46 protein-coding genes, 1 tRNA gene and 1 pseudogene (1 of these 48 only partly in view) are annotated in these 57,671 nt (G+C 71.0%); 10 read left to right on the top strand and 38 right to left on the bottom strand.

The features are described from left to right. The 6 genes from alaS to ABZ386_RS22795 all read right to left on the bottom strand — a co-directional run. Positions 1 to 1,646, bottom strand: the 5' portion of a protein-coding gene (gene alaS, locus ABZ386_RS22820; protein WP_358965675.1) for an alanine--tRNA ligase. Its footprint begins 1,027 nt before the window's first position; only the first 1,646 of its 2,673 coding nucleotides appear in the window; it begins with the start codon at positions 1,644 to 1,646; its stop codon lies off the left edge, out of view. After that, positions 1,646 to 1,990: a hypothetical protein gene (locus ABZ386_RS22815; protein ID WP_355714729.1), complete on the bottom strand. Its 345-nt coding sequence runs from the start codon at positions 1,988 to 1,990 to the stop codon at positions 1,646 to 1,648. Before ABZ386_RS22815 ends, alaS begins: the two co-directional genes overlap by 1 nt. 9 nt (positions 1,991 to 1,999) lie before the next feature. Continuing rightward, the gene (locus tag ABZ386_RS22810) at positions 2,000 to 2,464 is read right to left on the bottom strand and encodes a DUF948 domain-containing protein (protein ID WP_078651120.1); all 465 of its coding nucleotides are present in this window, start codon (positions 2,462 to 2,464) and stop codon (positions 2,000 to 2,002) included. A gap of 152 nt (positions 2,465 to 2,616) precedes the next feature. Continuing rightward, entirely contained in the window at positions 2,617 to 3,231 is a 615-nt protein-coding gene (rpsD, locus tag ABZ386_RS22805) for a 30S ribosomal protein S4 (protein WP_351349055.1), read from the bottom strand. 304 nt (positions 3,232 to 3,535) lie between these two features. After that, entirely contained in the window at positions 3,536 to 4,891 is a 1,356-nt protein-coding gene (locus ABZ386_RS22800) for a replication-associated recombination protein A (RefSeq protein WP_114257314.1), read from the bottom strand. A gap of 44 nt (positions 4,892 to 4,935) precedes the next feature. Beyond that, on the bottom strand, positions 4,936 to 5,592 hold the full coding sequence (locus ABZ386_RS22795; protein WP_351349059.1) for a vitamin K epoxide reductase family protein: 657 nt from the start codon (positions 5,590 to 5,592) through the stop codon (positions 4,936 to 4,938). A 142-nt stretch (positions 5,593 to 5,734) separates the two neighbouring features. Between ABZ386_RS22795 and ABZ386_RS22790 the strand changes: the two genes are divergently transcribed. The 4 genes and pseudogenes from ABZ386_RS22790 to ABZ386_RS22775 all read left to right on the top strand — a co-directional run bounded on the left by ABZ386_RS22790 (position 5,735) and on the right by ABZ386_RS22775 (position 9,243). Continuing rightward, positions 5,735 to 6,601: an ABC transporter ATP-binding protein gene (locus ABZ386_RS22790; protein ID WP_355714735.1), complete on the top strand. Its 867-nt coding sequence runs from the start codon at positions 5,735 to 5,737 to the stop codon at positions 6,599 to 6,601. Continuing rightward, the gene (locus tag ABZ386_RS22785) at positions 6,598 to 7,443 is read left to right on the top strand and encodes an ABC transporter permease (protein ID WP_358965673.1); all 846 of its coding nucleotides are present in this window, start codon (positions 6,598 to 6,600) and stop codon (positions 7,441 to 7,443) included. Before ABZ386_RS22790 ends, ABZ386_RS22785 begins: the two co-directional genes overlap by 4 nt. Next, entirely contained in the window at positions 7,440 to 8,627 is a 1,188-nt protein-coding gene (locus ABZ386_RS22780) for a sensor histidine kinase (protein WP_358965672.1), read from the top strand. Before ABZ386_RS22785 ends, ABZ386_RS22780 begins: the two co-directional genes overlap by 4 nt. Further along, positions 8,624 to 9,243, top strand: a pseudogene (locus ABZ386_RS22775) (response regulator transcription factor). Before ABZ386_RS22780 ends, ABZ386_RS22775 begins: the two are co-directional and overlap by 4 nt. A 38-nt stretch (positions 9,244 to 9,281) precedes the next feature. Here the strand turns inward: ABZ386_RS22775 and hisS are convergent. Together hisS and ABZ386_RS22765 are read right to left on the bottom strand one after the other, a co-directional pair. Next, positions 9,282 to 10,544, bottom strand: a complete 1,263-nt coding sequence (gene hisS, locus ABZ386_RS22770) for a histidine--tRNA ligase (RefSeq protein ID WP_351349071.1) — start codon at positions 10,542 to 10,544, stop codon at positions 9,282 to 9,284. A gap of 11 nt (positions 10,545 to 10,555) precedes the next feature. Next, entirely contained in the window at positions 10,556 to 11,263 is a 708-nt protein-coding gene (locus ABZ386_RS22765) for an MBL fold metallo-hydrolase (protein ID WP_351349074.1), read from the bottom strand. 167 nt (positions 11,264 to 11,430) lie between these two features. Between ABZ386_RS22765 and ABZ386_RS22760 the strand changes: the two genes are divergently transcribed. Then, a complete protein-coding gene (locus ABZ386_RS22760; protein ID WP_355714744.1) occupies positions 11,431 to 12,273 on the top strand; it encodes a peptidylprolyl isomerase in 843 nt (280 codons plus the stop codon). A 134-nt stretch (positions 12,274 to 12,407) separates the two neighbouring features. After that, the gene (locus ABZ386_RS22755; protein ID WP_114250942.1) at positions 12,408 to 13,637 is read left to right on the top strand and encodes a DUF349 domain-containing protein; all 1,230 of its coding nucleotides are present in this window, start codon (positions 12,408 to 12,410) and stop codon (positions 13,635 to 13,637) included. A gap of 70 nt (positions 13,638 to 13,707) precedes the next feature. Here ABZ386_RS22755 and relA read toward each other — a convergent pair whose 3' ends face one another. The 19 genes from relA to pgsA all read right to left on the bottom strand — a co-directional run bounded on the left by relA (position 13,708) and on the right by pgsA (position 37,213). After that, complete coding sequence (relA, locus tag ABZ386_RS22750) at positions 13,708 to 16,224, bottom strand: GTP pyrophosphokinase (RefSeq protein ID WP_114250943.1); 2,517 nt, start codon at positions 16,222 to 16,224, stop codon at positions 13,708 to 13,710. Positions 16,225 to 16,417: 193 nt separating this feature from the next. Then, positions 16,418 to 16,957, bottom strand: a complete 540-nt coding sequence (locus tag ABZ386_RS22745) for an adenine phosphoribosyltransferase (protein WP_358965669.1) — start codon at positions 16,955 to 16,957, stop codon at positions 16,418 to 16,420. After that, positions 16,954 to 18,075, bottom strand: coding sequence for a protein translocase subunit SecF (gene secF / locus ABZ386_RS22740; RefSeq protein ID WP_351349086.1), 1,122 nt, complete (start codon positions 18,073 to 18,075; stop codon positions 16,954 to 16,956). The genes ABZ386_RS22745 and secF overlap by 4 nt, the downstream gene beginning before the upstream one ends. Position 18,076: 1 nt before the next feature. Further along, positions 18,077 to 19,843 (bottom strand): protein translocase subunit SecD, encoded by a 1,767-nt coding sequence (secD, locus tag ABZ386_RS22735; protein ID WP_351349088.1) that lies wholly within the window; start codon positions 19,841 to 19,843, stop codon positions 18,077 to 18,079. A gap of 135 nt (positions 19,844 to 19,978) precedes the next feature. Further along, positions 19,979 to 20,476, bottom strand: coding sequence for a preprotein translocase subunit YajC (yajC, locus tag ABZ386_RS22730; RefSeq protein WP_351349035.1), 498 nt, complete (start codon positions 20,474 to 20,476; stop codon positions 19,979 to 19,981). A gap of 185 nt (positions 20,477 to 20,661) precedes the next feature. Continuing rightward, positions 20,662 to 21,756, bottom strand: coding sequence for a Holliday junction branch migration DNA helicase RuvB (gene ruvB, locus ABZ386_RS22725; protein ID WP_114250948.1), 1,095 nt, complete (start codon positions 21,754 to 21,756; stop codon positions 20,662 to 20,664). Between the two features lie 25 nt (positions 21,757 to 21,781). Further along, entirely contained in the window at positions 21,782 to 22,387 is a 606-nt protein-coding gene (gene ruvA / locus ABZ386_RS22720) for a Holliday junction branch migration protein RuvA (protein WP_351349031.1), read from the bottom strand. Then, on the bottom strand, positions 22,384 to 22,923 hold the full coding sequence (gene ruvC / locus ABZ386_RS22715) for a crossover junction endodeoxyribonuclease RuvC (RefSeq protein WP_351349028.1): 540 nt from the start codon (positions 22,921 to 22,923) through the stop codon (positions 22,384 to 22,386). The genes ruvA and ruvC overlap by 4 nt, the downstream gene beginning before the upstream one ends. A gap of 105 nt (positions 22,924 to 23,028) precedes the next feature. Further along, positions 23,029 to 23,781 (bottom strand): YebC/PmpR family DNA-binding transcriptional regulator, encoded by a 753-nt coding sequence (locus ABZ386_RS22710; protein WP_031116589.1) that lies wholly within the window; start codon positions 23,779 to 23,781, stop codon positions 23,029 to 23,031. 48 nt (positions 23,782 to 23,829) lie between these two features. Beyond that, the gene (gene pdxT / locus ABZ386_RS22705) at positions 23,830 to 24,438 is read right to left on the bottom strand and encodes a pyridoxal 5'-phosphate synthase glutaminase subunit PdxT (protein WP_355714760.1); all 609 of its coding nucleotides are present in this window, start codon (positions 24,436 to 24,438) and stop codon (positions 23,830 to 23,832) included. 13 nt (positions 24,439 to 24,451) lie between these two features. Beyond that, a complete protein-coding gene (gene pdxS / locus ABZ386_RS22700; protein ID WP_114250952.1) occupies positions 24,452 to 25,357 on the bottom strand; it encodes a pyridoxal 5'-phosphate synthase lyase subunit PdxS in 906 nt (301 codons plus the stop codon). A 196-nt stretch (positions 25,358 to 25,553) separates the two neighbouring features. Then, positions 25,554 to 26,015: a hypothetical protein gene (locus ABZ386_RS22695; RefSeq protein ID WP_355714763.1), complete on the bottom strand. Its 462-nt coding sequence runs from the start codon at positions 26,013 to 26,015 to the stop codon at positions 25,554 to 25,556. 122 nt (positions 26,016 to 26,137) lie between these two features. Beyond that, the gene (locus ABZ386_RS22690) at positions 26,138 to 30,043 is read right to left on the bottom strand and encodes a hypothetical protein (RefSeq protein WP_358965667.1); all 3,906 of its coding nucleotides are present in this window, start codon (positions 30,041 to 30,043) and stop codon (positions 26,138 to 26,140) included. A 234-nt stretch (positions 30,044 to 30,277) separates the two neighbouring features. Next, positions 30,278 to 31,369 (bottom strand): ALF repeat-containing protein, encoded by a 1,092-nt coding sequence (locus ABZ386_RS22685; RefSeq protein WP_351349014.1) that lies wholly within the window; start codon positions 31,367 to 31,369, stop codon positions 30,278 to 30,280. A 145-nt stretch (positions 31,370 to 31,514) separates the two neighbouring features. After that, positions 31,515 to 33,134, bottom strand: a complete 1,620-nt coding sequence (locus ABZ386_RS22680) for an AbfB domain-containing protein (RefSeq protein WP_351349011.1) — start codon at positions 33,132 to 33,134, stop codon at positions 31,515 to 31,517. Positions 33,135 to 33,720: 586 nt separating this feature from the next. Continuing rightward, positions 33,721 to 34,263, bottom strand: a complete 543-nt coding sequence (locus tag ABZ386_RS22675; RefSeq protein WP_351349008.1) for a hypothetical protein — start codon at positions 34,261 to 34,263, stop codon at positions 33,721 to 33,723. Positions 34,264 to 34,377: 114 nt separating this feature from the next. Further along, a complete protein-coding gene (locus ABZ386_RS22670; RefSeq protein ID WP_351349005.1) occupies positions 34,378 to 35,541 on the bottom strand; it encodes a glycosyltransferase family 4 protein in 1,164 nt (387 codons plus the stop codon). After that, entirely contained in the window at positions 35,538 to 36,446 is a 909-nt protein-coding gene (locus ABZ386_RS22665; protein WP_351349002.1) for a phosphatidylinositol mannoside acyltransferase, read from the bottom strand. Before ABZ386_RS22665 ends, ABZ386_RS22670 begins: the two co-directional genes overlap by 4 nt. Next, a complete protein-coding gene (gene pgsA, locus ABZ386_RS22660; RefSeq protein ID WP_351348999.1) occupies positions 36,443 to 37,213 on the bottom strand; it encodes a phosphatidylinositol phosphate synthase in 771 nt (256 codons plus the stop codon). Before pgsA ends, ABZ386_RS22665 begins: the two co-directional genes overlap by 4 nt. Positions 37,214 to 37,430: 217 nt before the next feature. Between pgsA and ABZ386_RS22655 the strand changes: the two genes are divergently transcribed. Continuing rightward, entirely contained in the window at positions 37,431 to 39,629 is a 2,199-nt protein-coding gene (locus ABZ386_RS22655) for an elongation factor G-like protein EF-G2 (protein ID WP_355723507.1), read from the top strand. 170 nt (positions 39,630 to 39,799) lie between these two features. Next, a complete protein-coding gene (locus tag ABZ386_RS22650; RefSeq protein WP_355726457.1) occupies positions 39,800 to 41,467 on the top strand; it encodes a hypothetical protein in 1,668 nt (555 codons plus the stop codon). Between the two features lie 114 nt (positions 41,468 to 41,581). On the opposite strand, the gene ABZ386_RS22645 is transcribed toward ABZ386_RS22650, so the two are convergent. The 4 genes from ABZ386_RS22645 to ABZ386_RS22630 all read right to left on the bottom strand — a co-directional run bounded on the left by ABZ386_RS22645 (position 41,582) and on the right by ABZ386_RS22630 (position 46,069). Beyond that, positions 41,582 to 42,142, bottom strand: a complete 561-nt coding sequence (locus tag ABZ386_RS22645) for an HIT domain-containing protein (protein ID WP_351348991.1) — start codon at positions 42,140 to 42,142, stop codon at positions 41,582 to 41,584. Between the two features lie 66 nt (positions 42,143 to 42,208). Next, positions 42,209 to 44,185, bottom strand: a complete 1,977-nt coding sequence (thrS, locus tag ABZ386_RS22640; protein ID WP_358965664.1) for a threonine--tRNA ligase — start codon at positions 44,183 to 44,185, stop codon at positions 42,209 to 42,211. A gap of 94 nt (positions 44,186 to 44,279) precedes the next feature. Beyond that, positions 44,280 to 45,506, bottom strand: a complete 1,227-nt coding sequence (locus ABZ386_RS22635; RefSeq protein ID WP_356619424.1) for a hypothetical protein — start codon at positions 45,504 to 45,506, stop codon at positions 44,280 to 44,282. Continuing rightward, on the bottom strand, positions 45,503 to 46,069 hold the full coding sequence (locus ABZ386_RS22630; RefSeq protein ID WP_351348982.1) for a DUF4365 domain-containing protein: 567 nt from the start codon (positions 46,067 to 46,069) through the stop codon (positions 45,503 to 45,505). Before ABZ386_RS22630 ends, ABZ386_RS22635 begins: the two co-directional genes overlap by 4 nt. Positions 46,070 to 46,238: 169 nt before the next feature. Here ABZ386_RS22630 and ABZ386_RS22625 point away from each other — a divergent pair, with 169 nt between their 5' ends. Continuing rightward, positions 46,239 to 46,967: a 3'-5' exonuclease gene (locus ABZ386_RS22625; RefSeq protein WP_114250965.1), complete on the top strand. Its 729-nt coding sequence runs from the start codon at positions 46,239 to 46,241 to the stop codon at positions 46,965 to 46,967. Between the two features lie 66 nt (positions 46,968 to 47,033). On the opposite strand, the gene ABZ386_RS22620 is transcribed toward ABZ386_RS22625, so the two are convergent. Then, positions 47,034 to 47,105: transfer RNA gene (locus ABZ386_RS22620), tRNA-Val, on the bottom strand. Positions 47,106 to 47,144: 39 nt separating this feature from the next. Then, entirely contained in the window at positions 47,145 to 47,591 is a 447-nt protein-coding gene (locus ABZ386_RS22615) for an SRPBCC family protein (protein WP_358965662.1), read from the bottom strand. Between the two features lie 96 nt (positions 47,592 to 47,687). Between ABZ386_RS22615 and ABZ386_RS22610 the strand changes: the two genes are divergently transcribed. Continuing rightward, on the top strand, positions 47,688 to 50,198 hold the full coding sequence (locus ABZ386_RS22610) for a hypothetical protein (protein WP_358965658.1): 2,511 nt from the start codon (positions 47,688 to 47,690) through the stop codon (positions 50,196 to 50,198). A 7-nt stretch (positions 50,199 to 50,205) separates the two neighbouring features. On the opposite strand, the gene ABZ386_RS22605 is transcribed toward ABZ386_RS22610, so the two are convergent. From ABZ386_RS22605 to ABZ386_RS22585, 5 genes are all read right to left on the bottom strand, one after another. After that, a complete protein-coding gene (locus ABZ386_RS22605; RefSeq protein ID WP_356672978.1) occupies positions 50,206 to 52,941 on the bottom strand; it encodes a Tat pathway signal sequence domain protein in 2,736 nt (911 codons plus the stop codon). Positions 52,942 to 53,056: 115 nt separating this feature from the next. After that, positions 53,057 to 53,686, bottom strand: a complete 630-nt coding sequence (locus ABZ386_RS22600; protein WP_358965655.1) for a hypothetical protein — start codon at positions 53,684 to 53,686, stop codon at positions 53,057 to 53,059. A 7-nt stretch (positions 53,687 to 53,693) separates the two neighbouring features. Beyond that, positions 53,694 to 54,572, bottom strand: a complete 879-nt coding sequence (locus ABZ386_RS22595) for a carbohydrate ABC transporter permease (RefSeq protein WP_114250970.1) — start codon at positions 54,570 to 54,572, stop codon at positions 53,694 to 53,696. Next, entirely contained in the window at positions 54,569 to 55,570 is a 1,002-nt protein-coding gene (locus ABZ386_RS22590; protein WP_351348967.1) for a sugar ABC transporter permease, read from the bottom strand. The genes ABZ386_RS22595 and ABZ386_RS22590 overlap by 4 nt, the downstream gene beginning before the upstream one ends. Next, positions 55,570 to 56,859: an extracellular solute-binding protein gene (locus ABZ386_RS22585; protein WP_351348964.1), complete on the bottom strand. Its 1,290-nt coding sequence runs from the start codon at positions 56,857 to 56,859 to the stop codon at positions 55,570 to 55,572. The genes ABZ386_RS22590 and ABZ386_RS22585 overlap by 1 nt, the downstream gene beginning before the upstream one ends. Between the last annotated feature and the right edge of the window lie 812 nt (positions 56,860 to 57,671).

Below are 57,671 nucleotides of genomic sequence, written 5' to 3'. Positions count from 1 at the left end.
CCGACCTGGACGACGCCCTTGTGCACGTAGACGCCCGGGACCGGCTTCTGGCAGTCGCGGATCTCGATGACGGCACCGGAGTCGGCCTTGATCCGGCCGGTGTCGCCGATCTGGCCGCCGCCCTCGGCGTAGAACGGGGTGCGGTCGAGGACGATCTCGACCTCGTCGCCCTCGGTGGCGGCCGGGGAGGAGACGCCGTCGACGAGGATGCCGACGATGGTGGACTCGCCCTCGGTGTCGGTGTAGCCGATGAAGTCGGTGGCACCGGCGCGGTCGGCGATCTCACGGTAGGCGCCCATGTCGGCGTGGCCGGTCTTCTTGGCCTGGGCGTCGGCCTTGGCGCGCTCCCGCTGCTCCTTCATCAGGCGGCGGAAGCCCTCCTCGTCCACGGAGAGGCCCTGCTCGGCGGCCATCTCCAGGGTGAGGTCGATCGGGAAGCCCCAGGTGTCGTGGAGCAGGAAGGCCTTGTCGCCGGGCAGGACGGTGGAGCCGGCGGCCTTGGTGTCGCTGACGGCCGTGTCGAGGATGTTCGTGCCGGCCTTCAGCGTCTTGAGGAAGGCGTTCTCCTCGGCGAGGGCGACCTTCTCGATGCGCTCGCGGTCGGTGATCAGCTCGGGGTACTGCTGGCCCATCATGCCGATGACGACGTCGATCAGGTCCTTGACGACCGGGCCGGTGGCGCCGAGCAGGCGCATGTTGCGGATGGCGCGGCGCATGATGCGGCGCAGCACGTAGCCGCGGCCCTCGTTGCCCGGGGTGACGCCGTCGCCGATGAGCATGGTGGCGGTGCGCATGTGGTCGGTGACCACGCGCAGGGAGACGTCGGAGGCGTGGGCGTCGCCGTAGCGGACGCCGGTCAGCTCGGTGGCCTTGTCGATCACGGCCATCGAGGTGTCGATCTCGTACATGTTCTGCACGCCCTGCAGAATCATGGCGAGACGCTCGAGACCGAGGCCGGTGTCGATGTTCTTGCTGGGCAGGTCGCCGAGGATCTCGAAGTTGTCCTTGCCGGTGCCCTCGCCCCGCTCGTACTGCATGAAGACGAGGTTCCAGATCTCCACGTACCGCTCGTCGTTGACGGCGGGGCCGCCCTCGGCGCCGAACTCGGGGCCGCGGTCGTAGTTGATCTCGGAGCAGGGGCCGCAGGGGCCGGGGACGCCCATGGACCAGTAGTTGTCCTTCATGCCGAGGCGCTGGATGCGCTCCTTCGGCACGCCGACGACCTCGTGCCAGATGCGCTCGGCCTCGTCGTCGTCCTTGTAGACGGTGATCCACAGGCGCTCGGGGTCGAGGCCGTAACCGCCCTTGTCCTGGGGGCTGGTGAGCAGCTCCCAGGCGAGCTTGATGGCGCCTTCCTTGAAGTAGTCGCCGAAGGAGAAGTTGCCGCACATCTGGAAGAACGTGCCGTGCCGGGTGGTCTTGCCGACCTCTTCGATGTCCGGCGTGCGCACGCACTTCTGCACGCTGGTGGCGCGGGCGAAGGGCGGCTTGACCTCACCCAGGAAGTAGGGCTTGAAGGGCACCATGCCGGCGGGGACGAGGAGCAGAGTCGGGTCGTCCGCGATGAGCGACGCCGAAGGGACGACGGTGTGACCGCGCTCCTCGAAGAAGCTCAACCAGCGGCGGCGGATCTCAGCCGACTCCATCAGTGGTCCTCATTCCGGTTGTACGAGTACGTCGTCCTGTCGACGTACTTCGGGTTGCTGCGGTTCTCGATGGCGGCGTACCGCCGGGGTGCGGGAAGTTCCGGGTTGTCGTTGATCCCGAGGGCGTCGCCCAACTCGGCCTCCCGCACGGCCATGTTGTCGCGGACGTCGAGCGCGAATTCCACCGCGCGGTCCTTGAGGCGGTGACCGGCCTCGATCGCCTTGTTCCCAGCGGTTCTGGCGAGGCTCTCGGGGGTCAGCTGCTTCAGCTTGCGGTTGACCTTGGTGGTGGCCCACACACCGGCGGCGACGCCCGTGGTGAACCAGAAGGTGCGGCGGAACATCGCTGGCTCTCAGTCCCTCTTCCCTCGGGAGCTGCGCCGGGAGACCGTGCGGCCCACGATCACGGTACGCCTCGGCGTCTTGGCGGGCACGTCCTCCTTGCGGCCGCCGAGGGCCCGGCGCACGCCGTAGCCGAAGGCCGCGACCTTGACCAGGGGGCCGCCGAAGGTGGAGGCGACGGTGGTCGACAGCGCTGAGGCGTTCGACGTGACCTCCTGGACGTCGGAGGCGATCGCGTCGACCCGGTCGATCTGGGTCTGCGCGGAGCGGACCGCCGAGGATGCGTCGGCCAGCAGCGGGACGGCCTGGTCGGTCACGTCCGCCACGAGCTTGGTGGTCGCCCTGAGCGTCTGGGCCAGCCTCGCCAGCGCGACGGCGAGGAAGGAGACCAGGATCGCCCAGAAGACGGCCACCAGGATTCCGGCCACCTCTCCACCGGACACTGTGCACCCGCTCCCTGAAACGTGCCTGAACATCGAAAAAGTCGTGCGACGAGCCTATCGCGCCGGGGGTGGCGCTCCGTACCGGATTACCCGCCGGTGGCTGGTCAATCGCGAAAGCCCGCCGCCTCGCCCGCCCGTAGGGGGCGGGGAGACGGCGGGCTGGGGTACCGCGTGCCTGCCGAGGATCAGCGGGCGTAGTACTCGACGACGAGCTGCTCGTCGCAGATCACCGGGATCTCCTTGCGGTTCGGCTCGCGGTCCAGGCGGAACGCCAGGGCCTTGAGGTTCACCTGGAGGTAGCGCGGAATCTCACCGTCGGGGGCGAAGCCACCCTCACGGGCGATCGTGAAGAGCGTCTTCTCCTTGGAGCGCTCGCGGACCTGCACGACGTCGTCCGGACGGACACGGAAGGAGGGCTTGTCGACCTTCTTGCCGTTGACCGCGATGTGGCCGTGGACGACCATCTGGCGGGCCTGGTAGATCGTGCGGGCGATGCCCGAACGCAGGACCAGGGCGTCGAGACGGCGCTCCAGCTCGATGATCAGGGCCTCACCGGTCTTGCCCTGGACCTTGGAGGCACGCTCGTAGGCGCGGACGAGCTGGCGCTCGGACACGTCGTACTGCGCGCGCAGGCGCTGCTTCTCGAGCAGACGGACCTTGTAGTCCGAGTTCTGCTTGCGGCCGCGGCCGTGCTCACCCGGCGGGTAGGGGCGGGCCTCGAAGTACTTGACGGCCTTCGGGGTCAGCGCGATGCCGAGGGCACGCGACTTCTTGACCTTGGGGCGGGACTGGTTCGCCACTGTTTCTCGTTTCCTAGTGTCGGCTTGTCAGGGTTGTGGGAGGTCGCATCCGCAGCCGGGGAAACCCGCCTCGGTCCTGGTGGACCTCGGTGGGCAGCCGCTCCCCTGGTCTGGGCACATACGTGCAGCACGCGAGTGGCCCACCGACCGGTCCCGTCCGTACGACGAGGGGTGGTGGGCTGCCCGCGACACCGTTCGACGGTGCGCGACGCTCCTGGAGCCGATCCCGGAGGATCGGGGCTCCGGCCGACTGTCCCGTTCTGACTGCACGGGACGCGGCACTCCGACCGAGTTTACAGGGTCCTCAGGACCGCTTTCGACCGAGGTTCTTCCTGGTCCACTCGACCGCGTCCGCGTAGCGGGCCTCCGCGCCGTGCCGGGTGGGCTCGTAGTACTCGCGGTCCTTGAGGGCGTCCGGGGCGTACTGCTGGGCGGCGATGCCCTCGGGCAGGTCGTGCGGGTAGACGTAGCCCTGGCCGTGGCCGAGTTTGGTCGCGCCCTTGTAGTGGCTGTCGCGCAGGTGGGCGGGGACCGGTCCGGCCAGGCCCTTGCGCACGTCCTCCAGGGCGGCGCCGATCGCGGTCGTCGCGGCGTTGGACTTGGGCGCCAGGGCGAGGGCGATCGTGGCGTGGCTGAGGGTGAGGGCGGCCTCGGGGAAGCCGATCATGGCGACGGCCTGGGCCGCGGCGACCGCCGTCTGCAGGGCGGTCGGGTCCGCCAGGCCGATGTCCTCGCTCGCGGAGATCATCAGGCGCCGGGCGATGAAGCGGGGGTCCTCGCCGGCCTCGATCATGCGGGCCAGGTAGTGCAGGGCGGCGTCGACGTCGGAGCCGCGGATGGACTTGATCAGGGCGCTGGCCACGTCGTAGTGCTGGTCGCCGTCGCGGTCGTACTTGACGGCGGCCCGGTCGACCGTCTCCTCCAGGGTCGTCAGGCCGATCTCCGTCTCGCCCTTGTCGAGGGCGGCTCCGGCGGCCGCCTCCAGGGCGGTGAGGGCGCGGCGGGCGTCGCCGCCGGCGATGCGCAGGAGGTGGCTCTCGGTCTCCTCGGGGAGGGCGACGGCGCTCTTGAGGCCGCGCTCGTCGGTGAGGGCGCGGCGGACCAGGCCCCTGATGTCGTCGTCCGTGAGCGGTTCGAGGGTGAGGAGGAGGGAGCGGGACAGCAGGGGGGAGATCACCGAGAAGTAGGGGTTCTCCGTCGTCGCCGCGATCAGCGTCACCCAGCGGTTCTCGACGGCGGGAAGCAGGGAGTCCTGCTGGGCCTTGCTGAAGCGGTGGATCTCGTCGAGGAAGAGGACGGTCTCCTTGCCGTAGCCACCGGAGGCGCGGCGGGCGCCGTCGATGACCGCGCGGACCTCCTTGACGCCGGCGGTGATCGCGGACAGCTCCACGAAGCGGGCGTCGGTGGCCTTGGAGACGACGTACGCCAGGGTGGTCTTGCCGGTGCCGGGCGGGCCCCAGAGGATCACCGAGGAGGGGCCGGCCGGGCCGGAGGCGCCCTCGCCGACCAGTCTGCGCAGGGGCGAGCCCGGCTTCAGCAGGTGCTGCTGGCCCACGACCTCGTCGAGCGTGCGCGGGCGCATCCGCACGGCCAGGGGGCTGCTGGACGGCTCCTTCTCCTGGCGGTCTTCGGCTGCGGCGGTGAACAGGTCGGGCTCCACGTCCAAAACCCTAAATCACGGCACTGACAGTCCGGGTGCGGCCGTCAGCTGGTCCAGAAGTCCCACCAGCGCGTGAGGATCAGCATGCCGATGATGCCGATGTGCAGCACGGGCATGACCCAGGTGAACTCGCCGAAGAAGCCCTTGAGCCAGCTCGGGGCGGGCAGGAAGCCCTTGCGGATGTTGAACGACGTCACGTACCAGAACATGACGATCGTGGCGACCCAGGCGAGGCAGCACCACAGGCACAGCGCGTTGATCCGGTACAGGGACTGGAACATCAGCCAGGCGCAGAAGGCGACGCCGAACAGGCAGCCGGCGTTGAAGGTGAGCCAGTACCAGCGCGGGAAGCGGGCGCGGGCGAGCAGGCTCATGCCGACGCAGATGACGATGCCGTAGGCGACGAGGCCGAGCATCGGGTTCGGGAAGCCGAAGACGGCGGCCTGCTTGCTCTCCATGACGCTGCCGCAGGAGACCACGGGGTTGAGGCTGCAGCCGGGGGTGAACGTCCTGCCCTCGACCTTGGCCTCGAGGAGCTTGAACTTGTCGAGCGTGATGACCCACGCGGCGAGCAGCCCGGCCGCGCCGGTGATCACCAGCAGCAGGGCGAAGGCCCGGCTGCCGCCCTCCGTGCGGGGCGCGATCTCGGCGCGCTCCGGCTCGGGCTCCGTGGAGACGTCCCTGACTGTCGTCTTGCTCATCACGCCGATTCCGTCACTTGAGACCTGAACATCTTCGGGCAGGGTCATTGTGCCGCACCGGCAGGCGTGTCCACCGTTCAGTGGACATAAGGATGTCCGCCCGGTCGTCCCTGAGGGGCGCGTTCCGGCCGACGCTCGTCGTATGACAGCACAGGGGTACGACCTCGCCGTCGAGGTGCGGGGTCTGCGCAAGCGCTACGGGGACGTGACCGCCGTCGACGGCGTCGATCTCGGCATCCGGCAGGGCGAGGTGTTCGGCCTGCTCGGACCCAACGGCGCGGGCAAGAGCACCACGGTGGAGATCCTCCAGGGCAACCGGGACCGGGACGCGGGCGAGGTGTCCGTGCTCGGGTCGGACCCGGCGACCGGCACGCGCGCGTGGCGCTCACGTGTCGGAATCGTCTGGCAGGACGAATCGGCTCCCGCGGAGTTGACGGTCCGGGAGACCGTGCGGCACTTCGCCCGCTACTACCCGAGGCCGCGCGACCCGGACGAGGTCATCGGCCTGGTGGGTCTGGAAGGGAAGGCGGACAGCCGGATCAAGAAGCTCTCGGGCGGGCAGCGCCGCCGCCTCGACGTGGCGCTCGGCGTGATCGGCAGCCCGGAACTGCTGCTCCTGGACGAGCCGACGACCGGGTTCGACCCGGCGGCCCGGCGGCAGTTCTGGTCGCTGATCCGCGCCCTGGCCGACGACGGCACGACCATCCTGCTGACCACGCACTACCTGGAGGAGGCGGAGGCCCTCGCCCACCGGCTGGCGATCGTGACGCGGGGCCGGATCGTCGCCGAGGGCGAGCCCGGGGCGCTGCGGGAGCGGTACGGCGGCGAGGCCGTCGTCACCTGGACCGAGCCGGACGGCACCCCGCGCGCGGAGCGCACGGAGACCCCGACCAGGACGATCGCCGCGCTCACCCACCGCTTCGACGGCGAGATCCCGGGGCTGACGGTGAGCCGACCCACCCTGGAGGACGTCTACCTCCGGCTGACCGGACAGGAGGCCCCGGCATGACCGCGACCGTCGAAGAGGACCGGACGGCGGTCGGCGCGGACCGGTTGCCCGGGGCGTGGGGGCTGGGGCTGCGGCGGGGCGGCCTGGAGATCAGGCAGTTCTTCCGGCAGCGCGACCAGGTGGTGTTCACGTTCGCCTTCCCGGTGGTCTTCCTGTTCCTGTTCGCGTCGATCTTCCGGGACGACGTGGAGGGCGCGGGCATCACCGCCTCGCAGCTGTACGTCCCGGCGATGATGGCGGCCGGGATCATGTCGACGAGTTTCCAGGCGCTCGGGGTCTCGATCGCGATCGAGCGGGAGGAGAAGGTGCTGCGCCGGCTGCGGGGCACGCCGATGCCGCCGGCGGCGTACTTCCTCGGCAAGATCTGGCTGGTTCTGTTCACCGGTCTGCTGGAGACGGCGGTCCTGCTCCTCGTCGGCACGACCCTGTTCGACGTGGACCTGCCCTCGGACGCGGGGCGCTGGTTCGATCTGGGGTGGATCTTCGTGCTGGGGATCACGGCGTGTGCCCTGCTCGGCATCGCGATCAGTTCGGTGCCGAGGTCGGCGAACAGCGCGTCGTCCGTGGTCGTCCTGCCTTTCCTGGTGCTGCAGTTCATCTCCGGGGTGTACATCGCCATCGGCACGATCCCGGACTGGATGCTGAACGTCGGGGCGCTGTTCCCGCTGAAGTGGATGTGCCAGGGGCTGCGCGGGGTGTTCCTGCCGGAGTCGGCCCAGGTGCTGGAGCAGGCGGGGAGTTGGGAGCTGGGGCGCGTGGCCCTGGTGCTCGCGGCGTGGTGCGTCGGAGGATTGGCGCTGTGCCTGCTGACGTTCCGCTGGAAGGACCGGCGCACCGGATGAACGAGGCCGCGAGCGCCTACCACTGGGAGCGCTCGTTCCGGCTGTGGGACACCTACTTCGCGCTGGTGTGGGCGGCCACGGTGGCCTATGTGCTCGCCGCGGAGTCCCCCGGGGCGCCGGTCCGCGCGGTCGCGGTGGCGCTGCTCGTCCCGCTGGTTCCGCTGTATGTGAGGGCCGGGCGCCGGCTGATCCAGGGTGATCCGCCCGACCAGCGGCAGGCGATCGCCTATCTGGCGGCGGCTCTGGGGCTGTTCCTGCCGCCGGCGGTCCTCGTCGGTGAGACGCGGGTGCTGACCTTCGCGCTGATCCCGCAGTGCTTCATGACGCTGCGGTTGCGGTCGGCGCTGGTGGCTGTGGCTGTGATCAATCTGGTGCCGGTGGCGGGCTGGGCTCTGCTGTGGCGCCCGGATGCCCGGCTCGTGCTCTTCAACGGGCTGTTCTGCCTGGTCACCTTGGTGTTCTCGGTGGCGATCGGGATCTGGACCATCCGGATCATCGAGCAGAGCCAGGGGCGCGCCGAGCTGATCGCGGAGCTGGACGCGAGCCGGCACGAGATCGGCCGGCTGTCCGAGGCGCACGGGGCGCTGGCCGAGCGGGAGCGGCTGGCCCGGGAGATCCACGACACGCTGGCGCAGGGGTTCACGAGCCTGGTGATGCTGATCCAGGCGGTCGAGGCGGAGCTGGAGCACGATCTGCCCGCGGCGCGGCGCCATCTGCGGCTGATGGACGAGACGGCCCGGCAGAACCTCGCCGAGGCCCGGGCCCTGGTCGCCGGGGGCGCGCCCGCCGACCTGGACGGGGCGTCCCTGCCGGACGCGCTGCGGCGGCTCGCCGCGCGCCATGACGCGGCGCTGGCGGTGTCCGGCCCGGTGCGCACGCTGCCCACCGGGCCCGAGGTGGTCGCGCTGCGGGCCTGTCAGGAGGCCCTGGCCAACGCCCGCAGGCACGCGGGGAGTTCGGCGACGGTCGGGGTGTCGCTGACGTACGCCGACGACCTGCTGACGGTGTCCGTACGGGACGACGGCTGCGGCTTCGACCCGGCCGCCGTCCGGGGCGGGTACGGTCTGGCGGGCCTGCGGGCCCGGGCCGTCGAGGTGGGCGGTACGGCCGAGGTGCGCAGCGCCCCGGGCGACGGCACGGCCGTGACCGTCCGGCTGCCGGTCCTGAGGAGGGAGACGCCGTGATCCGCATCGTCCTGGCCGACGACCATCCCGTCGTGCGGGAGGGGCTGCGGGCGATGCTCAGTGCGGAGCCCGATCTGGAGGTCGTCGCCGACGCGTCCAGCGGTCCGCGGGCGGAGGCGCTGGCGGCGGAGTTGCGGCCCGACATCGTGCTGATGGACCTGCGCATGCCGGGCGGTGGGGGCGTGGACTCGATTCAGCGGATGACGGCGGCCGGGCTGCCGTGCCGGGTGGTCGTGCTGACGACGTACGAGACCGACCGGGACATCCTGCGGGCGGTGGAGGCCGGGGCGGCGGGCTACCTGCTGAAGGACCTGCCGCGTGCGGAGCTGGCGGAGGCCGTGCGGGCGGCGGCACGCGGCGAGACCGTGCTGGCTCCCTCCGTGGCGGCCCGGCTGGTGGACCGGCTGCGGACGAAGCCGGAGCGCCCGCGCCTGTCCGAGCGGCCGTACTGCGCCTGGTCGCCGAGGGCTGCACCAACGCGGAGATCGGCCGCCGGCTGTTCATCGGCGAGTCGACCGTGAAGACGTATCTGCTGCGGATCTTCGGGAAGCTGGGGGTGGACGACCGGACGGCGGCCGTCACGAGTGCGATGCGGTACGGGCTGCTGGAGCAGTGAAGGAGGGCGCCGGGAGACTCCGGCGCCCTCTGCGGCACTCAGCCGAGCCGGGCCTCCAGCTCGGCCACGATCTCGTTCACGCCCACCGCCGTCTGCTCGCCGGACTCCATGTCCTTGAGCTGCACGACGCCTTCGGCGAGGTCGCGTTCGCCGGCGACGATCGTGAAGCGGGCGCCGCTGCGGTTGGCGTTCTTCATGGCGCCCTTCAGGCCCTTGCCGCCGTAGGAGAAGTCGGCCGCGATGCCGTTCTTGCGCAGCTCCGTGACCTTGGCGAACAGGACGCGGCGGGCCTCCTCGCCGAGCGGGACGGCGAACACGCTGGTGCTGGCGGGCAGTTCGAGCTCGACGCCCTCCGCCTCCAGCGCGAGGACCGTGCGGTCGACGCCGAGGGCCCAGCCGACGGACGGCAGCGCGGGGCCCCCGATCATCTCGGAGAGGCCGTCGTAGCGGCCGCCGCCGCCGACGGCGGACTGGGAGCCGAGGCCGTCGTGGACGAACTCGAAGGTGGTGCGGGTGTAGTAGTCCAGGCCGCGCACCAGCTTCGGGTCGTCCTCGAAGGCCACGCCCGCCGCCGTGATCAGCTCGCGGACCTCCTCGTGGTACGCCTTGCAGGCGTCGCACAGGTAGTCGCGCAGCAGCGGGGCGTCGGTCAGCTGCTTCTGGACGTCCGGGCGCTTGTCGTCGAGGACGCGCAGCGGGTTGATGTCCGCCCGGCGCAGGGTGTCCTCGTCCAGGTCGAGGCCGCGCAGGAACTCCTGCAGCGCCGTCCGGTACACCGGGCGGCACTCCTTGTCGCCCAGGCTGTTGAGCAGGATCCGGAAGTCGCTCAGGCCCAGCGAGCGGTACGCCTGGTCGGCCAGGATGATCAGCTCGGCGTCCAGCGCCGGGTCCTCCGCGCCGATCGCCTCGGCGCCGACCTGGGAGAAGTGGCGGTAGCGGCCCTTCTGGGGGCGCTCGTAGCGGTAGTACGAGCCGGAGTACCAGAGCTTGACCGGGAGATTGCCGGCCTTGTGCAGGTTGGCCTCCAGCGCGGCGCGCAGCACCGAGGCCGTGCCCTCGGGGCGCAGGGCGAGCCGGTCGCCGCCCTTGGTCTCGAAGGCGTACATCTCCTTGGTCACGATGTCGGTGGACTCACCGACCCCGCGCGCGAAGAGCTCGACGTTCTCGAAGCCCGGCGTCTCGATGTAGCCGTAGCCGGAGTTGCGCAGCGGCGCGGCGATCGCCTCGCGGACCGCGAGGTACTTCGCGGAGTCCGGCGGGATCAGGTCGTACGTGCCCTTGGGGGCCTTGAAGGTGCTCACGGAAGGTCTCGTCACATTCCTCGTCGGGGAGCCGGAGATGCTCCCTGGCCGGCGGCCACCTGCCGCAGATACGGGTTGGTGGCGCGCTCCTGGCCGATGGTCGTCTGGGGGCCGTGGCCGGACAGCACCACGGTCGAGTCGTCGAGCGGCAGGCACACGCGGGCCAGCGAGTCGAGCATCTCGGCCATGTCACCGCCGGGCAGGTCGGTGCGTCCGATGGAGCCGGCGAACAGCAGGTCACCCGAGAACAGGATCGGCGGGATGTCCGCCGCCTCGGGCATGCCGAAGGTCACCGACCCCTTGGTATGGCCCGGCGCGTGCGCGACGGACAGCTCCAGGCCCGCCAGCTCCAGCTTCGTCCCGTCGGCCAGCTCCTTGACGTCATCGGGCTCCCCCACGGTCAGCTCGCCCAGCAGCGGCATCCCGATGGAACGGCCGATCCCCTTCTCGGGGTCGCTCATCATGTACCGGTCGTCGGGGTGGATCCAGGCCGGCACGTCGTGCGCGCCGCAGACCGGGACGACCGAGGCCACGTGGTCGATGTGGCCGTGGGTGAGGACGACGGCGACGGGCTTGAGCCGATGCTTCCTGATCGCTTCCTCGACGCCGTCGGCGGCCTGGTGGCCGGGGTCGATGATCACGCACTCCTCACCGGCGGCGGGGGCGACGAGGTAGCAGTTCGTCCCCCAGGCCCCGGCGGGGAACCCGGCAATGAGCACGATCGTCCTTCGTTGTGTCGATACGGGCGGCTGCGGCTGTCGTCAGAGCCTACCGGCGCTGCCGATTCCTCAGCGAACCCATATACGGTACGGGGCACACGCAGGCGGTCGGCGCACAGGCCCCACGCGTACCGGTCGACGTATCAGACGCATGAGGAGAGAACCCGGTGGTCAGCCAGGAACAGCGGCGGCGACAGCTCGCCCGTGAGAAGTACTTGCGGCAGCAGCAGCGACGCACCGACGCGCGACGCAAGGCCCGGATCCGCAACTCCGTGATCGCCTCGGTTCTCGGCGTGGTCGTGGTGCTCTCCGTGACGGCCTACCTGACCAAGCCGTTCGAGGACGACGGCACGAAGGAGAACGCGAACGCGGAGGTCACCCCGAGCGCCTCGCCCAGCAAGGGCCCGGACCCCTGCGAGAAGCCCGCCCCGGGCAAGGTCAAGTCGGAGACCTGGAAGAAGGAACCGGCGATGACCATCGACAAGTCGGCGAAGTACACGATGAAGCTCGACACGACCTGCGGCGAGATAGACATCGCGCTGAAGGCGTCGGCGGCGCCGCACACCGTCAACTCGTTCGACTTCCTCGCCGGCAAGGGCTACTTCGACCACAGCAAGTGCCACCGGCTCACCAACCAGGTCATCTACGTCCTGCAGTGCGGCGACCCGCAGGGCACCGGCATGGGCGGCCCCGGCTACACCATCCCGGACGAGAACCTCAAGGACAAGAGCCTCAAGGGCGGGGTGTACCCGGCGGGCACGGTCGCGATGGCGAACCAGTACAACGCCCAGACCAAGCAGGGCCGCGACACCGGCGGCAGCCAGTTCTTCCTCGTCTACCAGGACAGCCAGCTGCCGCCCGACTACACACCGTTCGGTACGGTGTCCGAGGCGGGCATGAAGGTCCTGAAGAAGATCGCCGACGCCGGGGCCCAGGCCCCCGACCAGACGGGCACCACCGCACCCAACGCGACGGTCGTGATCAACAAGGCCACGGTCACGAAATCCTGATTCAACTGCGTAATTTCGGTCGCGCGGGATGCGGACAGGCCCCCCGCCGGTCGCCTATGTTGGCCGTGACGAAACTGTGGACGATGCCCGGGGGAGCTTCAGGCCCCCCGCAGGCATCATGTGGAGGAGGCGCTGTGAGCAGCGACCCGTGGGGCCGCGTCGACGAGACGGGGACCGTGTACGTGCGTACGGCCGACGGCGAGCAGGTCGTCGGTTCCTGGCAGGCGGGCTCCCCTGAGGAGGCGCTGGCCTATTTCGAGCGCAAGTACGAGGGCCTGGTTGTCGAGATCGGCCTCCTCGAGAAGCGAGTGAAGACCACCGACCTGTCGGCGAAGGACGCCCAGGCCGCCATCGACCACATCCGGGAGCAGGTCGACGCGCACCACGCGGTGGGAGACCTGGACGCCCTGCGGGTCCGGCTGGACAAGCTCGTGGAACTGGTGGAGACGCGCCGCGAGCAGCGCAAGGCGCAGCGGGCGAAGCAGTCCGACGAGGCGCGCAAGGCCAAGGAGGAGCTGGTCGCCGAGGCCGAGCAGCTGGCGCAGTCCGACCAGTGGCGGGCGGCCGGTGAGCGGCTGCGGGCCCTGGTGGACACCTGGAAGGGCCTGCCGCGGCTGGACCGCAAGTCCGACGACGAGCTGTGGCACCGGTTCTCCCACGCGCGGTCGGCGTTCTCCAAGCGGCGCAAGCAGCACTTCGCGCAGCTCGACGCGCAGCGCGAAGAGGCCCGCAAGACCAAGGAGCGGCTGGTCGCCGAGGCCGAGGCCCTGTCGAACTCGACGGACTGGGGTGCGACGGCCGCGCGGTACCGCGAGCTGATGGCCGAGTGGAAGGCCGCGGGCCGCGCCCAGCGCGAGCACGAGGACGATCTGTGGAACCGCTTCCGCGGCGCCCAGGACGTCTTCTTCGCCGCGCGCAGCTCGGTCTTCGCCGAGCGGGACGCCGAGCAGGCGGAGAACCTCAAGCTCAAGGAGGAGCTGGCCGAGGAGGCCGAGAAGCTCCTGCCGATCACGGACCTGAAGGCGGCCCGGGCCGCGTTCCGCAACGTGAACGAGCGCTGGGAGGCCATCGGCCATGTGCCGCGCGACGCCCGGCCGAAGGTCGAGGGCCGGATGCACGCCGTCGAGCGGGCCATCCAGGAGGCCGAGGAAGCCGAGTGGCGCCGGACGAACCCGGAGGCACGTGCGCGTGCCGAGGGTCTGACCGGGCAGCTCCAGGCCGCGGTGGACAAGCTGCGGGGCCAGATCGAGCAGGCCCGGGCGCAGGGCAACAACGCCAGGGCCGACAAGCTCGAGCGTGAGCTGGAGGGCCGCCAGGCGCTGCTGGACCAGGCGCTGAAGGGCCTGCAGGAGTTCGGAGGCTGAGGTCTCCACCTGAGAGGGGCTCCCGTACCTCGCGGTACGGGAGCCCCTTTCGTGTGGTCGCTACGGGCGGTTACGACCTGCTGCGCGCCGAGGTCACCCGGTACACGTCGTAGACGCCCTCCACGCCCCGGACCGCCTTCAGCACATGGCCGAGATGCTTCGGGTCGCCCATCTCGAACGTGAACCGGGAGGTGGCGACGCGGTCGCGGGAGGTCTGGACGGCCGCGGAGAGGATGTTGACGTGCTGGTCGGACAGCACCCGTGTGACGTCCGACAGGAGCCGGGAGCGGTCCAGGGCCTCGACCTGGATGGCGACCAGGAAGACCGAGGACTGCGTCGGCGCCCACTCGACGTCGAGGATGCGCTCGGGCTCCCGCGACAGCGAGTCGACGTTCACACAGTCGCTGCGGTGAACCGATACGCCACTGCCGCGGGTGACGAACCCGATGATGGGGTCGCCCGGGACGGGCGTGCAGCAGCGGGCCAGCTTGACCCACACGTCCTCGACGCCCTTGACGACGACGCCCGGGTCGGCGCTGGAGCGGCGCTTGCGGCTGCGGCCACGGGCCGGCGGGACCGACTCGTCGATCTCCTCGGTGGCCGCCTCCTCGCCGCCGAGGGCCTGGACCAGTTTCTGCACGATGTTCTGCGCGGAGACGTGGCCCTCGCCGATCGCCGCGTACAGCGCGGAGATGTCGGCGTAGCGCATCTCGTGCGCCAGGGTCACCAGGGAGTCGCCGGTCAGGATGCGCTGGATCGGCAGGTTCTGCTTGCGCATGGCGCGGACGATGGCGTCCTTGCCCTGCTCGATCGCCTCGTCGCGGCGCTCCTTGGAGAACCAGGCACGGATCTTGTTGCGGGCGCGCGGTGACTTGACGAAGCCGAGCCAGTCGCGGGAGGGGCCGGCGCCGGGTGCCTTGGAGGTGAAGACCTCGACCAGGTCGCCGTTGTCGAGGGTGGACTCCAGCGGGACCAGACGGCCGTTGACGCGGGCGCCTATGGTGCGGTGGCCGACCTCGGTGTGCACGGCGTACGCGAAGTCGACGGGGGTGGCGCCCGCGGGGAGCGCTATGACGTCGCCCTTGGGGGTGAAGACGAAGACCTCGTTGCGGGACAGGTCGAAGCGCAGGGACTCCAGGAACTCGCCCGGGTCCTCGGTCTCCTTCTGCCAGTCGAGGAGCTGCCGCAGCCACGCCATGTCGTTGATGGCGTCCTTGTCCTTGCCGGAGGACTTGGGCGCGTCCGTGCGGACCTTGGAGGCGCCGGCGACGGCCTCCTGCTTGTACTTCCAGTGCGCGGCGATGCCGTACTCGGCGCGGCGGTGCATGTCGAACGTGCGGATCTGCAGCTCGACCGGCTTGCCGCCGGGGCCGATGACCGTCGTGTGCAGCGACTGGTACATGTTGAACTTGGGCATCGCGATGTAGTCCTTGAACCGGCCGGGGACCGGGTTCCATCGCGCGTGCACCGTGCCGAGGGCCGCGTAGCAGTCGCGGACGGTGTCCACGAGGACGCGGATGCCGACCAGGTCGTAGATCTCCGCGAAGTCCCGGCCGCGGACGATCATCTTCTGGTAGACGCTGTAGTAGTGCTTGGGGCGGCCGGTGACGGTCGCCTTGATGCGGGCCGCCCGCAGGTCCTGCTGGACCTCGTCGGTGACGATGGCCAGGTACTCGTCACGCTTCGGTGCCCGCTCGGCCACCAGCCGGACGATCTCGTCGTACATCTTGGGGTAGAGGATCGCGAAGGCGAGGTCCTCCAGCTCCCACTTGATGGTGTTCATGCCCAGGCGGTGGGCGAGCGGCGCGTAGATCTCCAGGGTCTCGCGCGCCTTCTTCTCCTGCTTCTCGCGCTTGAGGTAGCGCATGGTGCGCATGTTGTGCAGCCGGTCGGCGAGCTTGATGACCAGGACACGGGGGTCCTTGGCCATGGCGACGACCATCTTGCGCACGGTCTCGGCCTGCGCGGCCTCGCCGAACTTGACCTTGTCGAGCTTGGTGACGCCGTCGACGAGCAGGGCGACGACGTCGCCGAAGTCGCGGCGCAGGTCCTCCAGGCCGTACTCGGTGTCCTCGACCGTGTCGTGCAGCAGGCCCGCCATCAGCGTGGCCGGATCCATGCCCAGCTCGGCGAGGATGGTCGTCACAGCGAGGGGGTGCGTGATGTACGGGTCGCCGCTCTTGCGCTTCTGGCCGCGGTGCCAGCGCTCGGCGACCTGGTAGGCGCGCTCGATCTGGCGGAGCGTCGACGTCTCGATCTTGGGGTCGTTGCCGCGCACTATCCGCAGCAGCGGCTCCAGCACCGGGTTGTAGGGGTTCGCGCGCTGCACGCCGAGGCGGGCCAGACGGGCGCGGACGCGGTTGGAGGAGCCCGTGCGGGCCGGCTGGCCGGCGCTCTGGCGCACCGCGGGCGGGACCGGCTTGGGGCGCGACTGTTCGGCGGGCTTGTCGACCGGCGCCGCCTGGGCGTGTTCGACCGGCCCGCGGGTGTCGTTCTTCGCGTGGGGCGCGTTCGGCGCGGGCTTGGCCGCGGCTGCCGAGGCGGACTCGGGCTTGGCGGCGGTCAGGTGCTGGGCCTCGTCTGGCAAGAGGACTCCTCGTGCGCGATCCGGGTCCCCCGGTCAGGCTCCGGAGACCCCATGGTAGCCATCCTGCGCCTCAGGATCGCCTTCAGGCCAATGTGAGGACCGTCTACCCGAGAAACGCACGAGGCGGGCGCCGGATGTTCCGGGCCCGCCCGTGCGGTGTCGTGCCGGTGTCCACCGGGCTGCTCAGGGATGGCTAGACCGTGAGCAGCGCCTCCAGCGGGGCACCGTTCAGAGCCGGTTCCAGGCGGGCGCGGCCGCTGAGGAAGCCGAGCTCCATGAGGACCGCGAGGCCCGCGACCTCGGCGCCGGCCCGGTGGATGAGCTGGAGCGAGGCCTCGGCGGTGCCGCCGGTGGCGAGGACGTCGTCGATGACCAGGATGCGGTCGTCGGCACTCAGGTCCTCGGCGTGCACCTCGATCTCGGCCGAGCCGTACTCCAGGTCGTAGGCCTGGGCGAGGGTGGCTCCGGGGAGCTTGCCCGCCTTGCGTACGGGGACGAAGCCGAGGCCGGCGCGGACGGCGACCGGGGCGCCGAGGATGAAGCCGCGGGCCTCCAGGCCGACGACCTTGGTGGCACGGGTGCGCTCGGCGATCTCGGCGAGGGCGTCGGTGAGCGCGGTGAACGCCGCCGGGTCGGCCAGCAGCGGGGTGATGTCCTTGAACATCACGCCCGGCTCCGGGTAGTCGGCCACGTCCCGGATGCGGCTGAGCAGCAGCTCCCTGATGTCGGTCATCGGCGCTTCCCCGAGGGGCGGCCGCGGCCGCGGCTGCGGGACGCGGGCTGGTTGCGCGGGCCGACGACCGCGGCGGGCGCGGCGTCCTCGGGCTCGTCGCCGTACGACTCGTCGGCGGTCTCCTCCTGGGCGGTCTCGCCCTTGGCGGCGGACTGGGCCCGCTTGGCCAGGACGCGCTTCTTCAGGGCCTTCATCTGCGGCTCGCGCTCCTTCAGGTCGGCGACGAGCGGCGTGGCGATGAAGATCGAGGAGTAGGCACCGGCGGCGAGGCCGACGAACAGCGACAGCGAGATGTCGTTCAGCATGCCGGCGCCGAGGACACCGCCGCCGATGAACAGCAGGCCCGCCACCGGCAGCAGCGCGACCACCGTGGTGTTGATGGAGCGGACCAGGGTGCTGTTGATCGAGCGGTTGGCGACGTCGCTGTAGGTCCAGCGGGTCTGCTTGGTGAGGTCCTTCGTCTGCTCCTTGAGGCTGTCGAAGACCACGACCGTGTCGTAGAGCGAGTAGCCGAGGATGGTCAGCAGACCGATCACCGTGCCGGGCGTGACCTCGAAGCCGACGAGGGCGTAGATGCCGACCGTGATGGTGATGTCGTGGATCAGGGCGACGAACGCGGCGAGGGCCATGCGCCATTCGAAGGCGATCGCCAGGTAGATCACCACGAGGATGAGGAAGATGCCGAGGCCCTGCCAGGCCTTGTTGGCGATCTGCTCGCCCCAGCTGGGACCGACCAGCTCGGCGTTGATCTGCTCCGCGTCGACCTTCAGGTCGTCCGAGAGCTGGTTCTTGATCTGGTTGGCCTTGTCGGTCTCGATGCCCGCGACCTGGATCCGCAGGCTGCCGTCGCCGAGCTTCTGGACGATCGCGTCGTGGCCGGAGGCCTCTTCCGCGTACTCCTCGGCCTGGGAGACCGAGACGCTGACGTTCTTCGGGGTGGTGAAGACGGCACCGCCCTGGAACTCGATGCCCATGTTCAGGCCGCGCACCGCCAGGCCGACGATGGCCGTGATGGTGATCAGGATCGACAGGCCGTACCAGATCTTGCGGTTCTTGACGAAGTCGTAGCCGATCTCGCCACGGTGCAGTCGGGCGCCGAGGTTGCCGAGTTTCGACATCTCACGCCTCCTTCGTCTCGACGGGGGCGGAGGGACGGCGGGTGCGGCGCAGTGGCGGCTGGGCACCCAGGCTCTTCGGGTCGAGGCCGGACCACTTGTGGCCGCTCGCGAAGAAGTTGCGCCGGGCCAGCAGGGTCAGCAGCGGCTTGGTGAAGAGGAAGACGACGACCACGTCGAGCAGCGTGGTCAGACCGAGCGTGAAGGCGAAGCCGCGCACCTTGCCGACGGTGACGATGAAGAGCACCGCGGCGGCGAGGAACGACACGAAGTCGGAGACCAGGATGGTGCGCCGGGCGCGCGGCCAGGCCCGCTCGACGGCGGGGCGCAGCGTACGGCCCTCGCGGATCTCGTCGCGGACGCGTTCGAAGTAGACGATGAACGAGTCCGCTGTGATGCCGATGGCGACGATGGCACCGCAGACGGCCGGCAGGTTCAGCGCGAAGCCGATGGCCGGGCCGAGCAGCGACATGATCGTGTAGGTGAGGGCGGCGGAGACCAGCAGCGACAGGATCGCGACGAACGACAGACCGCGGTAGTAGACCAGCAGGTAGAGGACGACCAGGGCGAGACCGATCGCGCCGGCGATCAGGCCGGCCCGCAGCTGGTCACCGCCGAGCGCGGCGGTCACGGTCGTCATGCTGTCCACCTTGAAGGTCAGCGGCAGCGCACCGTAGGTCAGCATGTTCGCGAGTTCCTGTGCGGACTGCTGGTTGAAGTTGCCGGAGATCTCCGCGTTGCCGCCGGTCAGGGCCTGGCGGACGTACGGGTCGGAGACCACGTCGCCGTCGAGGACGATCGCGAACTGGTTCTGCGGGGACTGGTTCTGCGCCAGCTTGCCGGTGATGGCGGCGAACTTCTTGGCGCCGCCGTCCGTGAAGTCCATCTGGACCGTCCAGCCCGCGCCGGTCTGGGTGTTCAGGACGGCCTGGGCCTTGTCGACGTCGGTGCCGTCGACCTCGGCGGGGCCGAGGATGTACTTCTGCCACTGGCCCTGCGCGTTCTGGCCGCAGGCCAGGGTGGACTCGCCGGCCTTGGCGTTGTCACCGATGGTGGAGCGGGTCTTGGTGTCGGTGCAATCCAGTGCGGCGTACTGCGCCTGGAGCTTGCTCGGGTCGTCGCCGGAGGTGCCGCCGGAGGCGGACGGGGAGGGGCTGGCCTTCGCCTTGTCCGAGGCGCTCGCGGACGGGGTCGCGTCGGCCTTCAGCGCGTCGGTGACGGCGCGGCCCTGCGTGGTCGGGCTCGCGGACGGGGACGCCGAGTTCTTGTCGGTGGCCTCGGGCTTGTCGGTGGCCTTGCCCGACGGCTCGCCCGAGGGGCTGCCGGTGGGGCTCGGGGAGGGGCTGGCCGCGCCCTTGCCTCCGGAGACCTCGGTGGCGATGACGGGGCGGAAGTAGAGCTTGGCGGTGGTGCCGACCTGCTTGCGGGCCTGCTCGGAGTTGGTCCCCTTGGGGATGTTCACGACGATGTTGTCGCGGCCCTGTGTCTGGACCTCGGCCTCCGAGACGCCCAGACCATTGACACGGCGCTCCATGATGGAGACGGCGGTGTCCATGTTGGTCTTGTTGATCGCCGACTCGTTGCCGGCCTCGGGGACCGCCCGGAGCGTGATGCTCGTGCCGCCGGCCAGGTCGATGCCGAGACGCGGGGTCGTGTGTCCCGAGGCGAACATTCCACCGGTGAGCGCCGCGATGGCGATCAGGATCAGGGCCAGCGAGCGCCACGGCTTGCTCTGGGCGCTCGCGCTCCGGCCCTTTTTAGGTGTGGCCACCTTCTCGTACTCCCTCTCGGGCCGCCTCGCTCCGGATCGGCGGGACGGGCGGCCATGACATGGTGTCGGGATTCCGTGCGAGCTATGGCGTGTCCCGGGGTGCGCGGGACCCTGCCCGCGCACCCCGGGACACGACTACTTCGCCTCGGAGTCGCCGTCGGTCTTCTTCGGCTCTGCGTCCGTCTTCGCCTCGCCGGCCGGGGCCTCGTCGGCCGGTTCCTCGGCCGTGTCCTTCTTGCCGAGGTCGACGGCCTTGTCGTCAGCGGGGGCGTCGGCGGCGGAGTCGCCGGTCTCGGTGAGGGAGGAGGCGTCGTCCGGGACGATGTCGGTGTCGGACTTCAGGTCGTGCTCGATGCCGTGGACGATGCGGTTGTACTCGTCGTCGGTGAGGACGGCACCGATGGCGTTCTTGGCGAAGAGGAGCTCGACGCCGGGGCCGGCGTCGACGAGGACGGTGTCCTCGTTCACCTCCTTGACCGTGGCGTACATGCCCCCGATGGTGCGGACACCGCTGCCGGGCTGCATTTGGTTCCGCATCTCCACGGCCTGCTGCTGCTTCTTCTTGGCCGACCGGGTCATCAGGAACATGGCCCCGATGAGCACGATGAACGGGAGGAGGGTCAGGAGACTCACGGGTCGGTACTTCCTTCACACGACCGCGCTGTGAGCGGCCAGATGGTTGGGGGTATGTACGCCGCCGACAAAGGCGGCATCGGCGGAGTCTAAGCGAGTCCGCGCGCATGGAACAACGCTCAGCATGGCACCGGGGTTCCTGCGCCGGCCACTGTCCTCGCCGTCCTGGAGCGGTGACCGCGCCGTCACGCCCCGAACAGGTCCTGTTGTCCGGTTCCGGCGGTCTGGGAGCGGGGCGGGGTGAGGCCGAGATGCGCCCATGCGGCGGGGGTGGCGACCCGGCCGCGCGGGGTGCGGGCCAGCAGTCCCTCCCGGACGAGGAAGGGCTCGGCGACCTCCTCGACGGTCTCGCGCTCCTCCCCCACCGCGACCGCGAGCGTGGACAGGCCGACGGGGCCGCCGCCGAACAGCTTGAGCAGGGCTTCCAGGACGCCCCGGTCGAGACGGTCGAGGCCGCGCGCGTCCACCTCGTAGACGGCGAGGGCGGCCGCCGCGATGTCCTTGGTGATCAGCCCGTCGGCCTTGACCTGGGCGTAGTCCCGGACGCGGCGCAGCAGGCGGTTGGCGATGCGGGGCGTGCCGCGGGAGCGGCCGGCGATCTCGGCGGCGCCGTCCGGCTCGATCTCGACCTCCAGGAGGTTCGCCGAGCGGTGGATGACCCGCTCCAGTTCGGCCGGTTCGTAGAACTCCATGTGCGCGGTGAAGCCGAAGCGGTCGCGCAGCGGGGGCGGCAGCAGGCCCGCGCGTGTGGTGGCGCCGACCAGGGTGAAGGGGGGCAGCTCCAGCGGGATGGCGGTGGCGCCCGGGCCCTTGCCGACGATGACGTCGACGCGGAAGTCCTCCATCGCCATGTACAGCATCTCCTCGGCGGGCCGGGACATGCGGTGGATCTCGTCGAGGAAGAGGACCTCGCCCTCCTGGAGGGAGGAGAGGATCGCGGCGAGGTCGCCGGCGTGCTGGATGGCGGGCCCCGACGTGATGCGGATGGGGGCGCCCATCTCGGCCGCGATGATCATCGACAGGGTGGTCTTGCCGAGGCCGGGGGCGCCGGAGAGCAGCACGTGGTCGGCGGTGGCGCCGCGCGCGCGTGCCGCCCGGAGGACGAGGTCGAGCTGCTCGCGGACCTTCTCCTGGCCGATGAACTCGTCCAGGTCCTTGGGGCGCAGGGCGGCCTCGACGGCCTGGTCCTCACGGTCGGCGACGGAGTCCACCAGCCGCTCCGCGGCGGGCCCGCCGAGCGGCTCGGCGGCATCGGCGTCGGTCGTGTCGTCCCAGTTCATGTGATGTGCCTCAAGAGGTGGGGGGTCAGCGGGCGCGGTTCAGGGTCTGCAGGGCCGCCTTCAGCAGCTGGCCCACCTGGGGGGTGCCCCCGGCGGCCTCGGCCTGCGGGGCCACGGCGGCGACGGCCTCGTCGGCCTCCCGGGTCGCGTACCCGAGGCCGATCAGGGCCGCGTGCAGCTGGTCGCGCCAGCCGGAGCTGACCGGTGCGCCGACGGCGGGTGCGCCGACCGGGGCGCCGAGCCGGTCCTTCAGCTCCAGGAGCAGCTTCTGGGCGCCCTTCTTGCCGATGCCGGGGACGGCCGTGAGGGCCTTCTCGTCGCCGGTGGCGACCGCCCGCCGCAGGGCGTCCGGGGTGTGCACGGCAAGCATTGCCTGAGCGAGTCTGGGACCCACGCCGCTCGCGGTCTGGAGCAGTTCGAAGACCTGACGCTCGTCGTCGTCGGCGAAGCCGTACAGGGTGAGGGAGTCCTCGCGCACGACCAGGGACGTGTGCAGCTTGGCCGGCTGCCCCATGCGGAGGGTGGAGAGCGTGTTCGGCGTGCACTGGACGGCCATGCCGACACCGCCGACCTCGACGACCGCGGCGTCCGGGGCGAGTGCGGCCACTGTGCCGCTGACGAAGGCGATCATGCCGTACGGCCTTTCGATGCTTGGGTGGCGTGCAGGGCGACGGCCTGCTGGAGTCGGTTCTGCGCGGGGGCGCGCCAGATGTGGCAGATGGCGAGGGCGAGGGCGTCGGCCGCGTCGGCGGGCTTGGGCGGTGCGCTGAGCCGGAGCAGGCGGGTCACCATCGCGCCCACCTGTGCCTTGTCGGCCCGGCCGCTGCCGGTGACGGCGGCCTTGACCTCGCTGGGGGTGTGCAGGGCGACGGGGATGCCACGGCGGGCCGCGCAGAGCATGGCGACGGCGCTGGCCTGGGCGGTGCCCATCACCGTACGGACGTTGTGCTGGCTGAAGACGCGCTCCACGGCGACGAACTCGGGCCGGTGCTCGTCGAGCCACTGCTCGATGCCCTGCTCGACGGCGACGAGGCGGTGGCCGAGGTCCGCATCGGCGGGGGTCCGGACGACGCCGACGCCGATCATCGTGAGCGGCCGTCCGGCGACGCCCTCGACGACGCCCACACCGCACCGGGTCAGTCCCGGGTCCACCCCCAGTACGCGCACGCGCCCTCCCTTTCGCTCACCTGTTTGTGCAGGCTATCGGGTGCCACCGACAACGCGACGGGCCGACGGGGTGTGTCCCGTCGGCCCGTTGAACCCGTGCGCGGCTCAGGCGTCGACCTTCTCCATGACCTCGTCGCTGACGTCGAAGTTGGCGAAGACGTTCTGGACGTCGTCGCTGTCCTCGAGCGCGTCGATCAGCTTGAAGATCTTCTTGGCGCCCTCCTCGTCCAGCTCGACCTGCATGGTCGGGACGAAGTTGGCGTCGGCGGAGTCGTAGTCGATGCCGGCGTCCTGGAGGGCGGTGCGGACCGCGACCAGGTCGGTGGCCTCGCTGATGACCTCGAAGGTCTCGCCGAGGTCGTTGACCTCTTCGGCACCGGCGTCCAGGACGGCGCCGAGGACGTCGTCCTCGGTCAGCTCGCCCTTGGGGACGATCACGACGCCCTTGCGGTTGAACAGGTACGACACCGAGCCCGGGTCGGCCATGGAACCGCCGTTGCGGGTCATGGCGACGCGGACCTCGGAGGCGGCGCGGTTGCGGTTGTCGGTGAGGCACTCGATGAGCACCGCGACGCCGTTCGGGCCGTAGCCCTCGTACATGATCGTCTCGTAGTCGGCGCCGCCGGCCTCCAGGCCCGCGCCGCGCTTGACCGCGGAGTCGATGTTCTTGTTGGGGACCGACGACTTCTTCGCCTTCTGGATGGCGTCGTAGAGCGTCGGGTTGCCCTCGGGGTCGGCGCCGCCCATCCGCGCCGCCACCTCGATGTTCTTGATCAGCTTCGCGAAGAGCTTGCCGCGCTTGGCATCGATGACGGCCTTCTTGTGCTTCGTCGTGGCCCATTTAGAGTGGCCGGACATCTGCCTGTCTCCTTCGCGTAACCCATCTCAGCAACGAACGCAGGAATCCTACAAGGACTCGGCTGTCCGGTTCGCCCGCACCATGTCGACGAACAGGGCGTGCACCCGGTGGTCGCCGGTCAGTTCCGGGTGGAACGACGTGGCCAGCGCGTTGCCCTGACGGACGGCGACGATGTGGCCGTCGTGCTCGGCGAGCACCTCGGCGGCGGCACCGACGGACTCGACCCAGGGGGCGCGGATGAAGACGCCCTCCACGGGGTCGCCCTCGACTCCCTCGACGGCGACGGCCGCCTCGAAGGACTCGTTCTGCCGGCCGAAGGCGTTGCGGCGCACGATCATGTCGATGCCGCCGACGGTCTCCTGGCCCGAGCGCGGGTCGAGGATCTTGTCGGCGAGCATGATCATGCCGGCGCAGGTGCCGTAGACGGGCATGCCGTCCCGCACGCGCGCGCGGAGGGGCTCCATCACGCCGAACAGGATGGCCAGCTTGGAGATGGTGGTGGACTCGCCGCCGGGGATGACGAGGCCGTCCACCTCGGCGAGTTCTTCGGGGCGCCGCACCGGCCTGGCCACGGCGTCGGCCGCGGCCAGGGCGACGAGGTGCTCCCGTACGTCGCCCTGGAGGGCCAGGACGCCTATGACGGGGGTGTCGCTCATGAGTTTCTGTGCCTTACCAGCCGCGGTTGGCGTAGCGCTCGGTCTCGGGGAGGGTGTCGCAGTTGATGCCGACCATGGCCTCGCCGAGGTTGCGGGACGCGTCCGCGATGATCTTCGGGTCGTCGTAGAAGGTGGTGGCCTTGACGATGGCGGCGGCGCGCTTGGCCGGGTCGCCCGACTTGAAGATGCCGGAGCCGACGAAGACGCCCTCGGCGCCGAGCTGGCGCATCAGGGCCGCGTCGGCCGGGGTGGCGACGCCGCCGGCGGAGAACAGCACGACCGGGAGCTTGCCCAGCTCGGCGACCTCCTTGACCAGCTCGTACGGAGCGCGCAGCTCCTTGGCGGCGGCGTACAGCTCGTGGTTGTCGAAGCCGCGGAGCTTGGCGATCTCGTTCTTGATCTGGCGCAGGTGGCGGACGGCCTCGACGACGTTGCCGGTGCCGGCCTCGCCCTTGGAGCGGATCATCGCGGCGCCCTCGGCGATGCGGCGCAGGGCCTCGCCCAGGTTGGTGGCACCGCAGACGAACGGCGTGGTGAAGGCCCACTTGTCGGAGTGGTTGACCTCGTCGGCCGGGGTGAGGACCTCGGACTCGTCGATGTAGTCGACGCCGAGGGACTGCAGCACCTGGGCCTCGACGAAGTGGCCGATGCGGGACTTGGCCATGACCGGGATCGAGACGGCCTCGATGATGCCCTCGATCATGTCCGGGTCGGACATGCGGGCCACGCCGCCGTCCTTGCGGATGTCGGCCGGGACCCGCTCCAGGGCCATGACGGCGACGGCGCCCGCGTCCTCGGCGATCTTCGCCTGCTCCGGCGTGACGACGTCCATGATGACGCCGCCCTTGAGCTGCTCGGCCATGCCGCGCTTCACACGGGCGGTGCCGGTCTCGGGGGCCTGGTTCTCGGAGATGGACACGGATGACCTCGCTGGTGGGAAAGAGGGTTTTTCTGCAGCACCGAGGAAACGTGAGGGGAGCAAGCCACAGCAAGGGCCAATGGGAAGCCGGTGGATCGTTTTCCTTCCCCACACGCATGCCGAGGGCCCCGCCGAACGTGGTGGTTCGGCGGGGCCTTCCGCCCGGAGACCGTCGCGGGCACGGACCGAGCGGGTGTCAGAGCGGACGAGCGGGAGAGAGCAGGGTCAGGCCTGCCCCGGCCTCCTCGCTTCTCAACTCCGGAGACGACCTCAGGAGCTTCTCCTTGAGCGGGTCGCGCATAAGCACCCGGTCCGCGATGGCCGGCAGCCTTTCCCCGTCGTAGAGCACGGCCGAGTCCCAGTCGTCAGGGTCACCGTAACCCCGCCGGTCGACGATCACGGCGCGGGTCGGCGTCGGAAGCCCCGTCGCCGCTGCGACGACGGCTGCCTCGACCGCGTCGGCCTGCTGCAGTGTGAGGCCGTCCAGCCAGAGTGTCTGGATCTCGCACCCGAGCGGTTCGTACGCGTACGCGTCGATGACGTTGATGTCGGCGGAGAACCACCATTCCATCGTGATGGACGCAATGCGCAGGCCCAGAAGACGGCCCAGCTCCTGCGGGCACATGAGGACCTGTTCCCCTTCGACGTCGAGCACCACGGCCGCACCTCTGACCGGGTGCACGAGCCTCATGCCGTGTGCCTCGAACATTTCCACCTGTTCGGCGAAGACCGACGTGGCCCCCGACTCCCGGTACCACCGGATGAATCCGTCAGCCATGGCTAGCAGTCCGGCAGCGTGAAGATGTGCACATTTTCTTCTCCGAAGACCTTCTTGGCCTGCTTGATGGCGGATTCCGGGGTGTTGTCGGCAAGGTAGTAGATGGCCTTCACGCCAGCCTGGTCAGCCGCCCATTTATTGATCTTGAGGGCTGTTCCAAACTTGTCCGGCCTGCGGGCCTTGGCGCCACCGCCGACGAAAATGTATTCGCCGTTCGGCCCGATGACGTCGAGACCACTCGATCCCACATTCGGCATGACGATCGGAATGTCCTGACCGTTTTCCCCCTTGGCCACCTTTCCGCCGACCAGCTTAGCGATGTACTCCTCGCGCGCGTCGCCCAGGTCTCCCGCGTCGCTGCCGCCGCCCGACATCACGAACGAGCGCGGCGCGAGGTCCATCGATCGCGCGGAACTCTGCGCCGCGGAACCGGCCTTCTTCCTGCCCGTCACACAGGCCGGAAGCTTCTCCCACGCCTCCTCGAGGATGTCCTCGCTCTTGTCGACGAGCTTCCTCGCCTTGGCCGTCTTGTCGAGGAAGTCGTTGATCCCCGCGATGGCCTTCGCGATCCTCGGCAGCTGGCTGGCGATCTTGAGTGCTTTGGCCGGGCCGAGGTTCTGGATGATGGCCCAGAGGCAGATCCCGACGTCGGGGGCGTCCCAGCACTCCTTGATGTCCTCGGCGAACATTTCGACGAGGAGCTCGCCGCCGTTCTCCTTCAGGTAGTCGAGCAGGTCCTGCTGGGCGAGCGCGCGGGCGGCCTCGTACTCCGCCAAGCTGATGCCGGCGGCTTCGAGCGCCTGGCGCTCAGCCTCCTCCAGAGAGAAGGCGTCGCCCTTCTCCTTGCTCCGGGCAGCCTCCCCGCGTTCCTTGCGCTCCAGCTCTCGCTGGTACTCCTCGGCCCGCTTGGCCGCCTCGTCGGCTTCCTTGGCGTAGGTGCCGGCGTTCTTGGCGGCCGTCTCGGCCGACTTGGCGTGTTCCTCGGCGGAGGTGGCGAGCTTGTCGGCGGCGGCGGCGTCCTTCTCCGCCTGGGCGGCCGCGCCCTGGGCGACGGTCGCCTCCTTCTCGGCCAGGGTGGCGGCGCTGCTCGCGGCCGCGGCGTGGTTCTCCGCGTCCGTGGCCGCTCCACGGGCGCGTGCGGCCTCGGCCTCGGCCTGGGTGGCGGCGTTGCGGGCCGCCGCCGCGTCCGCGAATGCCTGGTTGGCGGCCTGGCGGGCGAGTTTCGCGTCGGCCTGCGCCTGGGCGTCGGCCTCGTTGGCCCGTGCCGCTGCGGCTCGGGCCTTGGCTCCGTCCTCGGCCGCCTGGGCCGCGGACTTCATCGCGGCCACTGAGGAGCGTGCCGCGTCCGCGGAGGAACGCGCCGCCGCTGCCGCCGCCTTGAATGCCGGACCCACCTCGGCGTTGGCGCGCGCGGCGGCGGCTTCAGCGGCTTCAGCGGCCTTGACCGCCTCCGCCGCTCTGGCCTCGGCCTTGGTCACCTCCGCCTGGCCCATTGCCTGGGCGGCCTGGGCGACCTCCGCGGCGAAGTCGGCGTTCACGTCCGTGCCGGTGAACGGCGCGGTGAGCTGGATGGCGGTGTTGGCCGGGTCGGCGATGCCTGCGGCGGTGGTACGGGCGGAGGTGGCGGCCTGGACGGCGATGGTGGACTGCAGGCGGGCCATCGCCGCTTCCCTGGTGGCGCCGTCGGCTTCCTCCCGGGTGCGGTTGGCCGCCTGAAGGGACTGGTTGGCGTGGATGGCGGCCAGCCCGGCGAGCCGGGAGGCCTCGTGGGCGGCGATGCCGGCCCGTGCCTCCTGCGCGGTGGCCTCGGCCGCCTTGGCATTGGCCCGCTGCGCCGCCGCGCGCGTGGCCGCGGCCTCGGACTCCGCCTTGCTCGCCGCCGCGTTCGCAGCGAAGGCGGCGGCTTCGGCCTTGTTGGCGGCGGCGTTGGCCCGCGCGGCGTGCGCGGTGGCTTCACTGGCCGCTGCCCGCGCCCGCGCGGCCGCACCGGCGGCCTCGATGGCCGCCGAACGCGAACGCACCGCCGCCCCGGACGCCTGATCGGCCGCAGCGCGCGCCGAACCGGCGGCCGTCCCTGCCGCGTTGGCAGCGGACCGCGCCTCGGTGGCCGCCGTGCGTGCGGTCTCGGCGTGCTCGGTGCCCTTGGCCTTGGCGGCCAGCGCTTCGGTCGCCCTGGCCCGGGCCTCTTCCGCCCTGTGGGCGCGTTCGGCCTCCACCGCCTTGTTCCGGGCGTTGCGGGCCTTGGTCTCCTCACCCCTGGCCAGCTGGTCGGCCGTGGCGGCGATGCCCTCCTGGCTCTGCGCGGTGGCCCGCTTCTCGGCCGCCGCGGCCGCGGCGGCCTGCGCGTCGGCCCGCTTGGCCGAGGCGGTCCGTGCTTCGGCCTCGGCACGCGCACGTGCCTGAGCCGCCACGTCGCGTTCCCGTTCGGCCCGCGCCCGTGCGGCCGCCGCCAGGTCGCGCTCGCGTTCGGCGATCGCCCGCTGCTCCGCTGCGATCTTCGCCTGGCGCTGCGCTTCGATCCGCGCGGCGCGCGTCTTCTGGGCGTGGTCCCACGCCTGCTTCTCGGCGTGCTCGGCCTCGATCCTGGCCTGGCGGGACTTGGCCGCCGCGTCCGCCGCGATCTTCGCCTGCTTGGCCGCCGCCTCGGCGAGCCGGGCCGCCGCCTTCGCGTGCTCCTCGGCGTTCTCCCGCCACTTGGCGGCCTGCCGAGCGTGCAGCTCGGCCTGGTTCTTGGAGTTCAGCCCGGCGGCGTCGGCGGCCGTTGCCTCCACCGCTTGCTGCGCGGTGGCCGCCGCCTTGGCCGCCGCGTCCGCCGCGGCCTCGATACCGGAGGCGACCTCCGCCCACTGGACGCCGTGGGTGAGCCCCGTCTCGACCAGGACACCGGCCTGTACCTTGGCCTGACCGGCCGCCACCTGCGCCTGCTTGGCAGCGTCCTCGGCGATACCGACCTGCCGGGCGATCTCGGTCTTGACCGGCCCGTAGTCGGACAGGCGCTTGCCGGCCCGGTCGGCGGCGAGCATCCGGTCGGCCTCGCGGGACTGCGATGCCGCCGCGCTCATCGCGTTCGAGGCCGTCTCGAGCTCCTTCACCGCCTTGCCGTGCGCGGCGATCAGCTTGGTGCGGGCCTCGGCTGCCGTGGCCGCCTTCTCCGCCAGCTCGCGCAGCCGCTCCGCCGCCTCCAGCGCCTCCTTCTGCGCCTTCTCGTGCGCGGCCCGGTCGTCCGCGTCCTTCTGCGCGGCGACCAGATAGCCCTTCTCCAGGAAGTCGGCGATCACCTTGTCGTCGCCCGTGGCCAGGGCTGCCTGTGCGGCCCGCTTCACCTCCGGACCGCCGACCGCGACGAGCATCTCGACCCGCTTGCGGTTCTCCGCCGCGCGTTCCTTGTCGTTCTGCTCCGTCGCCTTGTCCCGCTGTCGCGCGATCTCGGCGCCGAAGGCCAGGAAATCGGCGCGGTCGCGGGCCGTGCCCTTCAGGACCCGCTCGACCTCCGCGTTGAAGAACGGGCCGCCCGTGCCGCGCAGCGCTTCGATCTGCTTACGGTTGGCGACGTCCGCGGCGTCCCTCTTGTCCTTGGCGCGCTGGCGCGCCTCGGCCTCTCCCCGTTCCAGGAAGTCCCGGATCGCGTTCGGATCCGTACTCTCCAACGCCTTCCTGGCGGCCTCGCGGACTTCCTCCTCCTCGTCGAATTCCGCGAAGTCCTCCACCAGTTGCCGATCGCGGTCCTCGGCGGCCTCGTCCAGAGCGGAACGCGCCGGGGCGGGGTCGGTTGCCGGCTTCGGTAATGCGGCCAGGATTCGCGTCAGCTCGATCCTGTCGCCCGGCCTCTCCGGTGTGACCGCACGCGCCTCGCCGGCAACGCCGCCGAGGACGGCCAGGGCCATGACGGTCGACACCGCCTTGCCCATGATTGCGGGCACCCGCCCGCGTAATAATCCGGCTCTCGGCCGGGATCTTCCCTTCACGGGAACTCCTTCAACAAGTCGACAGCTCACAGGAATTCGGCAAAAAAATTCCCCGCCCTCTGTGCGCGGGCAGGGGTGAGCGGGGCCTCGACCACGAAGCCGGCAGCGGTAAGGAGCTGCCGTGCGGCCGTCGGCCCGGTGGACCGGCCCGGCGCGGTGTGCGCCGGGCCGGCGGCGTCAGCCCCGGACGCGGTTCTCGCTGTCCCGGGCCCGGTCTTCCATGTCCTTCCAGAAGGCGGCTGTCAGGACGGCCTCCTCCTGCTCCGAGGCCCAGTCGCCTTGTCGGGCCTCGGCCGGCGCGCTGATCTTCTCCCAGATGGCGTCCGCGCTCTCCTTGGACAGCCGGGCGATGTTCTGCCAGCTCGCCGCTTGCGCCCTGGCCGCCTCCTCCTCGGCCAGCCATGCCTTCTGCGCGCCGTCCGCGTGATCGGCGACCGCACGCCAAGCCAGCTCGGCCTCGGCCCGCGCCTTCGCCGCGTCGGCCGACGACTTCAACGCCTCCTCGGCGGCCACCGCGTGCGCGACCAGCAACGTCAGCACGTGCTGGCGCCGCACCTCCCCGTCCGCCACCCGGAGCCGGTACGCCTCGACGTCCAACGCCGCGCCCGTCGCCCAGCCGTAGCCGAAGAACTCCGCGACGTCCGCGTCCGTGGAGCCGGACCGCAGCGCCCACTGCGCCGCCACCCGCACCTGCTCGCCCGGATCGCCCTCAGCGACCGCCCGCACGAAGGCACGGTCCTTCTCGGCCACCTCCAGACGGCGCTGCGCGTCAGCCTCCCGCATCACGCGGTCACGCTGCTGCGCCTCGGCGTAACCGGTCTTCACGAACGCGGCCCGATCGGCGTCAGTGCCCTTCAGCGCCCGCTCAGCGGCCGACCGCACCTCCGGCGAGAACGCCGCCGGATGCGTGCTCACCACTCGCTCGCAGAACGCCCGGTTACGTGACCGCGCGTCACGCAGGCGCTGCTTCGCCGCGTCGTAACCGCCCCCGGGGGCCAGCCACTCCGCGATCGCCGCATCTCCGCGCGTACTGCGCAGCGCGTTCCACGCCGACGTACGGATCTCCGCGGGCAGTCCCGACTTGGCCAGCCGCAGTACCCGTGCCCGCGCCTCGTCCGCCGCGGCGGCGACCACCTGCGACGACGGGTCGGCCGGGGCGGCGGCCACCACCGGGGTGTACGCCCCGGCGGCCGCCGGCTGCACGAGCGCGCCGCCACCGGCCAGTACACCGGCCACCAACGCGGACACGGCCCATCTCTGACGTCTCATGCCGTGACCGGCGGAATCTGCCACCACTGCTGCTCTCTCCCCTTTGGCGGGTACGTGCACGGTCGGTCGCCGTTCCGAGTTCGCTGGCGCGCGATGCCGGGGTCTGCGCACTGGCCCCGGCACCGGCACCCACTCTGATTTCTCGTCAGGGCGCCATTGGTGCGGTGACTCGCCAGGCCGCCCTACGCACCTTCGAAACATCCCCTGGGAAAGCACCGGGCGGCAGGAACGTGAAGGAGGAGCGGGCGTAGACCGCCGTCGTCGTGGGCGCGAGCCAGTTCACGCCGCTACCGGCGTCCTGCGTGAAGGACACACCGGCGGGCAGCTCAGCGGCCGGCCGGGCGCACCATGTGGCACTCTTGCGGAACGATGCGCTCCGGTCGTCCGCAGCGACCTCCACGCGGAGTCCGTCCTGCTCGGCCTTGCCGCTCCTGATGTAGTAGCCGGGCTTGCGCACGGACTCGAAGGAGTAGCACCCGGGCTGGCTCGCGAGGGAGGGCACGATGACCCAGGTGGCGTCCTCGCGGTCGGCCAGCGCACTGGTGCTCTTGAGCGTGTCGTTGAGGACGACCTTCCCGCGGTCGGCGCTGGACTGACGGGCGTACTCACCGTCTCCCCACGCCTTGAGCGACTGGCGCTTGAGCCGGTACTGGGTGTCCGCCTTCAGGAAGACAGCGACGTCGTCATCGCTGCCGGCCAGGGCCTTCTTGGCCGCGGCGACCAGGTTGGGGTTGACTCCGCCGTTCTCGGCGCCGGCCTGTATCTGGAGGGCGAGCTTGCGGTTCGCCTCGGCGAGCTTCTTGCGACGGTTCTCGTCGTCGCGCTTGTACGCGGCGTCGGCCCCGGTGTGGATGTACGCCTTCCACACGGCCGGGTCGGAGCTGCGGGTGGCGCGCTGCCCTTCGGCATACAGCTCGGTGCCGTGCAGGTCGGCGGCGGCCAGACGCAGCAGCTCGCGGATGAAGTTGTCGTCGCTCAGCCCGAGCATGGCCTCGGAGGGGGTGATGCGGAACAGGGCCGCGGCGTTCTTGCGCGCGGCGAGTTCCTTGCGGCGCTCGGCCTCCAGGCGGTCCTTCTCGGCCAGGTCCTCGAGTTCCTTGGCCACGTCCCGCTTGTGCGCCTCGCGGGCGCCGTTGACGATGAACTCCCGCCAGTCCGCCGGCTCACCGACCAGCGCCTGCAGTGCCGCGGCCCGCACCTCGGGACCGGACGCCTCGTGCCTGGCGACGGCCCGGATGAAGTTGTCGTCGCTGAGGGCCAGCAGTTCGGGGGTGCTGGGGATGCCGATGGCGAGCAGGACCTGGGACTTGGCCAGTCGCGCCACCCGCTCGGCTTCTGCCTTCTCCCGCTCCCGCTGCTGGTCGAGCCGGTACGCCTCGTGGACGCCTGTCACGATGAAGCGCACGTGGTCCTCGGCGACCGTGCTGGCCATCGCCTGCTCGGCGGCGGTGCGCACCGCGTCCAGCTTCTCGCCCGCGTCGCTGGCCTTCTGCCACAGCGCGTGGATGAAGTCGTAGTCGCTGAGCAGGAGCACCTCGGCGGTCGGGTCGAGACGGACCACGGCCGCGGCCTCGACGCGCTGGGCGTCGGTCGTCCCGATGCTCGCCGCGCCGGCCGCGACGTTCGATGCCGCGACGTCCGGAGAGCTGTCGGCGACCGCTGTCGGCGCTAAGGCACCGGCGACGGCCGCGAGGGCGGTGGCGGTCACGAGGCCGCCCGTCATGATCCGCCCCACACGTGCGGAAGCGATGTGCTTGCTGTTCATAAGTGAAATGGAACCTTTCTGCCGCCACGCATGGGCAGGTCGTCACATGAGCAAGGAGAAGGGGGAGCGGCTGCCGGCTCCCGGCGGGCGGGCAGCAGTCATGGCGACGCACGCCAGAAGAACGGGGTGCCGCCGATCGGCGATACGCAGACGCGCAGCGCGAAACTCTTAATCAGGCAGCGGTCTCGTATACCGGGAATAGGAAGAAGTAAATAAGCGGCCGAGCCGGAGAACCCTGAAACGTCACAGGGAAAGGCGCATGCCTACCGGGCCATGGGGCGAAGAGGCACTCGGTAGCGCAGCAGTACAGACGTCCGCAATTTGATTTCCCCCACACATCAGAGTATTGGGGAGCGCCCCAGTCCGTCGAAGCCTCACTGCGTCGACGGTCCCCTCCGGCACGCTGCCCGGCCATGCTGGTCAGGCTGGCCGCCGAAACGTTAACCCACTTTCGTCGAGCCTCGCAATGATTTTCGTGCCGCTGCGAATGTGGGCGGTCCGGTAAGGAGCGGAAACAAGCCGATTCCCAAGCCCCGCAGACAAGCAAATCACGGTTCCGACCGGGCGTGCACAAGGAAGGGCCGGTCTAGGCTGCCCGGTCCACCAGGGCTACCGGAGGCTCGTCGTCCATTTCGAAGGCCAGAGGGAACGGGGCGTGGCCGGCCAGGCGGAACCAGCGCACCTTGCGGTGCCGGCGCAGGGCCCGGGCCGCCCGCACGGCGTCGTTGTGGAAGCGCCGGGCCATCGGGACCCTGCGCACGGCCTCGGTGAGTTCCCGGGCCGCCTCCTCTCCCCCGGGCGCCTCGCGTACCGCCTCCACCTGCGCGGACTCGGCGAAAACGGCGCGCAGTGCCTGGCTCAGCTCGCTCTCGGCGACCTCCCGCTGCTCCTCCTCGGCCTGCCGGGCGGCGTGGGCGGCCTCGTACAGGACGATCGAGGCGGCCGGATCCAGGACCCCGGACGTGGCCAGTTCCTGCGCCACCGAGGCCCGGCGCAGCAGCTGCGCGTCCAGGGCGGCCCGGGCGGCGTCGATCCGGGCGTGGAGGCGGTCGAGGCGCCCGGCGGTCCAGCTCAGGTAGAGCCCGATCGCCACCAGGGCCACGGCGATCCAGATGAGAGTGGTGGTCACGGGCGGCAAGGCTAGCGGCAGGGTTGGATTGTCCGTGCACTCCACCCTGCCCCGCACGGAGCATGGCCGTCCGGGTCTGTTCGAAATGGCTCGAAACGTACCCGCTGCCCGGTGTCAGTCCCGTGCCAGCCCCAGCCGGCCCCACAGCCCGGTCGTCCGCTCGTCCTCGGCCACCGCCGCCGCCCCCGCCGTCACCGTCTCGTAGACGGACATGATGTCCGCGCCGACGGTCGACCAGTCGAAGCGGCGGACGTGGGCACTTCCCCGCTCGCGCAGCTCGGCGCGGCGCTCCGGGTCCGCCAGGAGCCGTACGGCCGCGTCGGCCAGGGCGTCGGCGTCCTCGTTCGGGAAGAGTTCCCCGGCGGCTCCCCGGTCCAGGACCTGCGCGAAGGCGTCCAGGTCGGAGGCGAGGACGGGGGCTCCGGCCGACATGGCCTCGACGAGGATGATGCCGAAGCTCTCACCGCCGGTGTTGGGCGCGACGTACAGGTCGACGCTGCGCAGGAAGCGGGCCTTGTCCTCGTCGCTGACCATGCCGAGGAACTCCACGCGGGAGCGCAGCTCGACCGGCAGGGACTCCACCGCCTCCTCCTCGTCACCGCGCCCGGCGACCAGCAGCCGCGTCTGCGGCCGGGCGGCGAGGATCTTCGGCAAGGCCCTCATGAGCACCGGCAGTCCCTTGCGGGGCTCGTCGATGCGCCCGATGAAGCCGATCGTGTCGCCCTGCCACTCGGCCTTGGGCTCGGCCTGGGCGAAGAAGTCGACGTCGACGCCGTTCGGGATCACCACCGCGTCCCCGCCGAGGTGCTCCACGAGCGTGCGGCGGGCGTACTCGCTCACGGCGATCCGGGCGCTGATCTTCTCCAGGGCGGCCTGGAGGATGGCGTAGGCGGCGATCATGGCCCGCGAGCGCGGGTTGGACGTGTGGAAGGTCGCCACGATCGGGCCCTGGGCGGCCCAGCAGGCCAGCAGGCCCAGCGACGGCGAGGTCGGCTCGTGGATGTGGATCACGTCGAACGCGCCGTCGTGCAGCCAGCGGCGCACCCGGGCGGCGCTCAGGAAGCCGAAGTTCAGCCGCGCCACCGAGCCGTTGTACGGCACCGGCACCGCGCGCCCGGCCGAGACGACGTACGGCGGCAGCGGGGTGTCGTCGTCGGCCGGGGCCAGGACCGACACCTCGTGGCCGAGACGGAGGAAGTACTCGGCGAGGTCGCGGATGTGGAACTGGACGCCGCCCGGTACGTCCCAGGAGTACGGGCAGACGATGCCGATCCTCACGGGCGCCCCTTCGCAGGGTCGAGGTCCGCGAGCCACAGGCGCTGCAGCATGTGCCAGTCCTCCGGATGGTCGGCGATCCCGGTGGCGAAGGCGTCGGCCAGCGCCTGTGTCATGACAGACGTCTTCTCGGCGCGCGTGCCTGACTCGGGCACCTCGACGGGCGGATGGACGCGGCCGCGCATCACGGGCGAGTCGTCGTACCAGAGCGTGACGGGCAGCAGCAGGGCGCCCGTCTGCTGGGCGAGCAGGGCCGGTCCGGCCGGCATCCGGGCCGTGTCGCCGAAGAAGTCGACCTCGACTCCGGAGGCGGACAGGTCGCGGTCGGCGACCAGGCAGACCAGGCCGCCGTCGCGCAGCCGCCTCGCCAGGGTGCCGAAGGCGGTGCCGCCGCTGTGCGGCAGGACCTCCATGCCGAGGCCCTCGCGGTAGGCGACGAACCGGTCGTAGAGCGTCTCGGGCTTCAGGCGCTCGGCGACCGTGGTGAAGGGGATGCCGAGCTGCGTGGTGACCCAGGCGCCGGCGAGGTCCCAGTTGGCCAGGTGCGGCAGGGCGAGTACGACGCCCTTTCCCGCGGCCAGGCCCTCGGTGAGATGGTGCAGATCCTTGACGGTGAAGCCCTCCGCGATCCGCTCCTTGCTCCAGGCCGGGAGGCGGAAGGACTCCATCCAGTAGCGCAGGTAGGAGCGCATGCCCGCGCGGGACAGCTCGGCGAGGCGCTCGGGGCTCGCGCCGGGCACCACGCGCGCGTAGTTGCTCTCCAGGCGCTGTACGCCCTTGCCCCGCTGCTTCCAGGCGGCGTCGGCGATGGTGCGCCCGAGCCGTACGGCGACCGGCTCGGGGAGCTTCTTGACGGTGCTCCAGCCGAGGCCGTACAGCGCGTCCGTCAGCCGGTCCTGGGCGCTCACGTGGCCGCCTCGCTTCCGTGAGAGGCGTTGTGCTGCTCGCCCTCATTGTCCTGCGCGCCGGCCCGGTCCTGCGCGGCCGCCGCCTCGGCCTCGGCGGACTCCCGGCGGACCGTGACGACCCGCTGGATCAGCGTGACGAGGCTGCCCACGGCGACGATCCACAGGGCGACCGGCAGCAGGTACTGGATGCCCGGGACGCCGAACGCGTGCAGGCCCGCCAGACCGGCCGCGACCAGCGAGATCACCAGCCGCTCGGCCCGCTCGACGAGCCCGTTGACCGCGACCGGCAGGCCGATCGACTCGCCGCGGGCCTTGGTGTACGACACCACCTGCCCGCTGGCCAGGCAGAAGATCGAGACGGCGCACAGGACGAGGTCGTCGCCGCCGCCCGCGTACCAGAGGATGAAGCCGCCGAAGATCGCGCCGTCGGCGACCCGGTCGAGCGTGGAGTCCAGGAAGGCGCCCCAGCGGCTGGAGCGGCCGAGCTGACGGGCCATGTTGCCGTCGACGAGGTCGGAGAACACGAACAGCGTGATCACGACCGTGCCCCAGAAGAACTCGCCCATGGGGTAGAAGACCAGCGCGCCCGCGACCACCCCGGCGGTGCCGATGAGCGTGACGGTGTCGGGGCTGACGCCCCGGCGGATCAGAAACGCGGCGAACGGTGTGAGGACACGCGTGAAGAATGCACGCGCGTACTTGTTCAGCATGGCCTTCCCGAGGGTCGGTGTCGCCGTCTGGCCCCTGCTGGCCACCGGCTGGCCCATCGTAGCCACGCGCGCGTGCGGGCGAGGGCGGGGCACCCGGACCCCTTCGGTTGAACCCTCAAGCGGCTGGTGGGAGTCGCGATGACGTCGTTCGTATGGACGCGCCGTGACGGGAGTGGGAAGGTCGAAGAACCGCGGGCGTCGCCGGAGCCGCACCGCACGCGGATCCCGCGTGTCCGCGCCCACAGTGACCTCACCGTGCACGGGAGGCAGGACCATGGGCGACAAGGCACAGACACACCCCGGAGCCGCCGGCAGGGCACAGGCGGCCGACCACCCCCAGTCCGTACGGAATGTGGTGCTGGTCGGCCACTCCGGATCGGGCAAGACGACGTTGGTGGAAGCCCTCGCGCTGACGGCGGGGGCGGTGAACCGGGCGGGCCGCGTGGAGGACGGCGGCACCGTCTCCGACTACGACGAGATCGAGCACCGGCAGCAGCGCTCGGTGCAGCTCTCCCTGGTGCCCGTCGAGTGGGACGGCATCAAGGTCAACCTCCTCGACACCCCCGGATACGCCGACTTCGTCGGTGAGCTCAGGGCCGGTCTGCGGGCGGCGGACGCGGCCCTCTTCGTCGTCTCGGCGTCGGACGGCGTGGACGGCTCGACGCGCATGGTGTGGGAGGAGTGCGCGGCGGTCGGGATGCCCCGGGCGATCGTCATCACGCACCTGGAGGCGGCGCGCGCCGACTTCGAGGAGATGACGCGGATCTGCGCGGAGGCCTTCGGCGCGGACGACCCCGACGCGGTCCTGCCGCTCTACCTGCCGCTGCACGGCCCGCAGGCGCCCGACGGGCACGCGCCCGTGACCGGACTGATCGGACTGCTGTCGCAGAAGCTCTTCGACTACTCGACCGGCGAGCGCAAGGAGTCGGAGCCGGGCGAGGACCAGCTGCCGCTGATCGAGGAGGCCCGCAACCGGCTGATCGAGGGGATCATCTCGGAGAGCGAGGACGAGACCCTCATGGACCGCTACCTCGGCGGGGAGCCGGTCGACGTCAAGACGCTCATCGACGACCTGGAGCGGGCCGTGGCGCGCGGGGTCTTCTTCCCCGTCCTGGCCGCCGCCCCCGCGACCGAGGGCGCCCGGCAGGGGCTCGGCACGGTGGAGCTGCTGGAGCTGGTCACGCGCGGCTTCCCGACACCGCTGGAGCACGAGACGGTGCGGGTCACCACTATCGACGGCGAGCCGCGCGAGCTCAAGCCCTGCGACCCGGACGCCCCGCTGGTCGCCGAGGTCGTGAAGACGTCCTCGGACCCGTACGTGGGCCGGCTGTCGCTGATCCGCGTGTTCTCCGGCACCCTGCGCGCCGACCAGACGGTCCACGTCTCCGGACACGGACTGGCCGACCGGGGCCACGAGGACCACGACGTCGACGAGCGGATCGGCGCCCTGTCCACGCCCTTCGGCAAGCAGCAGCGCCCGGTGTCGCACGTCATCGCAGGTGACCTGGCGTGCGTGGCCAAGCTGAGCCGCGCCGAGACCGGCGACACCCTGTCCGCGAAGGACGACCCGCTGCTCATGGAGCCGTGGCAGATGCCCGACCCGCTGCTGCCGCTGGCCATCCAGGCGCACAGCAAACCCGACGAGGACAAGCTGTCGCAGGGCCTCGCCCGGCTGGTCGCCGAGGACCCGACGATGCGGCTGGAGCAGAACCAGGACACCCACCAGGTGGTCCTGTGGTGCCTGGGCGAGGCGCACGCGGACGTGGCCCTGGAGCGGCTGCGCAGCCGGTACGGCGTCCAGGTCGACGTCGTCCCGCACAAGGTGTCTCTGCGCGAGACGTTCGCGACCAAGTCGGCCGGGCGCGGACGGCACGTCAAGCAGTCCGGCGGGCACGGGCAGTTCGCCATCTGCGAGATCGAGGTCGAGCCGCTGCCGGGCGGCTCCGGCATCGAGTTCGTGGACAAGGTCGTCGGCGGCGCGGTGCCCCGGCAGTTCATCCCGTCGGTGGAGAAGGGCGTACGGGCCCAGGCCGCGAAGGGAGTCGCCGCCGGGCATCCGCTGATCGACGTGCGGGTGACGCTGCTGGACGGCAAGGCGCACTCGGTGGACTCCTCCGACGCCGCCTTCCAGACGGCCGGGGCGCTCGCGCTGCGGGAGGCCGCGGCCGGCGCGAAGATCCATCTGCTGGAGCCGGTGGCCGAGGTGTCGGTGCTGGTCGGTGACGACTACGTGGGCAGCGTGATGAGCGACCTGTCCGGCCGGCGCGGCCGGCTGCTCGGCACCGAGCAGACACCCGGCGGGCGCACCCTGATCCGGGCGGAGGTGCCGGAGATCGAGATCGGCCGGTACTCGGTCGACCTGCGGTCGATGACGCACGGCACGGCCCGCTTCAGCCGCCGTTACGCCCGGCACGAGCCGATGCCGGCGCAGGTCGCGGAACGGGTGCGTGAAGAGGCGCGCAAGGCCTCGTAGTCGGCGCCCGGCGCCACCAACTGCCCTCGTGAGGGCTCCCCTCCGCGTCGGCGGGCGGCTTGACGGGCCGCCCGCCGACGGATGTCGGTGCGGACGGATACGCTGATGACCTGATCAACAGGTGTGCGGAGCGCGGAAGTCGGGAAGGCCGCAATGCAGGTGCGGCAGCGATGGGGGCGGCAGTGACGGACGGATTCGACTTCAGTCCCGGGGCCCAGGTGCCTCTGGCGGGTGCGAGCGGCCAGACGGCGGCGACCTATGCGCTGGCCGCGGCGGCGTACCGGGACGACGAGGTCACCAAGATCCTGAACGCCGACAACGAATGGCACCAGTCCAAGGTCACCCCACCGCGGTCCTGGGCGAAGATCTTCCGGCCCAGGTTCGGCGAGGCCTTCTCGCGCGCGGTGATCGACCGGATGCTGGGGGCCGGGCGCAAGCCGGTCATCCAGTCGTTCGGCATCGAGCCGCAGGTCGTCGTGGAGCACTGCCTGGCGGCCCACCGCATCCGCCGCGACCGCGACAACTGGCTCTCGGCGATCACGGTGATCTGCGGGGTGCTCTTCCTGCCCGGCTTCCTCGTGTGGCTGCTGGTGTTCACGCTGCGCACCACCATGGCCAAGCGCGAGGACAAGCGCGCGGGCGCCCTCGCCACGACCCTGCTGGTCGCCGTGGGCGCACTCGCCGTGCTGTTCCTCATCCGCATGCCGTTCACGGGCTTCTGGGCCCTGTACGGGCGCGCGGCGATCATCATGCCGGTCGTCGGCTGGTTCTGGGCCAAGCAGATCTGCGAGCGGACCGCCCGTGACCTGCGGGAGCGCTGGTCCAGCCTGCTGTCCGGCGGCGGTGTCGGCGCCAAGATCCCCGAGGCCGTCCCGGGCAGCCCGGGCGACGCGGCCGAGCAGGTCCGCAAGGAACTGGCCCGGCTGGCCGCCGAGCAGCGGTCCAACTCGGTCTTCTACGCCGGCCCCAAGGGCATACTCGGCATGGGCACGCGGTGGGGCAGCTGGCAGCTGGCCGAGGAGCTGGTCTCCGCCGAGCCGGGCAAGGACTTCCACCCCTTCCGCAGCTGGGACGTCATCGTGGCGATCCAGGGCGGCCTGGGCATGCTGGAGCGGACGTCCATCAACACCGGCGGCTTCCCCAAGCCGAGCATCACGCACTGGATCGTCACACCGATCGGCGAGAAGGCGACGGAGGTGTCCCGGCCTAGCGGCACCGACGTCGACGCGTACACGATCCGGACGCACGCCGTGCAGGACATCTGCAACAAGCAGCAGTTCGGCAGCGGCGACCGGCACTACCTGGGCGTGCAGTGGACCCTCTGGGACGGCCACCTGGTGATCACGATGCTGATCACGGTGACCGTGCTGCACGACACCCTTCGCATCGAGGTCACCGGCCACGCCCTGGGGCCGGTCCACTCCCTGTTCAACGAGAAGCCCGCGGCCAAGGAGAAGACGGTCCAGAAGGCCTTCCGGTTCTGGGAGACCCGCTCCGTGAAGCTCCCCCTGATCGACGCCGACGAGGTCGTACGGCTGGCCGCGCGGGCCCCGCTGACCTGGTACCCGCCGCTGCTGAAGTGGCTCGGCGGCGGCCTCACGCTGCCGGAGCCCTTCGGCCTGCGGCACGCGTGGGCCGACCAGCCGTGGCGGCACCGGTTCATGGCGGACGACGCGTTGCGGGCGGCTACGCCTGTGCTGCGTGTGGTGCATGCGGCGGCGCTGAAGGTGCTGCGGGAGAACGGCGTGAACGTGGAGAAGTTCGGGGCGCGGTCGGCGGCGCTCAGCGGGGCGGTGCAGGAGGCTTCGCCGAAGAAGGCGGATGTGTACGACGCGTAGGTGATCGGTCGCGGGCCGGTGGGGGCCGGTGTTCCCGGGGGCTTCGCCCCCGGACCCCCATCGGCCTCAACGGCCTCGTCCTCAAACGCCGGACGGGCTACGGGGCCGCGAGGCTCAGGTGGCCGGCCAGGCCTCCGCCAGCATCTTCCTCGTGTCGGCCAGCAACTGCGGCAGCACCCGCGTGTGCCCCACCACCGGCATGAAGTTCGTGTCGCCGCCCCACCTCGGCACGATGTGCTGGTGCAGGTGCGCCGCGATGCCCGCGCCGGCGACGGAGCCCTGGTTCATGCCGATGTTGAAGCCGTGCGCGCCGGAGGCGGTGCGCAGGGCGGTCATCGCCTGCTTGGTGAGTTCGCCGAGTTCGGCGGTCTCCCCCGCCGTGAGGTCCGTGTAGTCGGCGACGTGCCGGTAGGGCACGGTCATCAGGTGACCGCCGTTGTACGGGTAGAGGTTGAGCACGGCGTAGACCTGCTCGCCGCGCCGGACGACCAGCCCGTCCTCGTCGGACTTGGCCGGGATCGAGCAGAAGGGGCAGCCGTCGCCGGCGCCCGGGCCGGTCGGCTTGTTCTCGCCCTGGATGTAGGCCATCCGGTGGGGCGTCCACAGACGCTGGAACGCGTCCTGCGTCCCCACTCCCAGCTGCTGCTCCGGCTCACTCGTCATGCAGTGCAGCATATGGCGTCGAGCTGGGGGGACGGCAAAGGCCCCCGGGATCGCCCCGGGGGCCTCGGCGCCGTGTGATCAGACCTGCGCGCGCTCCTCGACGACCTTCTGGATCTTCGCGATGGCCTCGTCGAAGGGGATGCCGTTCTCCTGGGAGCCGTCGCGGTAGCGGAAGGACACCGACCCCTGGGACATGTCCTCGTCGCCCGCGATGACCATGAAGGGCACCTTCTGCTTCTGGGCGTTGCGGATCTTCTTCTGCATACGGTCCGAGGAGGAGTCCACCTCGACGCGCAGGCCCTTCTTCCGGGCCGCCGCCGCGAACTTCTCCAGGTACTCGACGTGCGCGTCGCCGATCGGGATGCCGACCGCCTGGACCGGGGCCAGCCACGCCGGGAAGGCGCCCGCGTAGTGCTCCAGGAGCACCGCGAAGAAGCGCTCGATCGAGCCGAACAGCGCGCGGTGGATCATGACCGGGCGCTGCTTGGAGCCGTCGGCGGAGGTGTACTCCAGGTCGAAGCGCTCCGGCAGGTTGAAGTCGAGCTGGATCGTCGACATCTGCCAGGTGCGGCCGATGGCGTCCTTGGCCTGGACGGAGATCTTCGGGCCGTAGAAGGCGGCGCCGCCCGGGTCCGGGACGAGCGGCAGGCCCTGCTTCTCGGCGACCTGGCGCAGCGTCTCGGTCGCCTCCTCCCAGGCCTCGTCCGAGCCGACGAACTTCTCCGGGTCCTTGGTGGACAGCTCCAGGTAGAAGTCGTTCAGGCCGTAGTCGCGCAGCAGCTCCAGCACGAAGGTGAGGAGCTTGTCGAGCTCCTCGGACATCTGCTCGCGGGTGCAGTAGATGTGCGCGTCGTCCTGGGTGAAGCCGCGGGCGCGGGTCAGGCCGTGCACGACGCCCGACTTCTCGTACCGGTACACGGTCCCGAACTCGAACAGGCGCAGCGGCAGTTCACGGTAGGAACGCCCGCGCGCGTCGAAGATCAGGTTGTGCATCGGGCAGTTCATGGGCTTGAGGTAGTAGTCCACGCCCTCGTCGAGCTGCATGGGCGGGTACATGCCGTCGGCGTACCAGTCCAGGTGGCCCGAGGTCTCGAAGAGCTTCCCCTTCGTCGCGTGCGGGGTGTAGACGAACTCGTAGCCCGCCTCCTCGTGCCGCTTGCGCGAGTAGTCCTCCATGACCCGGCGGATGATGCCGCCCTTGGGGTGGAAGACGGCGAGGCCGGAGCCGATCTGCTCCGGGATGGAGAACAGGTCGAGCTCACTGCCGAGCTTGCGGTGGTCACGCTTCTCGGCCTCGGCGAGGAACTCCAGGTGCGCCTTCAGCTCGTCCTTGGTCGGCCAGGCGGTGCCGTAGATGCGCTGCAGCATGGGGTTCTTCTCGCTGCCGCGCCAGTAGGCGCCCGCGTTGCGCATCAGCTTGAACGCCGGGATCGCACGGGTCGACGGCAGGTGGGGGCCCCGGCAGAGGTCCTTCCAGCACAGCTCGCCGGTCTTGGCGTCCAGGTTGTCGTAGATCGTCAGCTCGCCGGCGCCGACCTCGACGTCCGCGCCGTCGTCGGAGGAGGCGGAGCCCTTGAGGCCGATCAGCTCCAGCTTGTAGGGCTCGTTCGCCAGCTCCTCGCGGGCGGCCTCGTCGGTGACGACGCGGCGGGCGAACTTCTGCCCGCGCTTCTGGATCTCCTGCATCTTCTTCTCGATGGCCTTGAGATCCTCGGGCGTGAACGGCTTCTCGACGTCGAAGTCGTAGTAGAAGCCGTCCTTGACGGGCGGGCCGATGCCCAGCTTGGCCTCGGGGAAGAGCTCCTGCACGGCCTGCGCCATGACGTGCGCGGTGGAGTGGCGCAGGATGTTCAGGCCGTCCTCGGAGGAGATCTCGACGCCCTCGACCTCGTCGCCGTCGGACAGGGCGTACGACAGGTCCTTGAGCTCGCCGGCCACGCGCGCGGCGACGATGGAACGCTCGCCGGCGAAGAGCTCGGCGGCCGTAGTGCCCGTCGTCACCACGCGTTCTTCCCGCTCGGAATCGCGTTGGATGATCACACGGACGTCTGACACCGGTCTCTCCTGACTGAAGGTGGGGTTGCGTGCGCCATACCGGAGCGCGCGCACGAGTAAGGATCGTACCGACCCGGGACGGCCCACCGCGAAATCAGTCCCCGCAGTCCCCTCCGCAGGCCTCCTCGAAGAAGTCGAGGTTCTCCTGGAGCTCCTTCATCAGCCGGTCCCGCTCGGCGTCGTCGACCTGCACCGGGACGACCCCGTGGGCCCCGGTGAGACGCCGGAACCCGCCCCGGCTCTCCAGCCTCCCCTGCACCCGCACCGGCAGCCCGACGAGGTGGGCGTGCCCGGCGATCCGGTACGCCTCCTCGTCCAGGGTGATCCGGACGTTCGGCACATCGGCCCCGGCCAGCACCCGCAGTCGTACGGTGCCCTCGCCGCGCGGCCCGGACCTGCGCATCCGGACCACCGCTCCGGTGATCCGCACCGGCACGGCGGGTTCCTCGTGCCGGTAGCGGGCGCCCGCTTCGCGCAGCACGGACAGGTCGCCGGGTGAGAACTCGACGGGCCCGGCGGAGGGCGCGCAGCCTTCGGGCACACCGGCCGCCGGGGCCCACTCGACGGCGATCCGGGCGCCTTCCGTGCCCCGGACGAGGGTGACGAGCGCCTCGGTGAGTTCGTGGCTCACGCCGGCCTCGACGGCGGCGTCGAAGGCGTCCATGCCGCCGGTGGCGCGCTGGTAGTCGATGGCCTCGCGGGCGGCGTGCAGGGCCTGGTGGAGCCGGACCGCGAGGGGGCGGCCGGCGGCGACGGGCACGAAGGCGGTGAGGCGGCCGTCCGTGGCGGAGCCGACGAGGACGTGCTCCAGGGCCGCGGCGGCGGCGCGCCGGTGGCGGGCGCCGTGGTAGCCGGCCCGCGCGCGGGTGGCGAGGGCCGCGGCGAGCAGCATCCGGCGGGCGGCGGTGCGCAGCCGGTCCTCGACGGTCCAGGACGCCGCTCCGCCGGGTCCGGCGGGGACGTCGTGCCACCAGCGGATCTCGTCGCTGGGCACGGCGAGGGAGAGGAGGACCTCGCGGGCGGAGGGCGAGCCGCTGCGGGACAGGGCGAGCAGGGCCTCGCCGAGCAGGTCGTCGCTGTCGGGGAAGGCGCGGCTCTCCGGCACCAGCAGACTGATCCCGCCGCCGCCCGGTCCCGGCGGGGTCCAGCGGCCGTAGCGGCCGGGGGCGCCGCCGCGCCGCTGCCAGCCGTGGCGGCGCAGCAGGGCGCTGAGCACGGCCGGGTCGACGTCGACGGGCTCGGGCGCTGCGCCGCTCCAGGCGGGGTCCACGGGGTGGGGCCGGGCGGGCCTCGCCGGCTCCTCGGTCGGGCGGTGCGTCACGGTCTTCCTCCCGTCCCGACCCGCGTCATGATCTCGCACAGCGCCCGGTCGTCGAAGATGCGTGAAGTCGGTATGCGCACGGTGGTGCGGCGGCGGCCGGTGATCGGCTGTCCGGCGAGGTTGGTCCAGTAGCAGCAGTGCCTCAGGTCGAGCCGGTCGTGGCTGGCGCGCAGCCAGTCGTCCTGGGAGCGCGGCACCAGCATCACCACCAGGATCTTGTGCACGGACACGGGGGTGCGGGCGAGCTTCGCCAGGTGGTCGTTGTCGAGCGTGAAGGAGAAGGTGCGGCCCGGTGGGTTGGGCGGCACCTGGTAGGTGGCCTTGAGCTGCACCTTGATGGTGACCTCGTCGTCGACCGTGTGCCCGGGGGCGCTGTGGCTGACGTGCCAGTCGATGCCGTTGTCGGGAAAGGGCTGGGACAGCGAGCAGCCGGCGGCCGCCGCGACGGCGTGCAGATAGCCGACCTGCAGTGTCTCCATGCAGGCGGTGGTGGCGAGAGTGCCGCGAGAGGGAGCCGTGCGCTCGGGCAGCAGCCCGCCCCGTTCGGGCTGCGCTATGGCCATGGCCAACAGCCTTCCAGAACAAGTGATTCCCCGCTGCGGGCCGCTGAACTGCAACAACCCGTACTCCTGTTGTCTCCTTCCGGCGTACGGCGCAAACAGCCCGGGTATCACCGGATCGGGCAGCGGACTGTGCGTCAACTGCCGAAGGTCATCGAGGGGTTGTGTGGCTATGACGACGTGCTGGTACGAGGGGGCGCTGGCCGCCTTCGACACGGAGACGACGGGCGTGGACGTCGAGACCGACCGGATCGTGTCGGCCGCCGTCGTCGTCCAGGACGCGCCGGGCGTCCGGCCGCGGGTGAGCCGCTGGCTGGTGAACCCGGGGGTGCCGGTGCCCGCCGAGGCGACGGCGGTGCACGGACTGACGGAGGATCACCTCCAGCGCAACGGCCGGTGGCCGTCGCCGGTGATGTACGAGATAGCTCAGGCGCTGGCCGAGCAGGCGCACGCGGGCCGCCCGGTCGTGGTGATGAACGCGCCGTTCGATCTGACGCTGCTGGACCGGGAGTTGCGGCGCCATCGCGCCTCGTCGCTGGGCCGCTGGTTCGAGTCGGCGCCGCTGTTCGTGCTCGACCCGCGGGTCCTGGACAAGCACCTGGACCGCTACCGCAAGGGCCGCCGCACGCTGACCGACCTGTGCGCGCACTACGGCGTCGCCCTGGAGGGCGCGCACGACGCGGCGGCCGACGCGGTGGCGGCGCTGGAGGTCACCCGGGCGGTGGGCCGCCGGTTCGCGTCCCGGCTGGAGCGGCTCGCGCCGGGCGAGCTGCACACGCTGCAGGCGGTGTGGCACGCGGCGCAAGCGCGGGGGCTGCAGGCGTGGTTCGCACGCAGCGGGGTGGACGAGGCGGTCGATCCGGCCTGGCCGCTGCGTCCGGACCTGCCGGCGGCGGCCTGACCACGTACCCGGCGCGGCGAGGGCATGAAAAAACCGGTCCGTCTGCGACGGACCGGCTGTTTCCGGTGGGCGATACTGGGTTCGAACCAGTGACCTCTTCGGTGTGAACGAAGCGCTCTCCCACTGAGCTAATCGCCCGGGAACGCACTGAACAATACAGGTCCCGGCCCGTTTCCTTCAAACCGCTTCGAGGTGCCTGAGCAGTCCGCGCCGCCCGGAGCGCATCATCAGCGCGTGGTTGGCGCGGAAGAGGGGCCGTCCCGGTACGGCGAACCGCCTGAGCAGCGGCTTGGTCACGCTCACGACCTGGTCGTACCGCGCGAGGCTGCCCGGCCCGAGCGGCGTGACCGTCCAGCGCGCCCAGCCCTCGATGTCCCCGGTCATGGCGATCTCCAGCACACCGGCGCCGGGGTCGCGCCGCACCTCCCGCGCCGTGAAGGTCATGTGGTACGGCAGGACGGAACGGATGCGGATCACCCCGGTGGTGTCGTCGAGGCGGGTCACCTCGCGGACCTGGCGCCACCAGCGGGGGTAGTCCTCGGGCCGTTCCAGCACCTCGAACACGGCGGCCGGGGGCGCGGGCAGGGGCCACAGGCTGCGGAAACGGTAGTGGTTCCAGTCCATGCCCGCAGTCTGCCCACTCACGGCGGGGCTGTCTGAGTACGCGCCTGAGTATCCGCGCTCATGCCCTGCGGGGTGACCCGGGCCACACTGCGTGCCATGACGCACCTTCCGCCCCCGGCCGAGGAACTGCGGCTCCTCGACGCCGAACTGCGGCAACTGGACGCCCGCCGGGCCCAGTTGCTGACCCGCCGCGCCTGGCTGGTCGCGGCCCTGCGGCAGACGGCACAGCCGTCGCGGCCCTGGGCGCACCCGCGGACGCCGTCCGCGGCGCCGCCCCGCCCCGAGACCGCCGCGCCCAGCGTGCAGAACGTGCTCCTGGTGCTCGGCGGTGTCCTGCTCACGCTCGCGGCGGCGGTGTTCACGCTGGTCAGCTGGGGGCACATGGGCATCGCCGGGCGGGCCCTGGTGCTCGGCGCCGTCACGCTGGCCGCGCTCGCCGCCCCCGTGCCCCTGCTGAAGCGCGGGCTGCGGTCGACGGCGGAGTCCCTTGCGGGGCTCGGGCTCGCGCTGACCGTCCTGGACGCCTACGCGCTGCACGAGGCCGCCCTTCCCGGGACGGACGGGACGGGATACGCGGCGGCAGCGGCGGCGGTGCTGGCGGTGGCCTGGTCGGCCTACGGTCTGCTGCCCGCCACGGCCGCACTGCGGCTGCCCTTGCCGGCCGCCCTGGCGGCAGCCCAGTTCCCGCTGCTGCTGTGGGCCCTCGCCGCCGACGGAAGTCCGTATGTGATCACGGCGGCGCTGCTGGTGACGGCCGGGCTGGACGCGGTGCTGGCGCTGCGGGTGTCGACCGCTTCCGTACGGATATCGGCGGTCGTCGGCGCGTACGCCGTGGGTGGCTGGGGCGTCCTGGGCGCGGGCTGGCTGTCCCTGACGGCCGACGGCCCGGGGGCCGCCACGCGGGCCGGGGCGCTGCTCCTTCTCGCGGCGGGGATCACGCTGGGCGCGGCCTGGCGGATGCCGAGCGCGCGGCACGCCCTGGGGCCGGCGATCGCCTCGGGGCTGCTCACCGTGGCGGCGCTCGGCGGAGTGGTCCGTTCCGGAGTGTCGTCGGAGTGGGCGGTGCCGGCCCATCTGGTCCTCGGTGTCGCCCTGTTGACGGCGGTGCGGGTGAGCCGGCTGCCCGACGCGGTACGGCAGGGTTTCGTCTGGGCGTCCGGTGCCGTGCAGGCGCTGGCGCTGGTGTGGGCGCTGCCCGTCGTCGCCCTGGTGGTGCTGGGGCCGGCCGGGTGGCTGGGGCGGGTGTGGAGCGGGGCGCCGGCGGACGCCCGTGCCGCGGTGGCCGTCGAGACGCCCTGGCCGCCGGACGCGGCGACGGCTCCCCTGGTGCTCCTGGTGGTGGCGGCCGTGCTCGCCCTGGCGGTCCCGGCGGAGCAGTGGCGTCCACGGGCCCGGCTCGGCGCCCTGGGCCTGCTCTGGGGCGCGGTGCTGATACTCCCGGCGGTCTTCGAGATCCCGTACGGGGCCGGGCTGACGGTCCTGGGAGTCGTGACAGCGACCACGCTGTACGCCGGCCGCACCACGACACCCGACGACCGGACCCCCGCGCCCGACACGCACACCACGACACCCGACGCGCGAACCCCCGCGCCCGACACGCACACCACAACGTCCGACGCGCGGACCAGGGCGCCCGAGGCTCGAGCCACCACGCCCGACGCGCGGATCACCGCCCTCGTCCTCGCCCTGGTCACGGCCCTCGGCCTGGTCCTTGCCTCGCTGGCCTCCCAGACCGCGACCCTCGTCGTGCTGTCCGTGCTGACGGTCCTGTTCGCCGGGGCTTCGTGGCGGGCCGGTCTCGCCGCCGTCACGGCTCCGGCCGCCCTCGTGCACGCCGCCGCGCTGGCCTCGGCCACAGGCGCCGCGGCGGACTGGCCGCCGGCCCGCACGGCCCTGCTGGTGCTGGCCGTACCCGCGGCCGCCGCCCTGCTCGCGGCACGTCTCCTCGAGCCCCGGACGGTCGTGGCGGTGGAGATCACCGCCGCCGCCACCGGCCTGCTCGCCGTGGGCCTCGCCGTCACCGACCCGCCGCTGCTCGCCCTGGTGCTGGCCCTGTGCGGCGTGATCGCCACGGGCACCGCGCTGCGACCCGGCCGCCGACCCGTCGGTTACGCGGCCACGGCCCTGTTCGTGCTGGCCGCGTGGGTGCGCCTGGCCGCCTGGGACGTCTCCGCGCCCGAGGCGTACACGCTCCCGGTGACCGTCCCGGCCCTGCTCCTCGGCGCCCTGCGCCGGCGCCGGGACCCGCGGGTCACGTCCTGGACGGCGTACGGTGCCGGACTCGCCGCCACCCTCCTGCCGAGCCTGGTCGCGGCCTGGGGCGACCCGCACTGGACGCGCCCGCTGCTGCTGGGCACGGCGGCCCTGCTGGTCACCCTGCTGGGCGCCCGGCACCACCTCCAGGCGCCGCTGGTGCTCGGCGGCTCGGTGCTCGCCCTGGTCACGCTGCACGAACTCGCCCCGTACGTCGTGCAGGTGACCGGAGCACTCCCCCGCTGGGCGCCTCCCGCCCTCGCCGGGCTCCTGCTGCTCGCACTCGGGGCAACGTACGAGCAGCGGATCCGGGACGTCCGGCGGGTGCGGGAGGTCCTGGGGAGGATGGACTAGCCGCCGGCTACGGCATCCTGTCGCCGAGCAGGGCCAGGTTCTCGATCGCGGCGAGGCCGTACAGCGAGGTGTCGTTGGTGGAGACCCACGGCGCCTCGCTGCCCGGCACCAGCGTGAGCGGGCCGCTGAGCTTCTCGGTCTTCCAGGGCGCGGACTCCTTGTAGCCGTCGGAGTTGTAGAACTTGTCCCAGGCGCGCTTGGCGAGCTTCTCGTCACCGCTCTGGACGGCGGCGTACGCGTCGAGGCGCGAGTGGCCCTGGAAGAGGATCAGGGAGCCGAAGTTGCTGCCGTAGCGGGCCGCCTGCTCTGCCTTGGTGGCGTTGAAGTAGCGGCAGTAGTCGAGGTACGCCTCCTTGAACTTCGGCATGTCGACGAGGTCGATGAGCTCGGCGCACAGTTCGTTGAGGCCGAAGACGGCCGACAGGTGCGAGACCTCCACCTTGGGCTGGGCGGCGACGGCGAACTTGCCGGTGTCCAGGTCGTACAGGCCGCTGCCCTGCACGAATCCGTTGGGCTGGGCGGCGATGGTCTCCATCGTGGACAGGACACGCGCCTTGGCCTTCTCCCACTTGGGGCCCTTGCGCTCCCACTCGGTCAGCCACGCCGAGACCAGGCCGGACCAGTCCGTGCCGAAGCCGATCGACAGGGCGTGCCGGTCGGGCGTGTACGGCTCAGTGCGGATCTTGCGCAGCGGGTCCAGGGCCAGGAACGTCTCGTCGGAGTCGACGTTGGCGTGCATGAGGTCGCCGACGCGTTCGTCCGCCGTGAGGAAGTAGTAGTAGCGCCGGTACGTGGTGTTGGCGATGCGCTGCTGCTTGGCGCTGTCGGCCCAGTGCTGCACACCGTGCCGGGTGCCGAGGCCCGCCCACTTGCCGAGGTGGTAGACGTCGACCTCGCCGGTGTGCCGGGTCATGGCCTCGGCGAAGCGGAAGATGTCGGCGCGGCCGGAGCGCAGGTACGCGTACCAGAGCCACAGGTCCGGCGACAGCTCGGAGTTGTCCCAGGCGTAGCCGCCGACGTCGTAGCGCCACTGGTGCCGGACCGTGTCGTAGGTGTGCATGATGTCGCCGTAGTCCCAGAAGCCGTACCACCGGCGCATCTCCACCTGGTCCTTGTAGTAGGTGAAGAGGAAGTCGAGGTGGTCCTCGATCTTGGCCTTGGCGGGGGTGGAGCGGTCGGGTTCGGCGTACAGGCCCTTGCCGAAGACGCCCGCCTTGATGAGCTGTTTCGGCGGGGCGGCGAGCTGCGGGAGCACCCGGACGGCCTCGACCTGCTCGGCGAGCGTCTCGGCGCTCGGGGTGGAGGCGTTGGCCCAGAACAGCAGCTCGGAGGTGCGGGCGATGCCGTAGGGGGTGCCGAACTCCGGCTCGTAGTCCTCGTAGGTGATGTTGAGGCCCTCGATCTGTTCCGGGTAGGTGTCCTGACCCATGCCGTCGTGGTAGAAGCGCATGTCCATCGGCTGCGCCTCGGGCGACCAGAGCCAGAGGGTGACCTCGGCCTCGTCGGTGTGGGCGCCCCGGATGTCGAGCTGGGCGGGGAACTTCTCCCAGAAGTCGCGCAGGCCGAAGGAGAGACCGCCGCTCACGCCGCCGACGTAGCCGAAGCCGGAGGCGCGCCGGCCGCCGCCCGCGCCGATCCAGCCGTAGCCCTTCTTGGTGCGCTTGCGCAGGGTGAAGCCGTCGGCGGAGAGCTGGGAGAGGGTGTAGTCGCCCCACTCGGGGATGTACTGCAGGCGGGTGGTGACGCGCTGGTCCCAGGTAGCCGGGTCGGGCAGCTTCCTGCCCTCGTACTGCGCCGCCTGCACGGCCGCGCCCGGATCGCGGCGCAGTCCGGTGATGCCCTTGACGGCCTCGCGCAGCAGGCCGGTGCCGTCGCCGCCGATGCGGATGTGGCGGTCGTAGGACTCGTCGCGCATCGGCACGGTGAAGCGGACGCCGAGGCCGCGGACGAAGTCGCCGGACGCCTTGCCCGGCTTCTGGGTACCGTCGTAGGTGATGGTGTGCACCATGCGGAAGGAGTCTGCGCCCGCGAAGAAGTAGAGGCGGATGGAGAACGGCAGCCAGCTGCGGTCGCCCTTGCGGTGCTTGCCGTCGATGCGGACGACGGCCCGGACCGGGCCCTCCTGCTCGACCTGGACCTTGGAGATGACGCCCTCGAAGCGTTCGGTCTTGACCGTGCCCTGGTCGCCGTCCTCGAACTCCGGCTGGCGGATCAGGACCAGGCGGCCGTTCTTGGCGATCTCCGTCGAGCCCCGGGTGACCGACTTGACGATCGTGGAGCCGGACTTGCCGATCCTCGCGGTGATGACGCCGGTCGAGACGGTGATGGCGCCGCCGCTCTTGTCGACGGTGACCTTCTTCTCGGGTGCGGCGGGCGTGCCGGCCGCGAGGGTGAGCTTGCCGTTGCCCGAGGCGACGGCGTGTGCGGTCCACTTGAGGGAGCCGTCGGGCCAGTAGGCGATCGGCCAGGACTGCACGGGTACGGCCTTGCCGTCCGCGTCCGTGAGCGCGAAGGTCTGGTCGTCCTGGTAGGCGCCCTTGGGCCAGGGGACGCCGACGGTGGAGCCGGGGGCCGCGCCGAGGCCGCCGTCCTCCAGCCAGTCCAGGGTCACCGGGTCGGGCTCGGCGGGCGCGGCCGCGGGCGCGGCCTGGGCGTCCTGCGCGCCCAGCGCCCAGCTGAACTGGGCGGCGGCTCCGGCGACGGCGGCCGCCTTCAGGAGGGATCTACGGGGGATGGGAGACATAGGGGTTGCTGCCTTTCCTCGTCCGTGCGGGATGCGAATCCGTACGCTGGTCAGGGGCATGACAGAGAGAGGTGCGGCGCCCGGGGCACCGACCTGGAAAGGGGAGGCACCGCCGTCAGCGGTGCCGGTACCGCTCCTCCACGGCGACGGCCGCCGCCGCGACGGCCCCCAGGACGGGGATCGCCAGCGGCGCGGCGAACCAGGCGGACACGACCACCACGGCCGGCCCGGCCATGAGCAGGAAGGAACCGGCCGGGTCGAGCACCGTACGGCGCCCGGCCTGTGCGAGCAGCGTCCGCCAGCGGGCGCCCGGCTCCCACACCGCCGCCGCGCGCAGCCCGGCCACGACCAGCCCGATCAGCGCGACGACCCCGACGGCGCCGACCAGCGGCCCGCCGGGGATCCCCGCCCGGGCCGCCTGCACGTCCACCCAGACGGCGGCCACCGCCGCCCACCCGGCGAGCCCGGCGATCCAGCCCCCGCGCAGGGCCGTCCGGAAGTCGGCGACGAACTCCCGCAGGCCACCGGCCTCATGGGCGGTGCTGCGCCGCAGATGCCGCGCCCCGGCGGCGAAGGCCGCCGGGTACGTCACGACACCCAGCGAGGCCACCGCGATCCACACGCCGGTCAGCAACGACTCGGCGAACACCGCGAATCGTCCCCAGGCTCCCGGCTCCGTTCGCGCAGGGGGCGCCCCCTCGGCGGGCAACGACTCGCCGCGTGCCTTCACCCGTGTCCCGGCCATGCCCGCCTCAGCCCTTCAGACCCGACGTGGCCATGCCGTCGATGAGATAGCGCTGGAACGCCAGGAAGAACGCCAGCACCGGCAGCAGCGCGACCAGCGACATGGCGATCATGCCGCCGTAGTTGGCCACGGCGTCCTGGTCCACGAACATCTTCAGCCCGAGCGAGACCGTGTACTTGTCCGGCTCGTTGAGATAGATCAGCGGTCCCATGAAGTCGTTCCACGCGTTGATGAACGTGAAGATCGCGCTGGTGATCAGGGCCGGACGGCACAGCGGCAGCACGATCGACCAGTAGATGCGCAGGTGCCCGCAGCCGTCGAGCCGGGCGGCCTCGTCGAGCTCCTTGGGCAGGTTGCGCATGAACTGCACCATCAGGAAGACGAAGAACGCCTCCGTGGCCAGGTACTTCCCCAGCAGCAGCGGGGTGTAGGTGTTGATCATCTCCATGTTGCGGAACAGCACGTACTGCGGGATGAGCAGCACGTGGTACGGCAGCAGGAGCGTGCCGATCATCAGCGTGAACAGCAGGTTCCGGCCCGCGAACCTGATCTTCGCGAAGGCGTACGCGGTCAGCGAGCAGGACACCAGGATCCCCACCACGGAACCCACCCCGAGGAACAGCGAGTTCAGGAAGAACGTGGAGATGGGGATGTCCGCGATGCCCTCGCTGAGCCGCGTGTAGTTCGAGGTGATCGGGTCGCCCGGGAAGAGGTCCAGGCTGCCGATGATGTCCTCGCTCTTCTTGAACGAGGCGCCGATGACCCAGACCACGGGGTAGAGGATCACCGCGAGGATCAGCAGGGAACCGATGTGCCAGGCGACGGACCCGGGGAGCTTGCGGCGGAACGCCCCGGAGGGTTTGACATCGGCGGCTGATGCGCTCATGAGGCGCCCTCCTCGTAGTGCACCCAGCGCTTCTGGGACCAGAACAGCACCGCCGTCACCAGGGCGACCGCGATCAGCAGCAGCCAGGCCATCGCGGAGGCCAGGCCCATCCGGCTGTTCTCGAAGCCCTGGACGTAGAGGTAGCAGGTGTAGACCATCGAACCGTCGGCCGGTCCGCAGGCGCTGCCCCCGGCGCCGCCGCCGACGATGTACGCCGAGCTGAAGATCTGGAAGGAGTGGATCGTCTCCAGCAGGACGTTGAAGAAGAGGACCGGCGAGATCATCGGCAGGGTGATGTTCCAGAACCGCCGCAGCTTGCCGGCGCCGTCGACCTCCGCCGCCTCGTACAGCTCCCGCGGGACCTGCTTGAGACCGGCGAGGAAGATGACCATGGGGGCGCCGAACTGCCAGACGGTGAGCGCCACCAGCGCGTAGATGATCATGTCCGGGTCGCCGGTCCAGCCGCCGACGTCGATCCCGAACAGCTTCTGCGTACGGTCGACGACCGCGTCGTCCGAGAAGATCGCCTTCCACACGATCGCGACGGACACACTCGCCCCGATCAGCGACGGCGCGTAGAACGCGGCCCGGTAGAAGGCCTGCCCGCGCCGCTTCTGGGCGAGGAGCAGCGCCACTCCGAGCGCCGCGATCAGCTTCAGCGGCGTACCCACGACGACGTACCACAACGTCACCTGCACCGAGTGGCGCCAGCGGGGATCGCCGAACATCTCGGAGAAGTTGTCGAGGCCGATCCACTTGGGCGCGTCGAACAGGTTGTAGTCGGTGAACGCGAAGTAGAGCGAGGCGACCATCGGGCCCGCGGTCAGCAGCAGGAACCCGGCGATCCAGGGGGACATGAAGAGATAGCCGGCCAGGTTCTCCCGGCGCCGCCGCCGCTTGAGGGCGGCGGGGCGCACGGGCTTCACCGGACCGTGCCGCGGCTCGGAGTCCTGGGACAGGCCCTCCATCGCAGGGGCGTGTGTCACGGTGGGTCCCATCAGGTGCCGAGAGCCGTCTTCGACTCGTTGAAGAACTGCTTGACGGCGTCGTCCACCGACCTCTTGCCCAGGCCGAGTTCCTCGGCGATGCGCAGGAACGCGGACTCGCAGATGTCCGCGCCGTTCGGGTGCGGCGTGATGGGCTCCAGCACACCCGCCTCGACGAGCGACTCCTCGTACGCGGCGATCGCCTTGTTGACCTCGTCGGTCGGCTTGTACGCGTCATACTGCGCCTGCGTCGCGGGCACGCCCCGGTCGTAGCCCATGATCTTGGCGACCTCGGGGTCGTGCACCATGAAGTCGATGAACTGGGCGACTTCCTTGGGGTGCTGGGTGCGCTTGGAGGCGCTCAGCATGAGGGAGCCGAGGTACTGCCCGGTCTTCTTGCCGTCCGTGGTGGGGATGGGAGCCAGGCCGTACTCGCTCTTGCCCTCGGAGGTGTAGCGGACGGTGAAGTTGTCCCAGGTGAACTCGCCGCCGGAGAGCTCCGCGGCGAGCGCGGACTTGGGCTTGATCTGGGCGACCTTCTTGGGGTCGGAGTAGATGCCGTCCTCGACGCCCTTCTTGGCCTTGGTCCACCAGTCCGTCAGATCCGCCTCGGTGAAGCCGAGTCCGTCCTCGGTGAAGAACGCCTTGCCGTTCTGGCGCAGGTAGAGGTCGTACAGGTACATGGTCCCGTACATGCCGCTGTCACCGGCGCGGCCCGTCTTGTCGCGGATCTTCTTCATGCCCGCTTCGAAGTCGTCCCAGGTCCAGCCCTGCTCGGGCTTGACGCCGGCCCGGGTGTAGACGGGCTTGTCGATGACCAGCGCCATCGAGTTGGAGCCGACCGGGACGCCGAGGAGCTTGCCGTCGATCTCGCCGAACTTCTCCAGGCCCGCCCGGAATCCCTCCATCCGGAGGTGGCCGGCCTTGACCTGCTCGCTGAGATCGAGCAGGACGTTCTTCGCGTCGTATTTGCGGAGGAAGCCGATGGCATTCTGGAACACGTCCGGCGGATTTCCGCCGGAGGCCTGCGTGTTGAACTTCTTCCAGAAGTCGAGATAAGGCTGGAAGTCCGTTTTCACCTTGATCTTCGGGTACTTCTTCTCGAAGAGCGCGATGGTCTTCTTGATGCGCTCGGCGCGGTCCTCCGCACCCCACCACGCGTAACGGATCGTCACCGTCCCGTCCGCGGACGTCCCTCCGTCGCCACCGCAGCCGGTCGTCGCGGCCATCCCCAGGGTGGCTGCCGTGGCCCCGGCCACCTTCAGGATCGTACGTCTCTCAACATTCCTGCCGTTCACCACGGTTGGACCTCCCCGCACGTCATCCCGCTCGCATGAATCGTTTCAAGTAAGCGCTTGCTGGCACAAGTTACGGAGGGGCTGAGGGTGCGTCAATGATTCGGACAAGAATTTCTTACCGAAGGGGGCGGGAGCGGAGCGGGGTGGGGCGACGGCTTCGGGGTCCGGACGGGGTGACGTCCCTGGTGAGGCGCGGGCGGTCGAGGGGCCGGACGAACCGGGGCCGGTTGTGCGGGTTTCGGGCGCGACCGAAAGACGTCGGTGGGGCGGCGGGCCGGAGCGCCGGGGGTGGGGGTGGGTTTTGGCCATGTGGCGGTTGGGCGGGGGGTGGCTGTGGGTGGGGGGTGATGGGCTGGGCCTGGCAGCGAACGACCGGGGCGATGTCGATGTGCCCGGGTGGCGGCCGCGCTTTGAGCGGGCGCCCGATGACGCCGCCGGGGCCCCCGCAGGCACTGGTCCCGTCGGCGAGGGACGACGCGCAGTCGGCGTCGGCGCGCGGTCGGCGTCGGGCCACGGTGCGCGGGGCGAGGATCGCGACGGCACGGGCGGCCGGCGGGGGCATACCGCTACAGGCCGGACAGGCTGCCGGGCCCGCGCAGCAAACGGACCACTACCAGGCCAGGTGCCGCCCTCCTGCACCTGCACCTGCCGCACCCGCACCCGCACCCGCACCCGCACCCGCACCCGCACCCGCACCCGCACGATGGTGCCGTCGCCGAAGCCGCTGCCGCTGCCGCTGCCGCTGCCGCCGCTCACAACGACGGCGGCCCACCAGAGGAAAAGGAGGTTGGGCCCCGGGACCGGTGGGGGATACA

The sequence above is a fragment of the Streptomyces sp. NPDC006140 genome (genome assembly GCF_040628815.1).
Taxonomy (GTDB): domain Bacteria; phylum Actinomycetota; class Actinomycetes; order Streptomycetales; family Streptomycetaceae; genus Streptomyces.
Note: the sequence above shows the minus strand (reverse complement) of the source record. Positions and strands in the feature narration are given on the sequence as shown.

Excerpts from the sequence above, each read along its gene's own strand:
- ABZ386_RS22815 (WP_355714729.1), bottom strand. The coding sequence starts at position 1,990 with ATGTTCCGCCGCACCTTCTGGTTCACCACGGGCGTCGCCGCCGGTGTG.
- ABZ386_RS22810 (WP_078651120.1), bottom strand. The coding sequence starts at position 2,464 with ATGTTCAGGCACGTTTCAGGGAGCGGGTGCACAGTGTCCGGTGGAGAG.
- ABZ386_RS22795 (WP_351349059.1), bottom strand. The coding sequence starts at position 5,592 with ATGAGCAAGACGACAGTCAGGGACGTCTCCACGGAGCCCGAGCCGGAG.
- ABZ386_RS22790 (WP_355714735.1), top strand. The coding sequence starts at position 5,735 with ATGACAGCACAGGGGTACGACCTCGCCGTCGAGGTGCGGGGTCTGCGC.
- ABZ386_RS22785 (WP_358965673.1), top strand. The coding sequence starts at position 6,598 with ATGACCGCGACCGTCGAAGAGGACCGGACGGCGGTCGGCGCGGACCGG.
- ABZ386_RS22780 (WP_358965672.1), top strand. The coding sequence starts at position 7,440 with ATGAACGAGGCCGCGAGCGCCTACCACTGGGAGCGCTCGTTCCGGCTG.
- ABZ386_RS22745 (WP_358965669.1), bottom strand. The coding sequence starts at position 16,957 with ATGACCGACATCAGGGAGCTGCTGCTCAGCCGCATCCGGGACGTGGCC.
- secF (WP_351349086.1), bottom strand. The coding sequence starts at position 18,075 with ATGTCGAAACTCGGCAACCTCGGCGCCCGACTGCACCGTGGCGAGATC.
- ruvB (WP_114250948.1), bottom strand. The coding sequence starts at position 21,756 with ATGAACTGGGACGACACGACCGACGCCGATGCCGCCGAGCCGCTCGGC.
- ruvA (WP_351349031.1), bottom strand. The coding sequence starts at position 22,387 with ATGATCGCCTTCGTCAGCGGCACAGTGGCCGCACTCGCCCCGGACGCC.
- ABZ386_RS22710 (WP_031116589.1), bottom strand. The coding sequence starts at position 23,781 with ATGTCCGGCCACTCTAAATGGGCCACGACGAAGCACAAGAAGGCCGTC.
- pdxT (WP_355714760.1), bottom strand. The coding sequence starts at position 24,438 with ATGAGCGACACCCCCGTCATAGGCGTCCTGGCCCTCCAGGGCGACGTA.
- ABZ386_RS22690 (WP_358965667.1), bottom strand. The coding sequence starts at position 30,043 with ATGGGCAAGGCGGTGTCGACCGTCATGGCCCTGGCCGTCCTCGGCGGC.
- ABZ386_RS22685 (WP_351349014.1), bottom strand. The coding sequence starts at position 31,369 with ATGAGACGTCAGAGATGGGCCGTGTCCGCGTTGGTGGCCGGTGTACTG.
- ABZ386_RS22680 (WP_351349011.1), bottom strand. The coding sequence starts at position 33,134 with ATGAACAGCAAGCACATCGCTTCCGCACGTGTGGGGCGGATCATGACG.
- pgsA (WP_351348999.1), bottom strand. The coding sequence starts at position 37,213 with ATGGGCCAGCCGGTGGCCAGCAGGGGCCAGACGGCGACACCGACCCTC.
- ABZ386_RS22655 (WP_355723507.1), top strand. The coding sequence starts at position 37,431 with ATGGGCGACAAGGCACAGACACACCCCGGAGCCGCCGGCAGGGCACAG.
- ABZ386_RS22650 (WP_355726457.1), top strand. The coding sequence starts at position 39,800 with ATGGGGGCGGCAGTGACGGACGGATTCGACTTCAGTCCCGGGGCCCAG.
- ABZ386_RS22645 (WP_351348991.1), bottom strand. The coding sequence starts at position 42,142 with ATGCTGCACTGCATGACGAGTGAGCCGGAGCAGCAGCTGGGAGTGGGG.
- ABZ386_RS22630 (WP_351348982.1), bottom strand. The coding sequence starts at position 46,069 with ATGGCCATAGCGCAGCCCGAACGGGGCGGGCTGCTGCCCGAGCGCACG.
- ABZ386_RS22625 (WP_114250965.1), top strand. The coding sequence starts at position 46,239 with ATGACGACGTGCTGGTACGAGGGGGCGCTGGCCGCCTTCGACACGGAG.
- ABZ386_RS22615 (WP_358965662.1), bottom strand. The coding sequence starts at position 47,591 with ATGGACTGGAACCACTACCGTTTCCGCAGCCTGTGGCCCCTGCCCGCG.
- ABZ386_RS22610 (WP_358965658.1), top strand. The coding sequence starts at position 47,688 with ATGACGCACCTTCCGCCCCCGGCCGAGGAACTGCGGCTCCTCGACGCC.
- ABZ386_RS22605 (WP_356672978.1), bottom strand. The coding sequence starts at position 52,941 with ATGTCTCCCATCCCCCGTAGATCCCTCCTGAAGGCGGCCGCCGTCGCC.
- ABZ386_RS22600 (WP_358965655.1), bottom strand. The coding sequence starts at position 53,686 with ATGGCCGGGACACGGGTGAAGGCACGCGGCGAGTCGTTGCCCGCCGAG.
- ABZ386_RS22595 (WP_114250970.1), bottom strand. The coding sequence starts at position 54,572 with ATGAGCGCATCAGCCGCCGATGTCAAACCCTCCGGGGCGTTCCGCCGC.
- ABZ386_RS22590 (WP_351348967.1), bottom strand. The coding sequence starts at position 55,570 with ATGGGACCCACCGTGACACACGCCCCTGCGATGGAGGGCCTGTCCCAG.